At 50.8% G+C, this 56,342-nt stretch carries 51 protein-coding genes, 1 tRNA gene, 1 other RNA gene and 1 riboswitch; of the genes, 15 read left to right on the top strand and 38 right to left on the bottom strand.

All coding sequences use genetic code 11. The annotated features are described in order from the left end of the window. Positions 1 to 338: 338 nt before the first annotated feature. From RB297_RS31030 to rpoE, 14 genes are all read right to left on the bottom strand, one after another. Positions 339 to 608, bottom strand: coding sequence for a pro-sigmaK processing inhibitor BofA family protein (locus tag RB297_RS31030; protein ID WP_009595500.1), 270 nt, complete (start codon positions 606 to 608; stop codon positions 339 to 341). A 49-nt stretch (positions 609 to 657) separates the two neighbouring features. Continuing rightward, complete coding sequence (locus RB297_RS31025) at positions 658 to 945, bottom strand: hypothetical protein (protein ID WP_009595542.1); 288 nt, start codon at positions 943 to 945, stop codon at positions 658 to 660. A gap of 224 nt (positions 946 to 1,169) precedes the next feature. Next, complete coding sequence (gene recR, locus RB297_RS31020; protein ID WP_009595539.1) at positions 1,170 to 1,769, bottom strand: recombination mediator RecR; 600 nt, start codon at positions 1,767 to 1,769, stop codon at positions 1,170 to 1,172. 25 nt (positions 1,770 to 1,794) lie between these two features. Continuing rightward, positions 1,795 to 2,106, bottom strand: coding sequence for a YbaB/EbfC family nucleoid-associated protein (locus tag RB297_RS31015; protein WP_009595540.1), 312 nt, complete (start codon positions 2,104 to 2,106; stop codon positions 1,795 to 1,797). 41 nt (positions 2,107 to 2,147) lie between these two features. Further along, on the bottom strand, positions 2,148 to 3,863 hold the full coding sequence (gene dnaX / locus RB297_RS31010; RefSeq protein ID WP_096777304.1) for a DNA polymerase III subunit gamma/tau: 1,716 nt from the start codon (positions 3,861 to 3,863) through the stop codon (positions 2,148 to 2,150). Positions 3,864 to 4,159: 296 nt separating this feature from the next. Next, positions 4,160 to 4,426, bottom strand: an RNA gene (ffs, locus tag RB297_RS31005) — signal recognition particle sRNA large type. 117 nt (positions 4,427 to 4,543) lie between these two features. Next, a complete protein-coding gene (gene rpmE / locus RB297_RS31000; RefSeq protein WP_006207505.1) occupies positions 4,544 to 4,741 on the bottom strand; it encodes a 50S ribosomal protein L31 in 198 nt (65 codons plus the stop codon). Positions 4,742 to 4,913: 172 nt separating this feature from the next. Beyond that, a complete protein-coding gene (locus RB297_RS30995) occupies positions 4,914 to 6,191 on the bottom strand; it encodes a radical SAM family protein (RefSeq protein ID WP_009595518.1) in 1,278 nt (425 codons plus the stop codon). A gap of 32 nt (positions 6,192 to 6,223) precedes the next feature. Then, positions 6,224 to 7,552 (bottom strand): transcription termination factor Rho, encoded by a 1,329-nt coding sequence (rho, locus tag RB297_RS30990; RefSeq protein ID WP_096777303.1) that lies wholly within the window; start codon positions 7,550 to 7,552, stop codon positions 6,224 to 6,226. Positions 7,553 to 7,706: 154 nt separating this feature from the next. Next, entirely contained in the window at positions 7,707 to 8,966 is a 1,260-nt protein-coding gene (locus RB297_RS30985; protein WP_036662837.1) for a UDP-N-acetylglucosamine 1-carboxyvinyltransferase, read from the bottom strand. A 321-nt stretch (positions 8,967 to 9,287) separates the two neighbouring features. Then, positions 9,288 to 10,142: a class II fructose-1,6-bisphosphate aldolase gene (gene fba, locus RB297_RS30980; RefSeq protein WP_012818384.1), complete on the bottom strand. Its 855-nt coding sequence runs from the start codon at positions 10,140 to 10,142 to the stop codon at positions 9,288 to 9,290. 174 nt (positions 10,143 to 10,316) lie between these two features. Then, complete coding sequence (locus RB297_RS30975; protein ID WP_009595517.1) at positions 10,317 to 10,709, bottom strand: response regulator; 393 nt, start codon at positions 10,707 to 10,709, stop codon at positions 10,317 to 10,319. A gap of 273 nt (positions 10,710 to 10,982) precedes the next feature. Beyond that, complete coding sequence (locus tag RB297_RS30970; protein ID WP_096777301.1) at positions 10,983 to 12,584, bottom strand: CTP synthase; 1,602 nt, start codon at positions 12,582 to 12,584, stop codon at positions 10,983 to 10,985. 526 nt (positions 12,585 to 13,110) lie between these two features. After that, positions 13,111 to 13,674, bottom strand: a complete 564-nt coding sequence (gene rpoE / locus RB297_RS30965; RefSeq protein ID WP_090914358.1) for a DNA-directed RNA polymerase subunit delta — start codon at positions 13,672 to 13,674, stop codon at positions 13,111 to 13,113. Between the two features lie 365 nt (positions 13,675 to 14,039). Here rpoE and RB297_RS30960 point away from each other — a divergent pair, with 365 nt between their 5' ends. Then, positions 14,040 to 15,188: a S8 family peptidase gene (locus RB297_RS30960; protein WP_012818380.1), complete on the top strand. Its 1,149-nt coding sequence runs from the start codon at positions 14,040 to 14,042 to the stop codon at positions 15,186 to 15,188. Positions 15,189 to 15,299: 111 nt separating this feature from the next. Here the strand turns inward: RB297_RS30960 and argS are convergent, their stop codons facing one another. The 6 genes from argS to RB297_RS30930 form a co-directional block, all read right to left on the bottom strand. Further along, entirely contained in the window at positions 15,300 to 16,979 is a 1,680-nt protein-coding gene (gene argS, locus RB297_RS30955) for an arginine--tRNA ligase (RefSeq protein WP_375122097.1), read from the bottom strand. Continuing rightward, the gene (locus RB297_RS30950) at positions 16,976 to 17,401 is read right to left on the bottom strand and encodes a YwiB family protein (protein ID WP_096777299.1); all 426 of its coding nucleotides are present in this window, start codon (positions 17,399 to 17,401) and stop codon (positions 16,976 to 16,978) included. The genes argS and RB297_RS30950 overlap by 4 nt, the downstream gene beginning before the upstream one ends. 127 nt (positions 17,402 to 17,528) lie before the next feature. After that, on the bottom strand, positions 17,529 to 18,047 hold the full coding sequence (locus RB297_RS30945) for a hypothetical protein (protein WP_096777298.1): 519 nt from the start codon (positions 18,045 to 18,047) through the stop codon (positions 17,529 to 17,531). 129 nt (positions 18,048 to 18,176) lie between these two features. Further along, positions 18,177 to 18,848 (bottom strand): GNAT family protein, encoded by a 672-nt coding sequence (locus tag RB297_RS30940; RefSeq protein ID WP_012818376.1) that lies wholly within the window; start codon positions 18,846 to 18,848, stop codon positions 18,177 to 18,179. Between the two features lie 92 nt (positions 18,849 to 18,940). Then, the gene (locus tag RB297_RS30935; protein WP_192570122.1) at positions 18,941 to 19,612 is read right to left on the bottom strand and encodes a GNAT family N-acetyltransferase; all 672 of its coding nucleotides are present in this window, start codon (positions 19,610 to 19,612) and stop codon (positions 18,941 to 18,943) included. 48 nt (positions 19,613 to 19,660) lie between these two features. Then, positions 19,661 to 20,518 carry a carbon-nitrogen hydrolase family protein gene (locus tag RB297_RS30930; protein ID WP_375122096.1) on the bottom strand — a complete coding sequence of 286 codons (858 nt, stop codon included), beginning with the start codon at positions 20,516 to 20,518 and terminating at the stop codon, positions 19,661 to 19,663. A 338-nt stretch (positions 20,519 to 20,856) separates the two neighbouring features. On the opposite strand from RB297_RS30930, the gene RB297_RS30925 reads away from it, so the two are divergent. Both RB297_RS30925 and RB297_RS30920 read left to right on the top strand, forming a co-directional pair. Beyond that, positions 20,857 to 21,381: a phosphatase PAP2 family protein gene (locus tag RB297_RS30925; RefSeq protein ID WP_090914378.1), complete on the top strand. Its 525-nt coding sequence runs from the start codon at positions 20,857 to 20,859 to the stop codon at positions 21,379 to 21,381. A gap of 215 nt (positions 21,382 to 21,596) precedes the next feature. Beyond that, complete coding sequence (locus RB297_RS30920) at positions 21,597 to 23,669, top strand: serine hydrolase domain-containing protein (RefSeq protein WP_375122095.1); 2,073 nt, start codon at positions 21,597 to 21,599, stop codon at positions 23,667 to 23,669. Between the two features lie 98 nt (positions 23,670 to 23,767). Here RB297_RS30920 and RB297_RS30915 read toward each other — a convergent pair whose 3' ends face one another. The 3 genes from RB297_RS30915 to speE form a co-directional block, all read right to left on the bottom strand. Continuing rightward, entirely contained in the window at positions 23,768 to 24,247 is a 480-nt protein-coding gene (locus RB297_RS30915) for an SRPBCC domain-containing protein (RefSeq protein WP_192570124.1), read from the bottom strand. Between the two features lie 985 nt (positions 24,248 to 25,232). Then, positions 25,233 to 26,102 (bottom strand): agmatinase, encoded by an 870-nt coding sequence (gene speB, locus RB297_RS30910; protein ID WP_012818361.1) that lies wholly within the window; start codon positions 26,100 to 26,102, stop codon positions 25,233 to 25,235. An 18-nt stretch (positions 26,103 to 26,120) separates the two neighbouring features. Next, positions 26,121 to 26,948: a polyamine aminopropyltransferase gene (gene speE, locus RB297_RS30905; protein ID WP_012818360.1), complete on the bottom strand. Its 828-nt coding sequence runs from the start codon at positions 26,946 to 26,948 to the stop codon at positions 26,121 to 26,123. Between the two features lie 332 nt (positions 26,949 to 27,280). On the opposite strand from speE, the gene RB297_RS30900 reads away from it, so the two are divergent. Next, positions 27,281 to 29,341: a transglycosylase domain-containing protein gene (locus tag RB297_RS30900; protein WP_375122093.1), complete on the top strand. Its 2,061-nt coding sequence runs from the start codon at positions 27,281 to 27,283 to the stop codon at positions 29,339 to 29,341. Positions 29,342 to 29,447: 106 nt separating this feature from the next. Here RB297_RS30900 and RB297_RS30895 read toward each other — a convergent pair whose 3' ends face one another. Beyond that, positions 29,448 to 30,326, bottom strand: coding sequence for a hypothetical protein (locus tag RB297_RS30895; RefSeq protein ID WP_375122092.1), 879 nt, complete (start codon positions 30,324 to 30,326; stop codon positions 29,448 to 29,450). A 408-nt stretch (positions 30,327 to 30,734) separates the two neighbouring features. Here RB297_RS30895 and RB297_RS30890 point away from each other — a divergent pair, with 408 nt between their 5' ends. The 3 genes from RB297_RS30890 to RB297_RS30880 all read left to right on the top strand — a co-directional run bounded on the left by RB297_RS30890 (position 30,735) and on the right by RB297_RS30880 (position 34,737). Continuing rightward, positions 30,735 to 31,118, top strand: coding sequence for an ArsR/SmtB family transcription factor (locus RB297_RS30890; RefSeq protein ID WP_096777290.1), 384 nt, complete (start codon positions 30,735 to 30,737; stop codon positions 31,116 to 31,118). After that, positions 31,119 to 33,386, top strand: coding sequence for a heavy metal translocating P-type ATPase (locus RB297_RS30885; RefSeq protein WP_375122090.1), 2,268 nt, complete (start codon positions 31,119 to 31,121; stop codon positions 33,384 to 33,386). A gap of 181 nt (positions 33,387 to 33,567) precedes the next feature. Further along, positions 33,568 to 34,737, top strand: coding sequence for a stalk domain-containing protein (locus RB297_RS30880; protein ID WP_375122089.1), 1,170 nt, complete (start codon positions 33,568 to 33,570; stop codon positions 34,735 to 34,737). 91 nt (positions 34,738 to 34,828) lie between these two features. Here RB297_RS30880 and RB297_RS30875 read toward each other — a convergent pair whose 3' ends face one another. After that, complete coding sequence (locus RB297_RS30875; protein WP_009595531.1) at positions 34,829 to 35,347, bottom strand: YwhD family protein; 519 nt, start codon at positions 35,345 to 35,347, stop codon at positions 34,829 to 34,831. 147 nt (positions 35,348 to 35,494) lie between these two features. On the opposite strand from RB297_RS30875, the gene RB297_RS30870 reads away from it, so the two are divergent. The 5 genes from RB297_RS30870 to RB297_RS30850 all read left to right on the top strand — a co-directional run bounded on the left by RB297_RS30870 (position 35,495) and on the right by RB297_RS30850 (position 40,810). Further along, a complete protein-coding gene (locus RB297_RS30870; protein WP_012818353.1) occupies positions 35,495 to 37,486 on the top strand; it encodes a M1 family metallopeptidase in 1,992 nt (663 codons plus the stop codon). An 11-nt stretch (positions 37,487 to 37,497) separates the two neighbouring features. Next, the gene (locus tag RB297_RS30865; protein WP_036662875.1) at positions 37,498 to 38,325 is read left to right on the top strand and encodes a hypothetical protein; all 828 of its coding nucleotides are present in this window, start codon (positions 37,498 to 37,500) and stop codon (positions 38,323 to 38,325) included. A gap of 346 nt (positions 38,326 to 38,671) precedes the next feature. Next, positions 38,672 to 38,807: riboswitch (cyclic di-AMP (ydaO/yuaA leader) on the top strand. Between the two features lie 4 nt (positions 38,808 to 38,811). Beyond that, the gene (locus tag RB297_RS30860; RefSeq protein ID WP_012818351.1) at positions 38,812 to 39,285 is read left to right on the top strand and encodes a C40 family peptidase; all 474 of its coding nucleotides are present in this window, start codon (positions 38,812 to 38,814) and stop codon (positions 39,283 to 39,285) included. 506 nt (positions 39,286 to 39,791) lie between these two features. After that, on the top strand, positions 39,792 to 40,292 hold the full coding sequence (locus RB297_RS30855; protein WP_012818350.1) for a GNAT family N-acetyltransferase: 501 nt from the start codon (positions 39,792 to 39,794) through the stop codon (positions 40,290 to 40,292). Positions 40,293 to 40,453: 161 nt separating this feature from the next. Continuing rightward, the gene (locus RB297_RS30850) at positions 40,454 to 40,810 is read left to right on the top strand and encodes a c-type cytochrome (protein WP_096777305.1); all 357 of its coding nucleotides are present in this window, start codon (positions 40,454 to 40,456) and stop codon (positions 40,808 to 40,810) included. 100 nt (positions 40,811 to 40,910) lie between these two features. Here the strand turns inward: RB297_RS30850 and RB297_RS30845 are convergent, their stop codons facing one another. Together RB297_RS30845 and RB297_RS30840 are read right to left on the bottom strand one after the other, a co-directional pair. Beyond that, a complete protein-coding gene (locus tag RB297_RS30845; protein WP_009595556.1) occupies positions 40,911 to 41,225 on the bottom strand; it encodes a 4a-hydroxytetrahydrobiopterin dehydratase in 315 nt (104 codons plus the stop codon). Between the two features lie 107 nt (positions 41,226 to 41,332). Beyond that, positions 41,333 to 41,626 carry a hypothetical protein gene (locus tag RB297_RS30840; protein ID WP_009595521.1) on the bottom strand — a complete coding sequence of 98 codons (294 nt, stop codon included), beginning with the start codon at positions 41,624 to 41,626 and terminating at the stop codon, positions 41,333 to 41,335. A gap of 191 nt (positions 41,627 to 41,817) precedes the next feature. On the opposite strand from RB297_RS30840, the gene motA reads away from it, so the two are divergent. Further along, on the top strand, positions 41,818 to 42,618 hold the full coding sequence (gene motA / locus RB297_RS30835; protein ID WP_009595558.1) for a flagellar motor stator protein MotA: 801 nt from the start codon (positions 41,818 to 41,820) through the stop codon (positions 42,616 to 42,618). Further along, positions 42,602 to 43,408, top strand: a complete 807-nt coding sequence (gene motB / locus RB297_RS30830; protein ID WP_009595545.1) for a flagellar motor protein MotB — start codon at positions 42,602 to 42,604, stop codon at positions 43,406 to 43,408. The genes motA and motB overlap by 17 nt, the downstream gene beginning before the upstream one ends. 124 nt (positions 43,409 to 43,532) lie before the next feature. Here motB and rluF read toward each other — a convergent pair whose 3' ends face one another. Both rluF and RB297_RS30820 read right to left on the bottom strand, forming a co-directional pair. Further along, positions 43,533 to 44,234 (bottom strand): 23S rRNA pseudouridine(2604) synthase RluF, encoded by a 702-nt coding sequence (gene rluF, locus RB297_RS30825; RefSeq protein WP_036662880.1) that lies wholly within the window; start codon positions 44,232 to 44,234, stop codon positions 43,533 to 43,535. Positions 44,235 to 44,268: 34 nt separating this feature from the next. Next, positions 44,269 to 46,563 carry an ATP-binding protein gene (locus tag RB297_RS30820; protein ID WP_096777285.1) on the bottom strand — a complete coding sequence of 765 codons (2,295 nt, stop codon included), beginning with the start codon at positions 46,561 to 46,563 and terminating at the stop codon, positions 44,269 to 44,271. A 361-nt stretch (positions 46,564 to 46,924) separates the two neighbouring features. Between RB297_RS30820 and tadA the strand changes: the two genes are divergently transcribed. After that, positions 46,925 to 47,419, top strand: coding sequence for a tRNA adenosine(34) deaminase TadA (gene tadA / locus RB297_RS30815; protein WP_096777284.1), 495 nt, complete (start codon positions 46,925 to 46,927; stop codon positions 47,417 to 47,419). 77 nt (positions 47,420 to 47,496) lie between these two features. Here the strand turns inward: tadA and RB297_RS30810 are convergent, their stop codons facing one another. From RB297_RS30810 to guaB, 9 genes are all read right to left on the bottom strand, one after another. Next, positions 47,497 to 48,582: a hypothetical protein gene (locus RB297_RS30810; protein ID WP_096777283.1), complete on the bottom strand. Its 1,086-nt coding sequence runs from the start codon at positions 48,580 to 48,582 to the stop codon at positions 47,497 to 47,499. A 306-nt stretch (positions 48,583 to 48,888) separates the two neighbouring features. Next, on the bottom strand, positions 48,889 to 49,038 hold the full coding sequence (locus RB297_RS30805) for a hypothetical protein (RefSeq protein WP_009595549.1): 150 nt from the start codon (positions 49,036 to 49,038) through the stop codon (positions 48,889 to 48,891). Between the two features lie 104 nt (positions 49,039 to 49,142). Further along, entirely contained in the window at positions 49,143 to 49,484 is a 342-nt protein-coding gene (locus RB297_RS30800) for a hypothetical protein (RefSeq protein WP_375122088.1), read from the bottom strand. Between the two features lie 176 nt (positions 49,485 to 49,660). Beyond that, positions 49,661 to 49,749: transfer RNA gene (locus tag RB297_RS30795), tRNA-Ser, on the bottom strand. Between the two features lie 72 nt (positions 49,750 to 49,821). Then, positions 49,822 to 51,105 (bottom strand): serine--tRNA ligase, encoded by a 1,284-nt coding sequence (serS, locus tag RB297_RS30790; protein ID WP_375122087.1) that lies wholly within the window; start codon positions 51,103 to 51,105, stop codon positions 49,822 to 49,824. Between the two features lie 194 nt (positions 51,106 to 51,299). Further along, entirely contained in the window at positions 51,300 to 51,887 is a 588-nt protein-coding gene (gene pdxT / locus RB297_RS30785; RefSeq protein WP_096777282.1) for a pyridoxal 5'-phosphate synthase glutaminase subunit PdxT, read from the bottom strand. A gap of 15 nt (positions 51,888 to 51,902) precedes the next feature. Beyond that, a complete protein-coding gene (gene pdxS / locus RB297_RS30780; RefSeq protein ID WP_009595550.1) occupies positions 51,903 to 52,784 on the bottom strand; it encodes a pyridoxal 5'-phosphate synthase lyase subunit PdxS in 882 nt (293 codons plus the stop codon). Between the two features lie 164 nt (positions 52,785 to 52,948). After that, positions 52,949 to 54,367 (bottom strand): D-alanyl-D-alanine carboxypeptidase family protein, encoded by a 1,419-nt coding sequence (locus RB297_RS30775; protein WP_375122086.1) that lies wholly within the window; start codon positions 54,365 to 54,367, stop codon positions 52,949 to 52,951. 152 nt (positions 54,368 to 54,519) lie between these two features. Continuing rightward, the gene (gene guaB / locus RB297_RS30770; protein ID WP_375122085.1) at positions 54,520 to 55,977 is read right to left on the bottom strand and encodes an IMP dehydrogenase; all 1,458 of its coding nucleotides are present in this window, start codon (positions 55,975 to 55,977) and stop codon (positions 54,520 to 54,522) included. Between the last annotated feature and the right edge of the window lie 365 nt (positions 55,978 to 56,342).

Genomic DNA, 56,342 nt, shown 5'->3' with positions numbered 1-56,342 from the left:
TCCAATAAAGTTTGACTTGCTCATTTCTTAACTGACGAGAATTTGTTCAATTCTCTTTATGCTCCATCATCCGACAAACCAAAGCTTGTACATGATGATTTCGCAATGGATCCCACTAGTGAAATCCTTACTCACTCGTTGTTCAGTTTTCAAAGATCAATCACATTTTGTTTGTCATCCGCATCTCAGCGGCGACTTTTATAATATATCATACTAGCTTGCTGTTGGTCAAGAGTTTTTTTAATTATTTTCAAATTCAAGTTCTGCCTGACCGGTGAATCTCTATCACCCGCAATCAAACGGGCGAACATTAATGTATCATAGAATATGAGCATACGTCAACTACCTAATATCGTAAATTTTAAACCGACAAGTAGGGCCACACCCGGCAAGCCCAGGACCATGACCGTTCCTATGGTCATCGGATTCAGAGGAATATACGCTTCAGCTGCTAATCCGGTGAAATTCACAACATAGATAGCTACAGCCGAAAGGGCCAGATGCGCCCCGAATACAGTCAGCCATCCCAGCCCGAGCTTCTTTCTAAACACAACATAGATAAGCAGCAAGAGCGATATGCATAGTACGCCAAGCACAATCAATTTCATAGATACTCCTCCTTCAAAGGTCAATAGGAATCCTATCAATCACTCTCGGTTAACCATTCTCCCTTTTTTGCTCGATATACTGCATCCTTGCTCCATCCAGATTGAGCTGCTTGGCCTGTTTGAGATTCATCTGGTATTTGCGCTCTGCCGCCTCCAACATGTAGATCGCATAATCGATCTGATCCTGTCCCGTCGCCTCCTGGAACAGCAAGTGCGCCCGCTCCCACTCCATCTGGGATCTCTGGACGTCCAGGAAGACATGCCACATCCGTTCTTGCTCCTCTGCCGTGATATACGTTTCCTCTTCTTTCTTCCTCGACTTCCACCATATCTTCATTCCGTTCACTCCCTATGAATATGAATGATTAACCTGTCCTTATAAAGACCGTCTGTAACATTCATATCGAGAGAGGGACAAACTTAGAACCATAAGAACACTTTCAATTTCTACTTTCTTGGCCTAGAAATATGCAAACAAAAAACGAGCCATCAGAATCGCTTCCAATGCTCGTTCTTGTGTTGCTTTCATATTTCAATCAAATGCTGCAGGAATCCATAATATCAGTTCAGTTCTCTTCGACCTTCAAGCGCTTTGGATAAAGTCACTTCATCTGCATACTCCAGGTCGCCGCCAACCGGCAGTCCATGGGCTATACGAGTCACCTTAATATCAAAAGGACGGACCAGGCGCGATATGTACATCGCCGTTGCCTCCCCCTCAATATTAGCGTTCGTCGCCAAAATGAGTTCTTTCACTCGTTCGTCACTCAAGCGCGTGAGGAGCTCCTTCAAACGGATTTCATCCGGCCCGATCCCCTCCATCGGAGATATGGCCCCATGGAGGACATGATAGTAGCCCTCGAATTCCTTCGTGCGCTCCATCGCCACCAGATCCTTCGCATCCTGTACAACGCAGATGATCGAAGCATCCCGAGTCTTGTCCTGACATACCCGGCATGGATCCGTATCCGTGATGTTGCAGCAGACGGAGCAGTAGTGCAGATTCCTTTTGACACTGACTAGCGCTTTGGCAAAATCAATAACGTCATCTTCCTTCATGTTCAGAACATGAAAAGCCAGGCGGGCGGCCGTTTTCGGCCCCACACCCGGCAGTCGCGTAAAGGCATCGATGAGCTTCGCGATCGGTTCAGGATAGTACAAATGTAACTACTCCTTCTAGGTTAGTTTAGAACAAGCCCGGGATTTTCATGCCGCCTGTGAATTTGCCCATATCGGCGTTCGCAATTTCTTCAGCCTTGGCAAGTGCATCGTTAACCGCAGTCAGCACCAGATCCTGCAGCATTTCCACATCATCCGGATCAACCGCCTCAGGCTTGATGTTGATGGACAAAATTTGTTTATGGCCATTCGCTTCTACGGTAACCACGCCGCCGCCGGAAGTTCCTTCAACGGTTTTTGTAGCAAGTTCTTCCTGCGCCTTCAGCATTTGCTCCTGCATCTTTTTCACTTGCTTCATCATTTGGTTCATATTATTCATGATTCATCTCTCCTTATAATTAGGGTGCACGTAGGGACGCGCTAGTCTTTTATGACAACGAGGTCTTCTCCAAACAGCTGGATCGCCTCATCAATCCATGGTTTTTCTCCACCGGCATCAGCTTCTTCATGTTCCAGCTTAAGCTCTTCCGCCTGAGGCTTGCCTACTCCTTCTACCGCATCATTCCAGTCGCGAAGCATCATGGTCACCAGATGGTACGGCTTGCCGAGCATAGACTCAAGAACCCCTTCAATCACCTGTTTGTTGGCAGGTTTCTCCGTGGTTTCGCGGTGGATGTTGTTTTTGAAAGCGACAAGCACCTTGTCTTCCCATACGGATACGGGCTCACCATCCATCAGCCATGCGTGAACCGTTACCTTCTCCTCTTTCACGTTCTGCAGAATTTGGGCCCACTGCCGATGTACAGCGGTATAATCCTCTCCGGTCCGGGAGGATACATACTGATCCATATGCTGCGGAATCTTGGCCGTTGAAGCTGCTTTCGGTGCAGGTGTACGGGCAGACTTGGCCGGTTCGCGTTGATTCGATGCAGGAACACCGTTTTGAATCAGACGCTCCAGCTTTTTCTCAAGTGCGGCTACATGCTGCTTCAACTGAGCCAGTTCTCCCGCATCGGCGGTAGAATGGACAGCTGCGGCCCCGCCGCCGGATTGGGTAATGCCGGAAAGCTTGAGCAGTGCCACCTCAAACAGGGTTTGCGGCTGCGAGGCATATTTCATCTCACTCTGATAACGGTTGAGCGTATCAATCATTTGAAACAGCTCATCCCGGCTGAAGGCATTTGCCATCTCCTGAAACTCGGCCGGGTTCAAAACCCGATCGGTCAGCTTGTCGGCATCGGGAACCATCTTGATCATAAGCAAATCGCGGAAATAGTACAGGAGATTCTCCATGCATTTATCTGCGCTTTTTCCCTCCTGCATAAATTGCTCCACGATCTGCAGGACCAGTCCGGCATCCCCCTGCTTCACGGCGCCGGCCAGACGGCCAAACTGCTCTGAGGCAATGCCTCCCGTCATGTCCATGACCTGCCGGTAAGATACGGTACCTCCAGTGAAGGAAGCGATCTGATCCAGAATGCTCAAAGCATCCCGCATACCGCCATCCGATAGACGCGCAATATACTGCAGCGCTTCATGCTCAGCCGTTATGCCTTCTTCCCCGCAGATCTGCTCCAGACGTCCGGTTTGTTCCTCCAGGGACACCCTACGGAAGTCAAACCGCTGACAGCGTGAGATAATCGTTGCCGGAAGCCTGTGCGGCTCTGTTGTCGCTAGTATAAACATCACGTGTGCCGGCGGCTCCTCCAGCGTTTTCAGCAAGGCATTGAACGCTTCCGTCGTCAGCATGTGTACTTCGTCAATAATATAAACCTTGCGCCGCACTTCGGTCGGTGCGTATTTGACTTTCTCCCGCAAATCACGAATCTCCTCGACGCCGCGGTTGGATGCCGCATCGATCTCCTGGACATCCATGACGGCTCCGGACGTTATGCGCCGGCAGGCCTCGCATGCATTGCAGGGTTCCTCAGCCGGACCATGCTCGCAGTTCACGGCTTTGGCCAAAATTTTAGCGGCACTGGTCTTGCCCGTACCCCGTGGACCGCTGAACAGGTAGGCATGGGAAACCCGCTGCTCGCGAATGGCATTCTGCAGGGTCTGGATAATATGCTGCTGGCCCACCATGTCGCCGAACGACTGTGGTCGCCAAGCTCGATATAACGCGATATGTTCCACTATGCTTTACCCTCTTTCAACTTCCACTTCGCGAAGATTAGGAAATCCAAGGCTCACACCAAAGCCCAATCCTCACGTGCTTTACAAGTTATATTCATGGTCAATCCGAGCCTAAACGGCATGAGTCAACGGTTATATTATACTACATTCTATACTACTTTCCCCTGCCTTAGCAAAACGTTTACTTGGAAAACTTTATCCAAAGTTCACGTGAAGCATTCGCTCCAATATAGAATCCCGCCTCGACAAAAAAACACCCTTGCCAAAGGCAAAGGTGTTATGTGCAGATATGTATACCGTGCACCTGTTATTGATCATTGCGATCCGAGCGGCAATCCTGAGCAGCAACTCGGGCTAGGCACTCCTCCGGCACAAAAGCGGTCTTGCTTATGGCTGCTTCCTTCCGGACCTGACCAGGTTCACAAGTGCTCATTGCGGAGGACCCAACCGTCAACGTTGAGCGCAGGGACCAGCCTCACATCGACAACACCTCTAACAGGAATTCAACCTCGCTACAGCGGATTGCGAGTTACAGGGCACCGCTACCTCCCCGTCTAGCACGGCGAACTTTAGTATATCGCATGGCTACCAAAAAAGCAACCGACGGAAGAAGTTGCATACTCCAACGGCCCTGAAGACAGACAAAAACCCTTCGGCCACAAGGGCGAAGGGTTTGTTTATTAGATACCGTATTTCTTCTTGAATCTATCAACACGACCGCCAGCATCCAGGAATTTCTGTTTACCTGTGAAGAACGGATGACAGTTCGAGCAAATCTCTACACGAAGATCGGGTTTCACAGAACCTGTTTCAAACGTATTACCGCAAGCACAAGTAACTGTAGTAACGTGATATTTCGGTTGAATATCTTGTTTCATTGTAGCTTTCACCTCTTTCCGCCCTGAGCCTCATGCGGACCCAGAGTTATATGGACACATAAAAGGAGTATAGCACGAGCATATTGAATGCGCAATAGTCCATACACAAATCATCAGACAAGTCCGCGATTGGAACTACACCCTATTTTTAGCACATTCGAGTCCGTGCTAGTTAAATAATCGAAGGCCGCTTTTTCGGTCTCGCCTGTCCAGCAGGGGGCACATGCGTATAGGAGCCGATCACCACATCCGGAAGCTCCTCCTGCATGATCTCGATCGCCTGCTTCATTCCGAGAATCTCGCCTTGCGCAGGCGGGATGAGGCCAAGATAGCTCTCAGGGTCAATATTCAGATTGCGAAGCTGAATCAATTTGAGTCCCGTGCGCCGGGCAAACTCGATCATGGCTTCCAGCTCTTCCTCGCGGTCGGTCACGCCCGGAAAAATCAGATAGTTAATGGATGTATATACGCCCTGATCCGTTGCGTAACGAAGAGATTTCTCCACATTAGCGAGCGTGTAGCCTCTTGGCTTGTAGTATGCGTTATAATGGGCATCCAATGCACTGATCGTGCTGACTCTCATCAGATCAAGACCCGCATCCACGATACCGCGGATAAAATCGGTCAGTCCCGCATTGGTGTTAATATTAATGTAACCCATGTCGGTCTGTGCCCGGACTTCTCGCATGGCCTCTATAATGATCTTCGCCTGGGTGGAGGGTTCGCCCTCACAGCCTTGGCCAAAGCTGATGATCGACTCCGGGGTCTTTAGATGCTCCAGCATGACCTGCACCAGCTCATCCACTCTCGGACGGAAGTTCATGCGCGTCTGCGGGGAGACAAAGCCGCTGTCATCCGGCTGTTCCGAAATGCAACCGAAGCAGCCCGCATTGCAGGAGTAAGACACGGGAACCGCGCCTTCCCAGCGATTCAGGAAGGTGTTGGACGCCGTCAGGCATTCGTATCCCAGCGCACAGTTAGACAGATGTTCGTAGAGCCGATTCTCCGGATACTTCTCCTTCAGCGTCTTAACCCCAAGCTCAAGGTCGTCCAGATCGCAATTCACAGGATTCCACTTCTCGGGATCGTCGGACAAACGCGCCGTCGTATAGAAAGCGCCATCCTTCCATACGACCGCCGAGTAACCAAACAGCGGCAGCTTATACTCCTTGTCCGACTTCACGTACCCCGGCAGGCAGAGCCGGGTGTAGCCTTGCGGCAGAAGCGCTCCGACAGCCGTATACCCGTCCTCAAGCGGCATCATGTCACCGGTCTCCGGATCCATTCCGATCGCTCGGGTACTCGGCAGTCCGACCAGCGTAGCTCCCTCCGGCAAAGGTATCAATTCATCTTCCAATATCTCGACGATCATATCTCCGCTGCGGGCCAGCCCGAACAGCTCGGAATGATCGTATACATTCCCTTGTTCATCTGCATAAACCAAATACATGTTGATCTCCTATTCTCCGGTTGATTCAGGGCTTAGCTCTGAGGGGCCGTCGCCGCAGATGCACGCGATGGACGTCTGGCTGCCTGGCCCTGAGTCCCGGTTCCGCCGCCGTTATTGGCATTCACGTCAAATGATGCCAAGAACTCCGCGTTATTCTTGCTCTCACGCATTTTTTTAAGGAAGCCTTCCACAAAATCGGCAGAGTCGTTCATATTTTTGCGGATCGCCCAAATGGTATCCAGTTCATCCTTGTTCAGCAGCACCTCTTCGCGCCGGGTACCGGAGCGACGAATATCGATCGCCGGGAAAATACGGCGTTCCGCGAAGCGGCGGTCCAAGTGCAGCTCCATGTTGCCTGTGCCTTTAAATTCCTCATAAATGATATCATCCATCCGCGATCCGGTTTCAACCAAGGCTGTCGCCAGGATCGTCAAACTTCCGCCTTCCTCCACGTTACGAGCCGATCCGAAGAAACGTTTCGGACGATGGAATGCCGCAGGATCAATACCGCCGCTCAGCGTTCGGCCGGACGGAGGAATGACCAGGTTGTACGCACGAGCCAGACGGGTGATGCTGTCCAGCAAGATAACCACGTCCTTCTTATGCTCCACCAGCCGCAAGGCGCGCGACAATACCAGTTCCGCCACTTTGATATGGTTCTCCGGAAGCTCGTCAAAAGTAGAAGCAACCACCTCACCCTTAACGGAACGCTGCATATCCGTCACTTCTTCAGGCCGTTCATCGATGAGTAAAACAAACAGTTCAATCTCTGGATTGTTGGTTGAGATGCTGTTGGCGATTTCTTTCAAGAGGAGCGTTTTCCCTGCTTTTGGCGGTGCCACGATCAAACCGCGTTGTCCTAAACCTACGGGTGCAAGCAGATCCATAATTCGGGTTGACAACTGATTAGGGGATGTTTCAAGAACAAGCTTTTCTTGCGGATATAGAGGAGTCAAGGCTGGGAAGTGTAGTCGTTCCGCTGCGACGGCAGGATTCTCGCCATTCACGGCGTTGACCTGCAGCAGTCCGAAGTAACGTTCGTTCTCTTTCGGCGTCCGGCATTTGCCAGAAACCAAATCTCCGGTCCGTAAATCGAATTTGCGGATCTGGGAGGCCGAAATGTAGATATCCTCCGTGCTCGGCAAATAGTTGATCGGCCTCAGAAAACCGTATCCTTCCGGCAAAATCTCGAGTACGCCCTCCATGAACATCAAGCCGCTCTGTTCGGCCTGCGCCCGGAGAATGGCAAATATCAATTCTTTTTTCTTCAACTGGCCATAATAAGGAATCTGATACTTCTTGGCCAGCTTATACAGATCCGTCAGCTTCATGCCTTCCAAATCGGCTATTTGTAAATCCATTCAATAACCACCTATTCAATTATTTGTTTCTGTCGCAGCAGTTCCCTGCTGTCATGTAGTCTATTAGTCTATGAGAGCTTTACTAGGAGCATTACCCAAATCAGAGGGAGATATGCAGTTTCCACCACACATTTCCCTCATTTTGGTAAAAAAATCACTCTTCTTCGGTCTCACGCCACACGTCGGCACCCAGCTCTCGCAGATTGGAAACGAGATGGTCGTAGCCGCGGTCGATGAATTCCACGCCGCTTACCTCCGTTATCCCTTCAGGCACCGTCAGTCCCGCAATGACAAGAGCCGCACCCGCGCGCAGATCGGTCGCTTTGACCTTGGCTGCGTTCAGCGGGCCGCCCTCGATGATGGCAGAGCGTCCCTCCACGCGAATTTTGGCCCCCATGCGAACGAGCTCCGGAACATGTTTAAATCGGTTGCTATATACAAAATCACTAAGGACGCTGACGCCTTCCGCTTGCGTAAGGAGGCTGGTCATCGGTGACTGCAAATCCGTCGCAAATCCAGGATATATAAGCGCCTTCACATCCACATGCTGATACCGGGCTTTACCGATCACGCGGATGCTTTCGTCCAGCTCTTCGATGCCCACACCCATCTCGATCAGCTTGGCCGTGAGGGCCTCAAGATGTTTCGGGATGACGTTGTCAATCAGAACATCGCCGCGCGTAGCTGCGGCAGCAATCATATATGTACCGGCCTGAATCCGGTCTGGAATAATGGAATGTCGGCAGCCATGCATCTCGGTCACGCCCTCGATCCGGATGGTTTCCGTTCCGGCGCCCTTAATGACAGCTCCCATGGAATTCAAAAGTGTTGCAACATCTATAATTTCAGGCTCTTTCGCCGCGTTTTCGATAATTGTGGAGCCTTTGGCCTTGGCAGCCGCCAGCATAATATTAATCGTTGCACCTACGCTGCTTACATCGAGGTAGATCTTCGCGCCCCGCAGCTCTTTGGCATGCAGGTGAATCGAGCCGTGTTCGTTGGTCACGGTCGCGCCAAGCGCTTCAAAGCCCTTGATGTGCTGGTCGATGGGACGAGGTTCAAAATTACAGCCGCCCGGCAGGCCGATCACGGCTTCTTTAAATCTTCCAAGCATGGCGCCCATCATATAGTAGGACGCGCGCAGTTTCTTGACGGGTCCGTTAGGCATCGGAATGGATTTGATATCAGAAGGGTCAATTCTCATCTGATTGCCTTCCCATGAAACTTGCCCGCCTAATTCCTCAAGGATCTCAGCATAAACAGCCACATCGCTGAGAAGCGGCAAATTATCAAGTACGACTTCCGATTCCGCCAGGATTGCGGCGGGAATTAACGCAATAGCACTGTTCTTGGCACCGCTGATTGTTACAGCACCTCGCAGTGGGCGTCCACCGCTGATCATCAATTTTTCCATAAGCTTTCGGTTCCCCCTACATCACTTCGCAGCCGGAAATGGTTCTGATGCCCGTCATACAAGAAAAACGTCGTATCGACGTTCCTAAAGGATGACAGACGCAATAAGCGTTCGTTTTCGTAGCGATTATCCGGTTGTGAAGCCTCACAATCCGCTTGCGCTTTTTGATAACTTAATAAATGAAATGGAAAAACACCGGCTATGCGGTGTGCTTTCCATTTCATTGTATGCAGCATAAGACAGCTTAAAATATCTTAGGTGATTCCTATCGTCATGTTGCGGCCACGAAGGCTACAAGCGACTTTTGTGCGTTACGGGTGATTAAGCTTGATTGTTGGAACCAAACTCACGGATTTTGCCGACAACGGTTTCCTTGATTGCCTCGCGGCCTGGTTTCAGGAATGTGCGCGGATCGTAAGCTTCCGGTTTAGCGGCAAGCACTTCACGAACAACTTTGGTGAACGAGATTTGGTTCTCGGTGTTAACGTTGATTTTGGAAGTACCCAAGGAGATAGCTTTCTTGATGTCATGCGTCGGGATGCCCGTACCGCCATGAAGCACCAATGGAAGTTTCACAGCATCGCGAATCTCTTCCATCTCTTTGAACCCAAGGTTTGGTTCGCCTTTGTAAGGACCATGGACAGAACCAAGCGCAGGCGCCAATGTGTCGATGCCTGTCTCGTTCACGATGCGCACGCAGTCGTCAAGCTTCGCGTACATTACGTCGCCGATAACGTCATCCTCTTGTCCGCCGACCATGCCGACTTCGGCTTCAACGGAAACGCCTTTGGCGTGAGCATACTCAACCACTTGTTTCGTTGTTGCAATATTCGTCTCAATCGGGCTGTGGGAATCATCGATCATAACCGAAGTGAACCCTGCATCGATTGCTTCTTTACATTTCTCAACACTTGAACCGTGGTCAAGGTGAATGGCAACAGGAACTGTAACTTTCAGGTCCTCCATCAAACCTTTTACCATGTGTACAACGGTGCTGAATCCACCCATGTAACGAGCTGCGCCTTCGGAAACACCAAGAATTACCGGCGATTTCTCTTGCTCAGCCGCTTCAAGAATTGCATATGTCCACTCCAGGTTGTTGATGTTGTATTGACCAACAGCATATTTACCTTCGAGTGCTTTGTTCAGCATGTCTGTCATTGATACTAATGGCATGGTTTCATCCTCCTATAGATGCTTAGTTTGTCTATGGTTTTTAGCCGATATAACATACGGACTTATTATACCACATCGCGTCATAAATACTAAACAAGCATTTCCTAAATTGCTGCGAAGGAACTCACATTCTGGCAAAAAAAAGAATTCCGCCCCTTGAGCAGAATTCATCATTCAACCGATGTTGTTCGCGGTCCCTTTCAGCTGCATGTTGACGGCTTGCCGCATCTCGTCGATGTCGAAGGGTTTGGTAAAATGCATCAGCGCTCCAAGATCGGTCGCTTCCTTGATCATGTCAAGCTCCCCATAGGCTGTCATCATGATCACCTTAATGTCCGGATTCATCTGTTTAATATGCTTCAAAATCTCAAGCCCGTCCATTCCAGGAATTTTCATATCCAGCAGCACCAAATCCGGGGCATGCATCTTCACGATTTCAAGGGCAGCCTTGCCGTTCGCCGCTTGGAACGTCTCATATCCTTCACTGCTGAACACTTCCACAAGCAGGATGCGGATCCCATTCTGGTCATCCACAATCAGCACTTTGTGTTTGCTTTGTTTGCTCATCCTTCCAACCTCCCGATACTTAAATCGTACAATGAGTATATGCAAACTCGAAAGTTCCTAACTTTCCCATAAACCGGCCATTATTTGTATTCGCCTGTAGATGTCGAATTCCTTCCTGTCCTTGAAAAAGTAAGAAAAAAAGATCGCGAATTGGCTGCATCCGAAATCGACAGCGCTGGACAGGGATTCCGGTCCTCAGCTCCACCCTTCACGCAACGACAAAAGAATTTGCACGCAAAAAAAAGAGCCTCTTCAAAAAGAGGCTCTTCCCAATTATGCCTGATGCTGGATCGAGGCTTTTACAAACTCACGGAACAATGGCTGCGGACGGTTCGGACGGGAAGTGAATTCCGGATGGAATTGCACGGCGAGGAACCAAGGATGTCCTGGCAGCTCCACGATCTCGACCAGGCGTCCGTCCGGTGAAGTACCGGAAATACGCAGGCCCGCTTTCTCGATATCTTCGCGGTATTGGTTGTTGAACTCGTACCGGTGACGATGTCTTTCGTAAACCAGCTCGTCCTGGTAGCAGGACTCCGCAAGCGATCCCGGAACCAGCTTGCACGGATACAGGCCAAGGCGCATCGTTCCGCCAAGATCCTCGATATCCTTCTGCTCCGGAAGCAGGTCGATAACCGGATATTCGGTAGCCGGATCAATTTCGGAGCTGTTCGCGCCGTTCAGACCTAAGATCGAACGGGCATATTCGATGACGGACACTTGCATGCCAAGGCAAATACCGAAGAATGGAATGTTGCGCTCGCGGGCATAACGGATCGCGCTGATCTTGCCTTCGATACCCCGGTCTCCAAATCCACCAGGTACCAGAATACCGCCGATGCCGTTCAACGTCTTTTCCACATTGTCCGCCGTAATTTCCTCGGCGTTCACCCAGCGGATCTTCACGTCGGCATTGGCATCAAAGCCGGCATGGGACAGGGATTCCACTACGCTGAGGTAGGCGTCATGAAGCGCGACATACTTGCCGACAATCGCAATCTCAACGGTCTTCTCCAGCTTGGAGACGCGCTCCACCAGATCTTCCCACTCGCTCATATCCGGCGCAGGAGTCGTCAGCTTCAGATGATTGACAACAATTTCGTCCAGGCCTTCATCGCGCAGATTCAGCGGCACCTCATACAGGGAGGACGCGTCGCGGCATTCTACGACCGCGTTAGGGTCGATATCGCAGAAGAGCGCGATTTTGGCTTTCATCTCGGTTGAAAGCTCATGCTCCGTACGGCACACGATGACATTCGGCTGAATGCCGATGCTGCGGAGTTCTTTTACGCTGTGCTGCGTCGGCTTCGTTTTCACTTCACCGGCTGCCTTAATATATGGAATGAGGGTTACATGAATATACATCACGTTCTCACGGCCAACATCGCTCTTGATTTGGCGGATGGCCTCCAGGAAAGGAAGGCTTTCGATATCGCCGACCGTTCCGCCGATTTCGGTAATGACCACATCCGAACCCGCTTCACGGCCCGCACGGAATACGCGCTCCTTGATCTCGTTCGTAATATGAGGAATAACCTGCACGGTGCCGCCCAAATATTCCCCCCGGCGTTCCTTGCTAATAACAGAAGAGTATACTTTTCCTGTTGTCACATTGCTGTTCTTCGACAGGTTAATATCGATGAAGCGCTCATAGTGTCCCAGGTCCAGGTCGGTTTCCGCACCGTCGTCAGTAACGAACACTTCGCCATGCTGGTAAGGACTCATGGTGCCCGGATCTATATTAATGTACGGATCGAATTTCTGAATCGTTACCTTGAGCCCTCTGTTCTTAAGCAATCTGCCGAGCGAAGCGGCGGTAATTCCCTTACCTAGAGATGACACGACTCCGCCTGTTACAAAAATATACTTTGTCACTGTTAAAAACCCTCCTATATAATCTCCATAACTTCAGGCGACATATGATGTTTATCCTAACCCGTTTTCCCCTGATTCATCAGAGGGACCAACAAAAACATCGCTCGCTTCCAATAATGGTGAGCGAGCTGACCTCCGACCTATTACAAACCGCATATATTGACGCTAAAATGATCCCCATCGGGCTGCCGGTACGGCATAACGTTATGAGGCTTCAGGGCGAGCGATTCCAATACATCTTCTTACTCTGCATATCTGAATCTTGGTCTTGCTATATTGGCCCGGAAGCTAGCGTCGTTTACACTTTCCGAGCCTTAAAAACAAAAAAAGTGACCCCGAATAAATAACGGGGCACTTTTATATTAAACATATTTAATCCACAATCATAAGCCCAAGCAATAGTTTACTCTGTGCCTTGTCTGCTTGTCAAGAGAAGAACCAACCTCAAAATTCCCCAATCGGCCGACATCGTAAAACAGAGTCATAAACCATGCGGACTGGCTTAAATTCCGAGCGGAATGACAGATTAATCTCTGTCGTCTTCCTCGAATTCTTCCTCTTCCAGATCTTCTTCCTCGGAATCCGCATCTTCGTCATCCAATTCGTCATCATCCAGAACAACGTCCTCATCTACATCATCGTCAGCATCGTCATCATCCGGGAAGAGATCGTCGTGATCATCGTCTTCATCGTCGATGCTGTCGAAATCCTCTTCGGCATCGTCACCGCTATAGGTATCCTCTTCATCCGTGAAGTCATCGTCATCGTCGTCTTCATCATTGATGATCCGCGGACGTTTGGCGTTCGCAATCGGATCTTCGGACTTCTCCAGCGGATACCAGCGCTTTAGTCCCCACAGATTCGTACCTACACATGCGAAACGTCCGTCTATATTGATCTCGGTATATAACTGGGCAATCGTTTCGTTAATTTCCTGTTCCGTAAAGCCGCGAAGCTTGGCCACCTCATTCATCAGGTCACGGTAATAATACGGCGTATTCGCCGCCTTCAGAACCATAAAAGCCAGGTCAACCATCGGGATTTCCTGAATCTTCTCCGGATCGATCTTTAAATTGAGCGGATTACTCACTAACGCACACTTCCTCTCACACAATCTTCACGTTATACCCTCAACATATCCATTATCAAAACTAAGTAAAACCTATTTGGAAATAAAAATCAAGTTTTTATGCTCCATTACCCATCAGATACCAAATGGAAAAAGACGGAGACGATTCTCTCCGCCTTCTGACTGTACCCGCCCCTAGGATCGACTCCTTACGGGATAGATAAGAGAACCTTGATATTCTCTCCATGTATCTTATGTTAGCCCTGCTGCTTTGACACGGTAAACAGGGCCTATTTCCCGGAAAAAGGGCAACATCCCATTCGGGCACTCTCCCCGGCTCATACAATACTGAAGCAACGGTTCATCGAGAAGGGAGATTGCCACACATGGATTACACCCGGATCATGCAATCACTACTTGCAGAGACGAACCCTATGCGGAACGTCCGGGAAATGAACCGGCGGCTCCTCACGTTTCATGACCCTCAGCTGTACCAGAAATGCATCCGCGAATGGAACCGGCTCGCAGGGAAAAGGCGTTTCCCGAGTTCGGTCAGCCGCTCGCCGCTTACTCGCACCATCATCGCTCCAGCTCCCCAAACCGCGAAGTTTGAAGCGGAGTTTCGGAACGAACTGATGGTTGAAGAGGATGAACAGGTTCATATCCACGCCATACAGGGGACAATAGGAACGCTAACCGGGATCCCATGGGGTATCAAGCAAATCAAAGCCCCTCAAGCCTGGTCTACCTCGACAGGACACCGCGTGAAGATTGCCGTTATCGACACAGGGGTGGATTTCGGTCACCCGGATCTGAAGTATTCGCTGACCCGAGGGGTCAACCTCGTCCATCGCAACATCCCGCCTTATGACGACAATGGGCATGGAACGCATATCTCGGGCACCATCGCTGCCGCGAACAGCACCCAAGGTATGATCGGCGTTGCTCCCAGATCTGTCGTGTATCCGGTCAAAGCCTTTGATCACAACGGCTCCGCCTTCGTGTCGGATATCATTCTGGCCATCGACTGGTGCGTGCGGGCCGAGATCGATATCATCAATATGAGTTTCGGCATGCAGACCCGAAGCCGCACGCTGCTGGATATCGTAAGCAAGGCCAACCAAGCAGGCGTCCTCATTGTGGCCTCTTCCGGCAATGACGGCAAACGCCGTACCGCGGACTATCCTGCCCGTTATCCCCAAACGATATCCGTCGGAGCTACCGACCGCAGCCGGAGAATCCCCGGCTTCAGTAACCGCGGGCAATTTGTCGATATTTATGCGCCCGGAGATAAAATCGTGTCAGCCTGGCTGCAGGGAAAATACCACGAAATGAGCGGCACTTCCATGGCCACTTCACACGTGAGCGGAGCAATCGCCCTGCTGCTTGCCCAGAAGCCTGACTTGAAAAAAACAGCTACGATCAAGGCCCTGCTGCGGCGCACCTCCTCCCCCCTTAAGCTCAAAAAAGGATACAGCGCCTCCGATGGAGAGGTAAATGCCTTGAAATTTTTGCGCGAGGGCATGAAATTATAAATTCGGTTCATCAGCAACGCAAACGCCCATTTCGTTCACGCATTAAAACAGCCGTCTTTCCAAAGAAAGACGGCTGTTGGCTGTTATGGCATATGAAAGGGAAGCCCCTTCTTACATGCGTTCCGGCGCCGATACGCCCATCAGGCGAAGCACGTTGGCAATGACCGTGCGGACGGCTGCCAGCAAAGCAAGGCGGGCTTGCGTTTGATTCGCGTCTTCCGTAATGACGCGTTCGGCTCTGTAGTAGCTGTGGAACAAGGAGGCCAGTTCATATACATACCGGATAAGCCGGTGCGGTGCATAGTTCTCCGCAGCAAGCGACACTTCCTGCGGGAGTTCTCCCAATTTGCGCAAAATGTCGTATTCATGCTCGGCGGTCAGAACGCTCAGGTTGACGTCGGCAAGCGGCAGGAGGCTAATGCCTTGCTCCTCCGCTTGGCGGAATACGCTGCAAATGCGTGCGTGCGCATACTGTACGTAGAAGACCGGGTTCTCGTTGGACGTGGACACTGCCAGATCCATGTCGAAATCCAAATGCGAATCCATGCTGCGCATGGTGAAGAAATAGCGGATCGCGTCCACGCCGACCTCATCCATCAAATCTTCCATCGTGACCGCTTTACCGGTACGCTTGGACATCTTCACCTTCTCGCCGTCCTGGAACAGGCTGACCATCTGGGCGATCAATACGATGAGTTTGTCCGGGTCATTGCCGAGCGCCTCCATGGCAGCCTTCATGCGCGGAACGTAACCATGGTGGTCGGCTCCCCAAATATTCAGGATCTTGTCATAGCCGCGCTCGTATTTATTGCGGTGGTACGCAATATCCGGCGTCAGGTAGGTATACGTTCCGTCATTCTTGACGAGGACGCGGTCTTTGTCATCCCCATAATCGGTGGTGCGGAGCCAGGTTGCCCCATCCTTCTCGTAAGCTTCGCCCTTGGCTTTCAGTTCTTCCAGGGATTTCTCCACCAGTCCATCCTCATACAGGGACGTTTCGCTAAACCACTCGTCAAAATGGACGCGGAATCGATTCAAATCGCGTTTGATTTTACCAAGTTCCTTCTCAAGCCCGAATTGACGCAGGAATGCCGTTCTCTCGCCAGGATCCATCGATAGCAAGGAATCGCCTTTTTCGGCTACGAGCTCTTTGGCAAACCCTTTGATATCCTCGCCATGGTATCCGTCTTCAGGCATTTCGGCATCCTGGCCGAGCTCCTGCAAATAGCGGGCTTCGAGGGATTTAACCAGGTTCACGACTTGGTTGCCTGCATCATTGATGTAGTATTCGCGCGTAACTTCGTATCCTGCAAAATCAAGCACATTGCAAAGGGCATCGCCTACCGCCGCTCCGCGGGCATGTCCAAGATGCAGGCTTCCGGTGGGATTGGCGCTGACAAACTCCATCTGGACCTTTTGCCCTTCGCCCGAAGCGATCCGCCCGTAGTTATCGCCCTGCTCTTGTACCAATGCCACGATCGGATAGAGATACCCCTTGTCCAAGGTAAAGTTAATAAACCCGGGCCCGGCGATCTCCGCTTTCTCAATGGAAGCCTTTGCCGTATCCAAATGTTCCAGGATAGCTTCCGCGATTTGCCGCGGGTTCTTCTTGGCAATCCGCGTCAGCTGCATCGCTACGTTCGTAGCCAAGTCGCCGTGCGACTTATCCTTCGGAACTTCCAGCGTAATGGCGGGCAGCTCCTCGCGGGACACCAGTCCGGCAGCTACGGCAGCGTCTCCTACCGCCTCTGCAACCAGCCCGTTAATGTGATCTAATGGATTCATAGTCATGATTCATGTGCCTCCTGAATAGTCAAACTGATCGAAAAGTGTCCCGAAAACTCGTCAAACACATATAAATCATACGCCCAAGCCGCTCGTCCGGTCACGCCCTCTAGCGCTAGCTCCAGACGCTGGGTGTGCGTAGACAGATTAAATGAAGTGAACGGGGAGCGATAATATCCAGGCAATTGCAGTCCCAGCTTAAACGCCTGCTCGGACTCCACCTCGCCATGACGGATCAGCTTCAGCTCGTCCTCCGTCAGTTTGAGCATGGCCCGGGTTTCCCCTTGATGCGGTCCAAGCGCCGGCTCCGTATAGCGCACATACAGCACCTTCCCCTTGATAAACGCCTCTGCGGGAAGCTCCTGTATCGTATTCTCTCCTTCGTGAAGGCTCTGAAGACGGATGTTCACTTGTTTTCGGTCGTTCATGTACGTTCCTCTTTTCCTTACCTATTGTATTACTATATCCAGTATAGCCTTGCAATTCAAATGAGGATTTAGCAAAAGTAAAGAAACATGTCTTTCGTCGTATTTTCGGAGAGGTTGGAGCGCATCCTTAATTCCCATATTTTTCGGCCCATTGCTCGCGCCATTCCCCGAAACTGTTACCCGTGATTTCCTCCAAGGTCTTTCCATCAATGGAATAAGGAGCTCCGGCTAAATCGTTCCGATCGGGGAACGAGGTTCCCCCGATGACCTTCCCCTCCGACATCATCACGAACAAGGCCGTATTCGTATTATACATGCGGTCAAGCGGATGCCCGGAAACCTTGAAGCGATAGGTGACAATTTCTTTTCCGTAATAGTTTGCCGGATCTTGGCTCTGTACACTCCATGTCTGAATATAGGGGATTGCGCCGTTACCAGGTGCGAGAAGAGATTTCTCAAGCGTATAAGTAATCGGTTTACTGGAGTGGCTTACAATCTTATAGCCCAGCGATTTCACGTAAGAGGCCGCTATCTTCTGTTCTTCGGACATGGGTTTGCCGAAATGAACGCTTAGTTGCATGAATGAATATAGGATTACGATGCTTAAACCAATACCTGCCCATAACCAAATACGATTTCTCTTCATAAGCAGCCTCCCCATTACGTCGACCTGGCCTTTCATAGGATTAGAATACCAAAAAATTGAAATCAATGGGCGGTCAAGAAAAAGAATAGGCCTGATTCAAGAAGAATCAGGCATGATCCATACTATAGGTTACAGCGGAAGCAAGGATACCTTCTCCCGCGCGTCCAGCTTGGCCACCATGTCGTTCCAGGCTTGCGGTTTCTCGGGCAGCACCGAATAGTATCGTCTCAAGAAGTTGGCAATCAGCTCCGCGGGCAATTCATCAACGGCATCGTCGCCCGGCATGAAGCAAAAATCAAGCCCGCTCACCGCTTCGCCATCGTTGTTCCAGGACGGATGCACATAGTCGATATCCGTGCGTTTGTAACCCAGATGCGACAGGACTTCGCGGCGAACGAACGGATCCATCGGCTTCACGCCGCCGAATGCATGGTCCTGCACCCGATATGGATCGTAAATCTCGGCAAACATGCCGAACAGCTCTTTGCCGTTTGCTGCCGCCAATTGATTCAGATCCTTCAAGCGATGTTGTGCCAGGAATCGGCCGATGCCGAGCCCTTCACGCCCGATAATGGTAAAATCGGTCATCGCCACGTTCCAGTCCTCGTAATAGCGGTATTCCGTCGTACCCACCACTTCGTCCTCATGTAGGGCAACAAATACCCGAATGCCCGGGTCTTCGAGCGGCTCTTTCCATAAGCTGAATTCCAGCACCTCTTCCGGAGGGAACACTTCCTTCATGAGATCGTGCATTTTGCGAAACAAGGGATCGTCGATGCTCGTAATGCGGATATATTCCATTAAATTAAAAGCCTCCTTATATATGTAATGAAAATATCTTTATATTATGAAGATATTCGAAGCCGTGAAATCATCGTTCATTCTAAACCACTTCACCCTCGGAATGGATTCTTCCATTCCATCAAGGCCCCGTAATTGCAGGACTCCTCATCCTCCAAATACTCTGCCGCTACCCCGACGGGCGTCCGGCCGCACCGGAGCAGGAAGGTAATTACGGGGTCCTTGAGATCCCCCCTGACAACGGCATCCAAATATTCTACGGCCGACATTTCGTGCGCATGCCGATGATAGCCGGGCATCCGTCCGCCGCCAAGCAGCCGGTCCAGTCCCCTTTCGATGGTCACGTGATACAGCGACTGAATCAGCCATTTGCCGAGCCCCAGCTTGCGAAAGCGCGGCCTGACGCAAATGTCGGCGATGTATAGGGTATTTCCGTCCGGCTGATGCGTGCGGATGTATCCGTTATCCGTGGCCTCCGCCCAGGAGTGGGCAGGCTCCATCGGATCGTACTCCACAATGAGCGAGGTGATGGACCCGGCCAGCATGCCGTCCACTTCAACGCATAGGGCGCCCTCGGGAAACAAGGTGACATGCTGCATCAGCTGTTCCTTGTTCCACCATTGCTCCGGAGGATACGGGGGCGGAAACGTCTCGGATTGAATGGCGATCAGCTCGTCGAAGTCCGCTTCCGTGTAGCCTCGAATAACAACCGGCACCGGCCGGACGTCGTCGAATACATAAAACTGTTGATGAAACCGGGCCATTTCCTCTACACCGCCTTTTCCCATTTTATCAAACCATGATAAAAAGACTTACTCCCAATCCGGATACAAATCCATACGCCGGTCACGCCATGTCGTGACGGAGCCCTTCTCGCGCACTTGATATAATAAATCCAGATCGAGATCGGCGGTAATGATCATGTCGTTGTTCAGCTCTCCCTCGGCAAGCAGGCCCTTCGGCGGGAACGGAATATCGTTCGGCGTAATGATGGCAGCCTGCCCGAAGTTGGCACGCATCAGATCCACGGTAGGCAGCGATCCAACCGTGCCGGTCAGCACCACATAGATTTGATTCTCGATGGCGCGGGCATGGCTGGTATAACGCACGCGGTGGAATCCGTGACGATCATCGGTGCAGGACGGACAGAAAATGACGTCGGCCCCTTTGGCCTTGGCCATGCGCACGATCTCGGGAAATTCGATGTCATAGCAGGTGAGCATCGCGATGGTGCCTTTTTCGGTCTCGAATACTTCGAGCCCTTCGCCGGCCCCCATGTTCCAGCCGGTTATCTCCGAAGGCGTAATATGAATCTTCGCCTGTTCCGCAATGCGGCCGTCCGGATAGAACAGATGCGCCACATTGTACAGCTTCCCTTCCCGGCGAATGACGTGGGTCCCGCCAATGATATGCATGTTATATTGCTTCGCAAAGCCCTGGAACAGCTCGCGGTAACGGTCTGTGAAATCCGGAAGGTCATTGATCGTTAACGCCTGGCCCTGATCGTCCCCGATGGACATCAGCTGCGTCGTGAAAAATTCCGGAAACAGCACAAAATCGGCTTCGAATTCCTCCGCCGTTCGGATATAATGCTCCGATTGACGGGCAAAATCTTCAAAGGATTGAATCGTGTGCAGATGATATTGCACGGCAGAAACGCGAAATTTCATGCTTCTCCTCCTTATGCATGGTTAGATGCTTTCATTATATCGGATTCCGGGCTTAGAGAACATGGGAACATCAAGTCGCCGTCAATGGGAAACCATAATCTTTAAACGCGTCCCTTAAGGTATACGGTTATCATCGACGGTACCTATGCCAAAGAATGCTCGAATTATGAAAAAATACTCGCCATTCATACCCACGCTTAACAATTCTCCTGTATACTGTCGTATGTAAGCCTCTTGTCTATACGATCAATCCCGGCCCTTACAAGCATACACACGAGCCCGTTATGACTTTAGGGCTTTCAGCTTGCCAAACTATAATGTGAGGTGTTCTGTTCACAATGATAACTCGTTCGATGGATTGGCTTCAGCAACATGACCACCTTATCTTCCGCTGGTTAAACCGCAAGATCAGCAACAAAATGGTGGATTCGATGCTCTCGCTGGTCACCCATATGGGGGGTGCTATCTTTACCATTGTGCTGACACTTTCGATAGCGTTTTTTGCACCGGAGCCGTGGGATACGATGGGATGGCAGAGCTTTATCGCACTGTCCCTCAGCTTCCTGATTACGGCTCTCATCAAAAAGAAACTGCGGCGCATCCGGCCATACCAGGCATTGGAAAAAGTGAGGTTTGAAAAGAAACCGATGAAGGACCATTCGTTTCCTTCCGGACACTCGACGGCCATATTTTCCATCGTCACGCCATTTCTGTTCGTTACGCCCTGGCTGTCGTTGCTCTTGATCCTGCTGGCGCTTACAGTCAGTCTGTCACGCATTTATCTCGGCTTTCATTATCCTTCCGATTGTCTGGCGGGCTGTTTCGTCGGCACCGCTTCGGCACTACTGATCGTGCTTAGTTAAATAACCAGGCATCCTCGCGCAGTTCTCGCAACTGATGATGGGGGCCTGGTTTTTTTGACCTTCTCATCTGTAGATATCTCACCCAACAACAATGAAACGCCCTTCCTGTATATGCTCCTATCATAAAGCCACAAAAAACATGAAAAAAAATTCGAACCATTCCCGCTGGTAAATCGTACTAACTTATACATTCATAATAAGGAGGTATTTGTTCATTGAAGAAAAGATTATCACGAATGCTGGTAGCCCTGCTCGCGGTTACAATGATCCTTCCAGCCGGAGCCATGGCAGCAGATAACAGCCAGACTGCCGCTGCAGGAGGGGGTCTTGAGAAGATCGCCGCAGAGAAAGCCAAGCTGCTCACCGAGACGTATGGAACGACAAGCGTCCAATATGCCCTGATCGACAACGGCAAGATTACCGTTTCCGGGCAAGCGGGCGTCAATGATATCGAAGGAAAGATTCCGTTGACCGAAGATACGATGTATGGGATCGGCTCCACGAGCAAAGTGTTCACTGCCGCCGCGGTCATGAAATTGGTGGATGACGGGAAGATCAACCTGGATGCGCCTCTCGTTCAGTACATACCCGAATTCACGATGAAAGACGAACGCTACAAAAAAATCACGCCGCGCATGCTGCTTAACCATTCCTCCGGCCTGCAGGGCTCAAGCCTGAACAACGCGTTCTTGTTCGAAGATAACGACCCGCATGCACATGACACGCTGCTGAAGCAGTTGTCCACTCAAAACCTCAAAGCAGATCCGGGTGCATTCTCCGTGTATTGCAATGACGGATTCACGCTGGCCGAGATTCTCGTGGAAAAAGTGAGCGGCAAGGATTTTACCGCATTCATTCATGAACATTTTACCGAGCCGTTAAACATGGACCACACCAAGACATCCCAAGACACATTGGATTTAAACCAAATGGCGGGCCTCTATTATCCGGCTCATCAAGGACAGCTGCCTAACGAGACCATCAATGTCATCGGAACCGGCGGCATCTACTCCACGGCCGAAGACCTGGTGCAGTTTGCGCAGATCTTCACCGGGGAAGCCGAGGGAATCCTCTCAGCTGCGTCTGTAAAAGCCATGGAGCAGGAAGAGTATAAAAAAGGCCTGTGGCCAGAAGATGCCGATAATTCGTTCGATTATGGACTTGGCTGGGACAGCGTGAGACTGTTCCCGTTTAACCAATATGACATGAAAGCCGTGACTAAAGGCGGCGACACCATTCTATACCACGCTTCGCTCGTTGTGCTTCCGGAGCAGAACATGGCAGCTGCCGTATTATCTTCCGGCGGTTCGAGTTCAACCAACCAATTGCTGGCAAACGAAATTTTGCTGCATACGCTCAAGGAAAAAGGCACCATCAAGGAGTTCAAGCCGGAAAAATCGTTCGGCAAACCGGTCCAAGCGGATATGCCTGACAATATGGCGGAATTCGCCGGTTACTATGGCGTGACGAATCAGCAGATGAAAGTCGACATCAAGGACGGCGAACTGTCCATTACCGTACCGATGGTTCCGGACTATCCTGCCGAGAAATATGTATACACCGCGGACGGAACGTTTGTCAGCGCGGATGGCAGCATTAAGGTCAGCTTCGTTAAGGAAAAGAATGATCGCATCTACCTATGGGTAAGACAATATGTTTCGATTCCTGGACTGGGACAGATGGCCTTGTCGCAATATTCGGCCGAAAAAATGGAAGCGAACCCGCTGTCCAAGGAAACCGCTGCCGCATGGGCGAAGCGGGAAGGCGAAACGTTCTATCCATTGAACGAGAAATTCACATCGCTGATGTACTTCATTACGAAACCGACGGTAGAGATTAACAGCAAGAGCGGCCTGGAAGGATATCTGGTCGACAAGAAGATTATCGATCCGGATACCGCAGTAAGCCAGCATCAGGTTCCGGCGATCGGCAGCCGGGATACGTCCGAATTCCGCTTCTATAAGGAAAAAGGCGTAGAGTATCTCGAGGGCGCTGGATCCCTGTTTATCAGCGGCAAGCATGTGAAGCCATTGTATAAAGGGAAAAAATCCACCGTTACCCTGCAGGCCGACGGCTATGCCAAGTGGTATACCGTACCTGAAGCAGCCGCAGGCAAAACCATGACGGTAACCCTGCCGGCAGAAGGCGCATTCGCCGTATACGACGAGAAGGGCACAGTCGTTAACTACACCGTGGTCAGCGGCTCCAACGAAGTTAAGCTCCCGGCTAAGGGAACTGTCGTATTCGCCGGTGCCCCTGGCTCCGCATTCGGCATCACCCTGAATTAACACAAAAGCAAGCAACCCGATTAGCCGCTCGGCTTAAGTTGGGTTGCTTGCTTTTTCACTGTTAAAGGGACCTTGTGAGGTACGCTGCCTGTCCGCTATCACTCCGTAAAAACCGCGAGATTCTCAAGCGTTGAACGGAGGCCTGCTTCGTGATCTTCCTGCCGTATGCCCTCAGGAACGTCCTCGCAAACAACCGCCACCTCAGTGCCTTCCGCAAGTGCTGTCAACGTCCATGTCATTCTCATCTGGCCCCCGTAAGCGGGGTCTTCCGACTCGAATTCAAAACACTGCACGATTTTCTTGTTTGGCACCAACGCCAGGAATTTACCTTGGACGATATCCGTGCCTGCCGATGATTTGCCGAGGTTCGCGTGGTCCGTTCCAATATAGGTGAGCACCATTCGATAAGTCCCGCCTTCACGGGCATCAAAGGTATCGATCTGACCTGACATCCCCTCTGGCGGAAGCCACGACACCCAAGCCTTGGGGTCAGTGAATGCCTGATAAATGGTTTGGGGCGAAGCCTTAATCATCCTCGCGGCAGAGTCAATTCTCTTCTTGCCGGACGAATCTGCCATGTTATTAGCCTCCTTATTTCAAATCCGAATCAAGCTTCCTTAAGCTTATAACATATGACTACCAATCATTTCTTCTCAATTGCTCAAAGTTGAAAAAGCAAGCCTTCCCCGATAGCCGCAAGGCTTAGGTAGGGAGGGCTTGCTTTTTCTTTAACTGCCGAGGGGCAAAGCCTCGGCTGATCATCTATATTGGGCTGGCCCGCGAGCGACCCGTCAGGGAATTGCTCGAGAGGGCCGCGCTACGCGAAAAAGCAAGCCATCCCCGATAGCCGCAAGGCTTAGGTAGGGATGGCTTGTTTTTTCTTTCATCAGCCGAGGGGCAAAGCCTCGGCTGATCATGTATGTTGGGCTGGCCCGCGAGCGACCCGTCAGGGAATTGCTCGAGAGGGCCGCGCTCACGCGAAAAAGCAAGCCGACACCGATAGCCGTTAGGCTTAGGTGGGGGAGGCTTGCTTTTTCTTTCATCAGCCGAGGGGCAAAGCCTCGGCTGATCATCTATATTGGGCTGGCCCTCGAGCAACCCGTCAGGGAATTGCTCGAGAGGGCCGCGCTCATGCGAAAAAGCAAGCCGACACCGATAGCCGTTAGGCTTAGGTGGGGGAGGCTTGCTTTTTCTTTCATCAGCCGAGGGGCAAAGCCTCGGCTGATCATGAATGTTGGGCTGGCCCGCGAGCGACCCGTGGCAGGGAATTGCTCGAGAGGGCCTCGCTACGCGAAAAAGCAAGCCATCCCCGATAGCCGCAAGGCTTAGGTAGGGATGGCTTGCTTTTTCTTTCATCGGCCGAGGGGCAAAGCCTTGGCCACATAAAGGGCGCTCCAGAGGCCTCGAGGGCGTCCCCGCAGGGGAGACCGAAGGTTGGCCGGGCACAAGCACCAGCCCCGCTTCGATCCCCAGAGCCCCGCTGAACGCCAACGTTGCGGGTGTCCAGAGGGCAGCGCCCTTGGGGCCCTCCCTGGCAGGGAGGGTTTGGGTGGGTGGAATCCCCTACTTCACGAATCCCAGCAGCATCTCGCGAATCAGCTTCGCAGCCACGATCTGGGTCTGCTCGGTCGGATCGTAGATCGGCGCCACTTCCACGAGATCGCAGCCAACAACGTTCACATCGGAGTTTGCAATCAGATGTACGGCTTCCAGCAGCTCTTTCGACGTGATGCCGCCGGCTTCTGCCGTACCGGTGCCCGGTGCGGCAGACGGATCCAGCACGTCGATGTCGATGGTCACGTAGACCGGACGGTTGCCCATGGAAGGCAATGCTTCCTTCAGCGGAGCGGCTACCTCAAACGGGTAGAAATTGATGTTCTCGCGTCCATACTGGAACTCCTCGCGGGAGCCGGAACGGATGCCGAACTGATAAATGTTCTTGCCGCCCATAATGCCCGCCGCCTTGCGGACCGGCGTGGAGTGGGACAACGGCTCTCCCTCGTAATGCTCGCGCAGGTCGGCATGGGCATCGATATGGATCAGAATGAGATCAGGATACTTCTCATACACCTTCTGAATAATCGGCCACGATACGAGGTGTTCTCCGCCGAGTCCAATCGGGAACTTCCCGTCGTCCAGCAGCTTGCCTACATAATCGCCGATCACTTCAAGACTGCGGCCGGCATTGCCGAAAGGCAGCATCAGATCGCCTGCATCGAAATAAGTGATATCTTCAATGCTCTTATCCAAGTACGGGCTGTACTCCTCCAAGCCAACGGATGCTTGGCGGATACGGGCCGGGCCGAAACGGGAGCCGGGACGGTAGCTAACCGTGAAGTCCATCGGCATACCGTAGATGACGGCCTTGGATCCTTCATAATCCTCGGAGCTCAGAATAAACACGTTGCCGGAATAACCTTGATCCAGTTTCATCAGTTTATGCGCGCCTCCTTATTTCACCAAGTCTTCTACGAATTTCGGCAGCACGAAGGCGGCTTTATGCAGACGAGGCGAATAGTACTTCGTATCCATCTCATCAATCGTAGACTCGTCCACTTCAAGCGGATCGTATGTTTTGCTGCCCATCGTAAAGGTCCACAGACCGCTTGGGTAGGTTGGAATGTTCGCTCCATAGACACGCACGATCGGGAAGATTTCCTTCACGTCTTTGTTGACCTGCTGAATCAGATCCGCTTTGAACCACGGATTGTCCGTTTGCGCCACGAAAATACCGTCTTCCTTCAGCGCCTCATAGATCCCTTGATAGAATCCGCGCTCAAACAACGGAGCAGCCGGGCCTACAGGCTCGGTGGAGTCCACCATGATGACATCGTATTCGTTCTTATGCTCGATAATGTGCATATATCCATCGTTAACCAGCACTTCAACCTTCGGATCGTCCAGCTTGCCGGCGATCTCAGGCAAGTACTGCTTCGAATATTCGATAACTTTTCCATCAATTTCAACGAGTACGGCCTTCTCTACGCCCGGATGCTTGATCACTTCGCGAATGACGCCTCCGTCTCCTCCGCCGACGACAAGAACCTTCTTCGGATTTGGATGCGTGTTCAGCGCGGGGTGAGCGACCATCTCATGATAGACGAATTCATCCTTAATCGTAGTCATAACCATACCGTCCAGCACGAGCATGCGCCCGAATTCCTCGGTATCGATCATATCCAATTGTTGAAACTCCGTCTTCTCATGTACAAAGGTCTCCCGGATTTTAGCCGTAATGCCAAAAGTCGGGGTTTGCTTCTCTGTGTACCATAATTCCATCGTCACTACCTTCTTTCCGCTAGAATAATGTTCAGCCGTCCAGATCCAAGCCGTAAAACTTTATTCGGGGCAGATGCCTTTAGCTTACAGTTTCACACTTTTCCTATTGTACCAAACAAATTAGATTATATTAAATCAAGCCCAAATTGCAACCAAAAGTTCCGGTACATGCGAACGGAAGCAAAAACATCGCCCTTTCCGATGAATATCCTGACCGCTGCAGCCCCATACTGTATAGAAAAAGAAGGCAGCCAAGGAGAATTTGAGCACATCTCCATTTTTGGCGGCACAAGGGCCTTGACTCTACAAAAGGACTGGAAGGAGAACATCTGATGCCGGGGCAAAAAAAATCACCCAAGCGCAAACGTCGTTTCGTCCGGCTTGCTACATTTCTGTTCGTACTCCTTGGCATTTCCATCATCGCAGGCGGCATTCTGCTCGCCTATTTATTTATAACGCCGCTGCCGGTCGCGGAAACATCCCGCTACTCCCGTCTGCTCGACAGCCAGGGAGATTTGATCGCCACATTCTCAAGCACGGGACATACATCCGAGCAGGTGAACCTGGCCAACATATCCCCCCTCCTGGTTCAGGCCACCTTGGCGGTGGAGGACCGAAAATTCTATGATCATCCCGGGTTCGATATGAAGGGCATGGCCAGGGCCGTATTGGTCAACCTGCAGCATATGGATCGCAAACAGGGAGCGAGCACGTTAACCCAGCAGCTTGCACGAAACTTATACCTATCTCATGAAAAGACGTGGACACGAAAACTCAAGGAGGCCAAATTCACCGCCCAGCTTGAGATGAAATATACGAAAGATCAAATTCTCGAAATGTACCTGAACGAAATTTATTACGGTCACGGCGCTTACGGCATCGAGTCGGCGTCGCTGCTGTATTTCGGCAAATCGGCAAAAAACCTGACCTTGGCCGAAAGCGCAATGCTGGCCGGCATTCCGAAGGGGCCCACGTATTATTCGCCCTACAATCATATGGACAACGCTGTCAAAAGACAGCAGATCGTCCTGAATGCCATGGCGGAGACCGGATTCATCACGGAGGCCGAGGCGGATAAAGCCGCTTCGGCCAAGCTTGCCCTGCTCCCGCAGGACCGGCAGGAGAATAAAGTAATTGCCTCCTACTTCCGGGACTATGTCCGTGGTCTCGTCACCAAGCAGTTGAACATCACGGACCAGCAGCTCGAACAGGGCGGCTTGAACATCTATACAACCCTGGATCCTCGGGCCCAGAAAGCAGCCGAAGAGGCCGTATCCGAGGGCATGGACAGCAAGAGCGAGCTGGAGACGGCGCTCGTATCCATCGATCCGCGAAACGGCCACATCAAAGCTATGGTCGGCGGTAAGAATTACCGCGAGAATCAATACAACCACGCGTTGGCCAGAACCAGACAGCCCGGCTCCTCATTTAAGCCGATTATGTATTTAACGGCCATTGCATCCAAGGAAATGACAAGCACCAGCGTGTTCAACAGCCAGCCTACCCTGTTTCATTACGATAACAATCGAAAAACGTACCAGCCCAGCAACTTCGGCGATAAATATTTAGGCGAAATCCCCATGCGGGAAGCCATTGCCGCCTCGGATAACATCTATGCCGTGAATACCATCATGAAAATCGGCCCGGATAAAGTCGCCGACATGGCGAAAAAGATGGGCATCACGAGTCCGCTGGAGCCTGTCCCTTCGCTGGCCCTGGGCACCTCGCCCGTCAGCCCGCTGGAGATGGCCTCCGCTTACGCCGTCATGGCTAACAGCGGCAAGCGGGTCTCCCCTGTCGCGGTGCTGAGCATCACCGACGCGGCCGGCCGCAGTTTGTATACGGCTCCGGAAGAGGAAGGCGAACAAGTGGTCGAGCCTTCCGCAGCTTACGTGATGACGCGCATGATGGAGGGGGTATTCGAGACCGGCGGAACGGGTAACCGCGTCTCCACCCTGATGAAACGGCCGGTGGCCGGGAAGACGGGCACGACCGACACCGACGCCTGGCTCGTCGGATATACCCCGGAGCTGTCGACGGCGGTATGGGTCGGGTATGACAAAGGACGGGAGATCAGCAAAGTCGACGGACGGCGCGCAGCGCCGATCTTTGCGCAGTATACGGAGAAGGCACTGGAGAACGTGCCGCCCAAGATTTTTCCGATCCCGGATGAAGTCGCCAGCGCATATGTGGATCCGAAGACGGGCAAGCTTGCAGGCGTCGGCTGTCCGGACAAAACGCTGGAGGTTTTCGTCAAAGGGACGGAGCCCACGGAGTATTGCGACGAACATGAGGGCGGGGAGCCCGCCAAGAAGGCTAACCCTGCAGATGCTGCCGAGAAACAGGAGGAACGTTCCTGGTGGAAGGATTTCAAACGATGGTGGGTCGAATAAACGGATAGCCCGTCACGTCAAAAAACAGCAGGCTCTTTTTCCGGGCGTTCCCGATTAAGAGCCTGCTGTTTTTCTCTTTTTCACGATTCTTTATGTAGATGGCTTCTTATAAAATGCTCATATATTCGATCATGGAGCTGCCCAGAAGCACGATGACGAGCATGACTGCAACGTAGACCAGCAGGATCGCATACAGCGGATCCAGGCCGCCGGCCACTCTTCTCTTGTAGCCGGTCATGACGCATAACGGCACGGTCATCACGGTGCTGATGAACGCTAGAAGGATGATCACCTTGGATATATCGCCATTAAGAAACAGGAACAACAAACTGATCGCATACAACACAAGGTATAGCGGCAGCAATGTGCCGAATCTGGCCATGACTTCTTTCAGCTTCGCAGCCGGGTTAAATGACAGCTTGACTGCAGCGAAGGTAAAGACGTTCAGCAAAAACAAGAAAATCGCGATCCAGACAATAGGCTTCAGGACTAGATCTACAAACGCCCCCTCCGGGAGCCCCTGCAGTTCATGATGAAGCGCTGCGTACAGCGCGAGCGGAAGGAGCACAATATAGAGCAGCATGGATACGATCGCGTTTAGGAACTGGCTGTTGTCCGTTACGGCAGCTGCGCTGAAGGGATGCCTTAGCCCCTTCAGGAAATGGTCCCCATAGAGCTGCCCATACAATTTTAAGCTGGTCCAATAAGGATTCGGCCCCTCTTCCTCTTCGGCATGCTGGCGGCCTGCTGTAGGAAATGAAATATCCGGCGGAGTATACACCGGCAGAGCAGCTTCTCCTTGGCGCACATGAGAAATCTCCCTATTTATGCTTCCGCCTCGCCTGGCGACGCCGTAAATTTCCGACGCAGCAGCTTGCTCCTTCATGGCCGCAAAGACGGGGGAATCCTCGATAATCAGCCTGGCCCCGCATTTCTTACAATATTTCCCATCTCCCGTTTCATATCGACATATCGGACAAGTCATACTCCGGCCTCCCCTGTTTATACACATCCGCAAATCGAAGGATAGGTATTAGATAATGTACACATTCGAGTCGAAACGATGGCCCGTACAGGATATGATCCAGCGCTTGAGGCGCCTGGGCCGCAGATACTCTTCCTGTGCGAATTTCACATCTTTTTGCTAATAGTATAAGTTGGCGTGAAATGAAATGGAAGGATTTTCTGAGCGGCCGCTGCGCCTAACGCTGGAATTGGTTCATATGATAGGACTCGCCGGATCATAACCTGCGCTGTGAAAAGCTTGTGAACAATCAAATATTCGTTTGAATATCATGTGTAAATCGGGTATATTATGACTAACAATCAAATCAACGTTTGAATATATAGAATAAAGAGCACTAATTGCTCCTATTTCAAGGAGGTTGATCTTATGAATGTCCGAACAATGAGAGAGGACGTGGCTCTGGAGCTGTGTGAAACGGAATGTCCTTCAACCGAGAGGGTTGCTTTGTTAAAAGAAACGGTTTCGGACGATGATATGCTCGGCATGGCCGAGATCTTCAAGGCGCTGGCCGACCCGACGCGGGTCAAGGTAGCCTATATGCTGGACCGCGGCGGCGAGTTATGCGTTTGCGACGTGGCTGAAGTTCTCGGAAGCTCCACCGCAACAGCCTCCCATCATTTGCGCACGCTGAAGAACAAGAATATCGCCAAATCGCGCAAGGCGGGCAAGAATGTATACTATTCGCTAAAAGACGACCATATCCGGACTTTGCTTCATATGACGCTGGAGCACCAGAAGGAGAGGGTGTAGATGAGCACGGACAACCATCAGCAATCCAAAACATCTCCTGAAGCAGGTGGCAGCAAACTTGTTGAATACAAGGTCCAGGGCCTCTCGTGCCCGAACTGCACCCGTGAAATGCAGGAGGAGATCCAGAAGCTCGACCATGGAGGCGACGCCCGGCTGAGTTATAACAGCGGAAAGCTGACCCTTTCTCCCCAGGTGAACCTAAACCGGGTAGAAACCATTTTGAAAAGTGATGGAGCCCGAATCGTTTACGCTCCCCAAACAGCCCATTCGGCTGCCGGCGCTGATGTTCGGCCCGCCTCTTCGCCGCACGCTCATGGTCCGTCAGATGAACACGACCACGGACAAAGCCATGGACATGAACATGGACATGAACACAGCCATGGCAGCGAACGAAAAATGAAGTGGCTGCTGTCCATCTCGGCTGCGTTTTATCTGCTGACTTTTCTATTAGAAGGGAAAGCCGCCGAGTCGGTTGTGATCGCATTATATGCTGGTGCCATGATATTGAGCGGGTATACGACGTTTTTGCGCGGACTGCGTAACCTGACCCGCTTCAAATTCAATATGGATACCCTGATGACCGTTGCGCTCGTAGGTGCCGTCATCATCGGGGAGTGGCGGGAAGCCACGCTCGTTGCCATTCTGTTCGGCCTCAATGAGCTGCTGGAAGGCTACGGCATGAACCGTGCCCGCCAATCCATGGAAGCGCTGCTGGCCGCAGCGCCGAAGGAAGCCGAGCTTTGGGTAGACGGCCAAACCAAACGCGTGCCGATCGAGAGCCTCTCTCCCGGAGACGTTGTCCGGGTAAGACCTGGCGAGAAAATTCCTTCGGACGGAGCCATAACCCAGGGAACCGGCGCGGTGAACGAAGCTGCCATAACCGGAGAATCGGTGCCTGTTACGAAACGGGAGGGCGACGCCGTATTTGGCGGCAGCGTAAGTACCGACGGCGTGCTCTATATCGCCATATCGAAGGCTTATCAGGATTCCTCCCTGGCCAAGATCATGCATCTTGTGCAGGAGGCGCAGGACAGCAAGACGCCGACGGAGCTATTCATCGATAAATTTGCTAAATACTATACGCCAGCCATTATGATCATCGCATTGGCTGTCGCGCTGATTCCTCCGTTGCTGCTGAATCAGCCCTGGATGACCTGGGTCTACCAGGGGCTGTCCATTCTCATTGTCGGGTGTCCTTGCTCGCTTGTGCTCTCTTCCCCGATAGCGCTGGTTAGCGGGATGACCCGCGCGGCACGCAACGGCATTCTAATTAAAGGCGGAGTCCATCTGGAGCAGCTCGGACGCCTGGAAGCCGTCGCTTTCGACAAGACGGGAACCCTGACCAAGGGCGAGCCGGCCGTCTACGCGGAAACCGTATATGATGAAGATAAATTTTATGCCGTGGTAGGCGCGCTGGAGCAGTCCTCTCTCCATCCGTTGGCCAAAGCCGTCATGAAACATCTGGAGATCAAGCAGCCGCAATGCATGTTTAATGAACCGCGACAGATAACGGTGCTGCCGGGTGAAGGCATTCGGGCTGAAATCGGAGGGAAGCTGTTCTGGGTGGGCAGCGAGGAAGTGCTGAAGCATGTGAACGGCCCTCAAGATCATATCCGTGCCGTTGAGGATGACATTCGGAGAATGAAGGCCCAGGGGTACACGATCGTTGCCGCCGTAAGCGAGGAGCGCGTATTAGGTCAATTCGGTCTTGCCGATGAGATCAGGCCGGAGACCGCAACCGTTGTCCGCAAGCTTCACGAGGCTGGAATCGCGGATACGGTGATGCTGACGGGCGACCATGAGCAGTCGGCGCAGGCGATCGCGAAACAATCCGGCGTATCGCGGGTGTTCGCAAGCCTGCTGCCGGAACAGAAGGTTGCCAAAATCAAGGAGCTTAGCTCCCGCAAAAAGACCGGCATGGTCGGCGATGGCATTAACGACGCCCCTGCATTGGCCGCTGCCGATCTGGGCATCGCAATGGGAAAAGGAACGGACAGCGCCATCGAAACCGCCGACATCGTATTGATGCAGGATCACCTTGGTAAGCTGCCCGGGGCCATCAAGACGGCAAGACGAGTCAACCGGATTATTAAATGGAACATCGGACTTTCCTTGTCGCTGAAGGCCATCGCTCTGCTGCTAACGATTCCGGGCTGGCTGACCCTATGGATCGCGATCATATCGGACATGGGGGCCACCATTATCGTTACCCTGCTGGGTCTCACCATTCTGCTTGGCAAGGATCAGGAACTGCAAACAGGACATTGACATAACCGGAGCTGCGTCCCTTCTGGGCAGCTCCGGTTTTTTAGGTTCGGACGCTCCCTCTCCCCTCAGCTTTGCTTCATCGCATATATCATTTTTTACATGATTTTTTTGATTTGATGAAACATTTCCCATTATTTAGTCGTTTATATAGGCGGGAGTGAAAACCAGAAGGAGGAAAGACATGAAATCCGTACAGATCATCAAACTAGCAGGTACCGCATCCATAGCATTGTCTTTAATGCTTACATCCTCATCGCTCGTAACCATTCCTGCCCATGCGGCAGCGGCCTCCACATCGCAGAGCAAGGCAGCCTGGAGCACGCTCGATGTGAAGCATAAACCTTATACGAATAAAGGCGTCGTGTTCATTCCGCTGAAGGAAGTTTCCGAACAGCTGCAGCTGCAGCTGACGATCCCTGGAAAGAACGAGCTGTACATTAACAGCCCGACCCAGTCTGTTCGTGTGATTATTGGAAATTCGCGCGCCGTCAATGCCAAGGGTACCGCTCTGAAGCTTGAGGCGGCTCCGGTTGTGAAGAAAGGCGTGACTTATGTTCCCGCCAGCCTGATTACCAAAGGTTTCGGCATTCAGTTGAAGTACGACAGCAAATCCGGACTTCGAACCACCTTTGATTCCTGGTCCCAATATGCTTATGCCTCCAAGGCCAATATGCTGTTCTGGGTAAATCGCGAGACCGGTATGCTGTCCATGGGGAAAGCCGGAACGACGCCAACGAAAGTCGGCATTCTCCCGATCGAGGATATCGATCAAGTGGGCTTGAACGCACATCGCATCAACAGCAATACCTATGTCGTCGACTTGTCCAATTATTACGGGGAACCCCATATCCATGAAGGAAGATATCGGGTGCTCATTCAGGACATGAAAATTCTGAAGCTTTCCAAAACGAATCACACCAATTTTGCCGGGATCAACTACCGTCCGGACCAACTCAGCTACAAAGGCAAAGTTGCCATGATGAATGGCAGTACGCTAGAGCTGGTTCATCCGATGGGCAAAACGGTAAAAACCTACGATCTGGCCGCCCTCACCGGTGTTGACGATCATTTTATTGTGGAAGCAATCGAACAGGACTTCCTGCTCGTCCGTCCTTATACGAAGGCAACCCTGTATATTGTTGAACCGACAGGCAAGTCCGCAGAACTTATCTATCCCGATCTTTTGGACGAGGAGAGCATCAAGGCTATTGAGGAGATGCCGCCAAACGAAGTGGGTTTCATCGGAGACGGCCTTACGTATGACGGATATGCCGGCGGCAAGCTGAAGCTTCAATACGAAAATCCGTTTCTTGATATAAAGAAAAAGCTGACCTACGCCCTTCCATTCTAACCGTAACAATCACAAAAAGACCGGCGGATTCATTCACGAATCCTACCGGTCTTTCCTATGTCCGCATCTAGAAAAATGCTTATTTATGGTATCATTCCGCTGTTTGAAGAGCTTCTCTAAACTCCTCCGGCGAGGCATTCCACCATTCCTCGTTACGGGAGATCAGCAGTTCGCGCAGCGCTTTCTTCTCCACGTCGCCAAGCCCATCCAGAATAATCTTGCGCTTCATCGCCGCATCCATTTTATTCACATGGTCGGCGAGGATTTTCCAGCCGCGCCGGGCTTCATGGTCGATCCACATTTCGCACGCGGTCATGCCTGCATAATGCTGTCCTTCCGCGGTACGGTCTACAGCTACCCACACGATCCACACCTGGCGTCCGTTGGGCACTTCATCCCGGTTCATGCTGAAACGGATGCCCTTCTCCACCTTGCTCTTTGCATGCATGGCTCCAATATCCACTCGCGCCTCGCCATTGTCGATGATGACAGGCGACAAACTGTTCAGATCGATGGAGCCGGATCCAAACCCCTTATGCTTACTCTTGCTATTGATAATATTCAACGCAATGGGTTTCTTCGCACCCTGCTTCTGATCTTCGTTCTCCACTGCTGCCGACCTCCTATATCAGAGCCGATTCTCACGTATCAGCCGCTAAATTGATAACCATGTCCCAATAATTTTATTTTAACTAATAATCCCCCAAAAGCAAACATATACATGCACTAGATGCTTGTCAACGGGAGGTTGTTCGATATGGTCCCACCACGTGCCAAAGTCTTTCTATCATCCCTGCTTGCCCTTGGTTTGCTTGCAGGATCGATGCCGATATTTCTGAATCCAGGGTCCTCAGCGTCTGTCCTTGCCCCAAATGCGGGCAAGCCCTCTGCCTCTGCCGTGGAGAAGGCCCCGCTCTCACCGCCTAAGGTGCAGCCTGATACTCCCGCTCCGGCCCTAAGCGACCGGCTGGTGGAATATCACATGGATGTTCGGTACGAGCCTGAGGAGAACAAGCTTAAGGGAAAGCAGACACTCACTTGGACTCACCCAGGCAAAAAAAGCGTAAACGAGCTGTACTTTCATCTGTATCCCAATGCCTTTGCTTCCGATGAAACGACCTTTATGAAGGAATCGGGCGGCAGGCTTCGTTCCGACCCCATGCCGGACGACGGGTACGGCTCCATGACCATTACCAATGTGAAAACGACGGAAGGACTGGCCCTTACCCATCGCCTTCAATTCGTCCAACCCGATGACGGGAACATCAAGGATCACAGCCTTGTCAAACTAAGATTGCCCAAACCCATCAAGGGCGGGGAGAGCATCACCATTCACATGGAATTTGAAGTCGAGCTTCCCAAAATATTCGCGCGCATGGGTACCACCGAGAATTTTATTATGGCTGGCCAATGGTTTCCTAAAGTATCGGTCTATGAACCGGCCGGACTTCGCGGAAGAGCCGAGGAAGGATGGAATCTTCATCAATACCACGGCAACTCCGAGTTCTACTCCAACTTCGGCATTTACAGCGTTCGCATCCGGGTGCCCGAGAATTACATTGTCGCCGCGACCGGATTCCCGACCAAGCCTGCCCAAAAGTCGAACGGGGAAAAAATTTATCAATTCTATGCCGATGATGTGCATGATTTTGCCTGGTCGGCCTCGCCCAACTTTGTCACGGCCGAGGAGGCCTTCTCGGCACCGGGCGTGCCGGGCGTCCGCATCAAGCTGTATCTCGATCCGGCCCATAAAGACCTGAAGGACCGTTACTTTGATGCCGCCAAGTCGGCACTGGCTTCGTTTGGTAAATGGTACGGAACCTATCCTTATTCCACGTTGTCCATCGTCGTCCCGCCGGAGTCGGGCAACGGTGCAGGCGGCATGGAATACCCGACGCTGGTCACGGCCTTCGGGGCCAAGAACGATTCGCCGGGTTATGAGCTCGAACGGACCGTCATTCACGAGATCGCCCACCAATATTTTTACGGAATGATCGCAAGCAACGAATTTGAGGAAGCGTGGCTGGACGAGGCCTTTGCAACCTATGCAGAAGAAAGAGTGATGGAGAAAGAATACGGCATTACCTCCAACACCGCTGCTCAAGGAGCATCGATTACCTCCCCTGCCCCGCTGAAGATGGAGTCCTGGAAATACAGCTCACACGAGAACTACGCGCTGAATGTTTACACGAGAGGCAAGCTGGTGCTGCAAGGCATTGAACGGCAGGTCGGTCCACAGATGATGGGGAAAATCATGCATACCTATGCCCAGAAATACCGTTTCAAGCACCCAACCACGTCTGATTTTCAGAAAGTCGTCGAGCAAGTAAGCAAAACCTCCTGGCAATCGTATTTTGACCAATATGTATATGGAAGCCAAATGGCCGACGTCGCCATCGATGTGATCAAAACCAAAAATAAAGGCACGTCAGACCATCCGCGGTATGAATCCACGGTCAAGATTACGAGCAAGGACGGAGATATAACCGATGTGCCTATCGTGTTCGCCTTTGAAGACGGCAAAACGGTGGAGCGAACCTGGAGCGGCAAGGACGGAAAAGTTACGTACACCCTGGAGTACAGCACCCCGCTCGCCTGGGCCATGGTTGATCCGAAATACTCCATCGTTCTGGAGAATAGACACATCAATAACTATATGAAGGCAGGAATGGATCCGAAGGTGGTCACACGCTGGAATCTCAGTATTACCAAGCTTGTGGAGACGTTGTTCGGCAGCCTGTCATGGTGAGGGGGGAGCACATGAAAAGTTATGCAGGCCAAGGGTGGATCAGTGTTAAAGACCAATTATACGTCTCCATTCTGCTGTTCTTGTACCGCATGCTGTGGGGATATTGCCTGTACCGGCTTGTAAAATCGGCAGTCGTCCCCCTGCTGATGCGGTATCCGGATTCTGCCCCTAACGAGCTTAGCCGCCTGTTATTCTTCTACGAGGGCGAGATGAGTCTATCGTTAAGCGGCACGGTCCATACCTATGGTTGGCTTCTGGCCGCTCTGCTCCTGATCCGGATGGTATGTACCCCGCTCATTCGGGCAGGCATCTTCTATAACCTCCACCAGGAGGCCAAGGGCGAGCGCGGATTATTCTTCTTCACCGGCATGCAGAAGCTATGGAAGCCCGTTACGGTATTTTATCTGATCGAACTTGTTCTTACCTTTGTGCCCGGATACTGGATTCTGCCCAAAATCCTTCCGATTCTGCTGAACGGGATCCATGAGCCGGTTCTGCTGCTTCATGCGCTGCCTCATGCAGCCGGATGGTTTCTGTACGCCTATCTGATTCGCCTGTTATTGCTCTATATGCAATTCGGCCGTACGGACAATTCCGGCATGATCAGCTCCGTTCTTGCGCTCTTCCGCCGACTGGGCACGGCTGTGCTGTTATCCCTTACCGTTGGCGGATCGGCCTGCGTCATTCTTTTGCTCCTAAGCTCGGCATCGCTCTTCTGGGCGGGATTGATTGGCTTGATTATTCAGCAAGCCTCTTATTTTCTGAATGGACTCTTCCAAATTTGGGTAATTTCCGCCCAATACCATTTGTGGCGGGATTCTTCCTCGCAGCATGCCTAATCGTTACATTTCGTTACCATCATATGATAAACAAGCTCGTAAATATGCTGTAATCGGAAGCGACACATTTCTCTCTCGGACTTGATTTTACAAAGAATAGAAGCTCATTTTTCCTCAATATTACATTTTCCGATGGCCAAATTACAAAAAAACCTGATCCCGCATGATGGGGACAGGTTTTTTTGTATAAAAATGAGCTTTCCTCATTTGCCAAATTGTTAATACTCTGCTAAAATAACGAATATGTTAGTAACAACTTTGTCATCTTTACTGTAACTTTTTGCTGGAACTATGTAATTTCGTTAAGCATGTTGGAACGTCAGACGTCAATGAATGGGTTCATCAACATTTTAAGGAGCCGAATTCCCATGATTGGGAAGCGGGGGATCCGTTTTGGGTGAATTGATCTCGCAAGAGAGGGATCATAGGGGACCTTCAACCGAACCCTTAAGCTAACCTCGCAGGCAATGGAAGGAGCTTTTTGTTTTGAAAAAGAAGTTAACGGCCATTTCTCTAGGCCTGGCCCTCGCACTCACATTAGGGACCGGAAGCGCTTTCGCCGATTCCAAATTAAATACTGCAATCAAACCAGCCATTGGTGTCTCTTATAAAACAGGTGGAACCACAACGAATGGTTTTGACTGCTCCGGATTCACCAGCTATATCTACAAGAAACTTGGTCTAAGCCTGCCGCGCACGTCTGGAGCTCAATACAAAGTCGGTACGGCCGTAGCCAAGAGCAAGCTGAAAGCTGGCGATCTCGTGTTCTTCAACACATCCGGCAGAGGTGTATCTCATGTGGGTATTTATGTTGGGGGCGGCAAATTCGCTCATTCCTCATCCTCGCGCGGTGTCATCATTAGTCCGCTGAGCCAGAGCTATTACGCCAATCGATACGTAGGTGCTAAGCGAGTCATGAGTCAGTCTACGTACAAGTCTGTAGCTGTGAACTACAATTAATTATTGGAACTTCATTGATTTATCCTTTACAAGAAGCCCTGGGCGTATGAGATTGTGCCGATCTCATCCAGCGGCTTTTTCTTTTGTCTGCTCTGTGTATACCTTTATAACGTTTGGGACAACGAAAAAGTTCCCACTTTTCGAGAAAAAAAGAAAATTATTATGCAAATTCTCTTCGCTTCCTCAAGTCATTGCATCTTCTACCCTTTATATACCCTCCTCTCCCTTCATTAAACACCCTAATGGAAAAATATTGATTTTATTTTCTGAGGACTACTACGAGCAGCGATACGTAGATGCCGAACGCATCATGAGCAATGATCAGTATGAAAAGTCGACCGGAGAATCCTCCTAAGCTTCGATGTCTTATCCTCGTCCTGCCCATACATATCCGTTTGCCCGTCAAAGGAGACCTACTTCTCTTGGACGGGCTTTTTGAATGCGGCTAGAATGTTTGAGAAATGGGGTATAATTTAATTTGTAATTATGACAGGGGGACTTTGCCAATGGATGCAGCACCGATTTCATTTCATACGGTGGTCATGCGTGAAGAGCACGCGAAAGAAATATGCGCCTGGACCTATCCTCCTCCCTATAACATTTACGGTTTTCTTCCCTGGGAGCAGATGAAGGGGCTTGAGATCGAGTTTGGGGATCCGGACATCCGCCGGGAACAGTACATTTCGATTTTGGATGAACGGAAGACGCTATGGGGATTTGCCCAGCTGTTTCCGATGCATGAGGTTACGCGGATCGGGCTGGGCATGCGGCCTGATTGGTGCGGGCGGGGAATGGGTAAACGGTTTATGCAGACGATTGTCCGGGAAGCGAGGCGGAGGCGGCCTGCCGATGAGATCGACCTGGAGGTAATGACCTGGAATGAGCGCGCGATCCGTGCATACGAAAAGGCGGGCTTTCATATCACCGATACGTACGAGCGCCTTACACCGACGGGAAACGCCCTTTTCCACTGCATGGTGTATGAGCCTCCGGCAAATGAGGAATAGTAATCTTTGTCTATATGAAAAAGCACAATTTTGTGTACTTTTTATGAAGGCGCGCGGTATAGTTGCTTTTTTTGTCACAACTGGCTATGCTGTCTATGGATGTTGGTTTATAATGGAGACAAGTGCAAAAGTGCAGTATACATAGAAGGGACGATATGACGATGCAAAAATGGATCATGAGCGGATTGTTCTTCGTCGCATGTGCGTTGGCTATTGCGCTGATGTTTACGCTCCCAGGCAAGGAACAGGTAGCTCAGGAAGAGAAGCCGACTATGCCGGAAGTGACTCTGGATGCTGCCGCAGCCGAAGCCACACTGAAAGCAAGCTGCATCAGCTGTCATGGTGACCAACTTCAAGGCGGCGCTGGACCGGCTTTGAATCAAGTAGGCGGACACATGGATGCGGACGCGATCTTCAACGTTGTAACCAAAGGCCGTAAGGGTATGCCTTCCTTTAAGGATCAACTTAAGCCTGACGAAATCGCAAACATCGCGCTGTACCTTGCTGAGAAAAAATAAATCAGCTTATACGCAAAACACGCTTGAACCTGGAGAACCTCCTGGCGCAAGCGTGTTTTTACATATTGGGGAGCTATGACCGGATGGATCCGTCTCCCGTCTATTGTCCTGATTTGCCGTCCTTGGAACGGCTTTTCTCGTAGGCCTCGTTAAACTGCTGCGCTTCCTTAATATCCACAGCCGTAATGCCGCCGTCGTCCCAGGAAGTGAGACGCAGCGTAACGACTTTATAATCTATGGTGATATAGGGGTGATGTCCGAAAGCTTCCGAAATAGCTGCCACTTCATCAACAAAAGCGATTCCCTTCATGAAGGAGGAGAAGGTATACTTCCTGACGATCCATCTCCCTTGTTCAAATTCCCAACCCTCAAGCTTTTCCAGATGAGCCTCTACTTCTTGCTGCGTATAAAGCATCTTTTATCTTCCTCCCCGAAAAAAACCTATCGTAAAGCCGACTGACACATGTATGGGCTTCTGTCATCTATTCTATTCTGCCCTGTTTCCGTTGATAACTGGAGTGATTACACAAGAGCCACAAAGGCCAACTCTTCTTCACCGATCAAAATATGTATTCGATGGTTATTCTGGTCATGCATGACCACGCCGCTGCCGACGCTAATCACCGGCTCCGTGCCCAGCGCATAGAACAAATCCTCCGCCAGCGCCTCATGAACCTCATTCCGCTCGGCTTCGCCCAGATTGCCCCAATCCTCCGCTTCCATTTCAAAGAAAACGTAGCTGTCGGAAATTCGCCCGACGGCTTCGGTCAATTCCGCGAGGATTTCGCCGTAATCCCTTCCGTGCTTCACACCCATCTCAATCACTCCTTTCCTTACCGTACTAAGCTTCGTTTCCCTTCCTTCCATTATACCGGAAATTACAACTAAAAAAAAAAGCCCGACCTGACGATAAATAGGATAACGCCCCACAAAAGGGGCCCGGTTCTCCATGAGAGCCGTTCTGACGAATGGATTCGTTATTTTATTTCTCACGGATGAGGTGTGGTATGGAAATTTCAACAATTATAGGCTTAATCATCGGTATCGTCGCGGTACTGGTGGGCATGATTCTTAAAGGTGCCTCCCTTCTCGCTTTGTATAACCCGGCAGCCTATCTAATCATTCTTGGCGGTACGGCAGCAACTTTATTCATCGGGTTTCCGTTATCCGAGCTGAAAAAGATTCCGAAGCTGGTCAAAATGACCTTCGTGAAACAGAATCTGATGGACAAGACGGACATGATCAAGCTGTTCATGGAATGGGCTTCGATTACGCGCCGTGAAGGTCTGCTAGCTCTGGAAACCAAAGTCGATGAGATCGATGACAGCTTCCTGCGTAACGGAATGCGCATGATTATCGACGGCAACGATCAGGAATTCGTACGCGATGTATTGATGGAAGATATCAACGCCACGGAAGAGCGCCATCGTTCCGGCTCGCTGATCTTCTCCCAGGCCGGCATGTATGCACCTTCCCTCGGAGTACTCGGAGCCGTTATCGGTTTGATCGCTGCACTATCCCATATGGAAGACATGGGCGAGCTTGCCCATGCCATCGGGGCTGCGTTTATTGCTACCCTGCTCGGTATCTTCACCGGTTATGTCATCTGTCACCCGATTGCGAACAAACTCAAGCGCCTATCCAAGCGCGAGGTTGAAATTCGACTGATGATGGTAGAAGGCCTGCTGTCCATTCAATCCGGTGTATCCACCATTGCAATCAATCAGAAGCTCTCCGTGTTCCTGACACCATCCGAACGCGCTGAGCTCAGCGAGAGGGAGGCTGGTGCTAGTGAGCAAAAAGACTAGACACGAGCCGCACGAGGAGCATGCCGACGAATCCTGGCTTCTTCCGTACGCAGACCTGCTGACATTGCTTCTGGCCCTGTTCCTGGTTTTGTATGCCATGAGCGCGACGGATGCACGCAAATTTCAAGAAATGAGCGAAGCCTTCAGCGTTGCTCTCACCGGCGGAACCGGCGTGCTGGATTACAGCAAGACCGAGCCCAGCGACACCCCGCCTAATATTAACGATCATAAAGCGACAACCCCTTCCGTTCCAGCAACAACGCCCGACCAACGTCGTGCCGAGTTGATGCGTCAGGAACAAGAGGATCTGGAGAAGCTGAAGAAACAGCTCGATAATTATATTAAAAATAACGGTTTAACCTCAGAGCTCAGCACCAAGTTAAACCACTCCCAGCTGGTCATTACGATCCGGGATAATGCCCTGTTCCCGTCCGGCGAAGCCGTGGTGAAGCCGGAGGCCCGTAAACTGGCCAAGGCCATATCGCAAATGCTTCACAAATTCCCGGATTATGAGATCATTGTTTCCGGTCATACGGATAATGTGCCGATTTCCAACAGCAAATATCCGTCCAACTGGGATTTAAGCTCGGATCGGGCATTGCAGTTCATGAAGATTCTGCTCACCAACTCGGAACTGGACCCTAAACGGTTCATGCCGATCGGTTATGGAGAATACCATCCGATCGCCGATAACAACACCGCTGTTGGACGAGCGAAGAACCGTAGGGTTGAGGTATCCATCATACGTAAATACCAGGATAGCGCAACGTTTACCAGCGTTAATGAATAACCGGTATAATGAACGGTCTAACCGACTATAACACACCCTAAACAACCGATGCATCTGGCCTCCAGATCTCATCGGTTGTTTTCTTTTTACACAAGGGTTTCACAAACCCGGTACACTATAATTGCTACTCGAGCTTATAGTTCAGCAGCCGGCCAAGCTCTTCCTTCTCTTTGTCATTAAGATCGCGCCATGAGCCGATACGTTGGCTGCCAAGTCGAATATTCATAATCCGGATTCGCTGCAGCTTTCGAACCTCATAACCAAAAGCGCTGCACATTCTGCGGATTTGCCGATTTTTCCCCTCCGTCAGAATGATTCGAAATACGCGTTCGGACATTCGCGTGACCTCACAGGGGAGCGTCATTTCCCCCAAAATTTTGACGCCGCCGGCCATTCCGCGAAGGAAGGATTCCGTAACCGGACGGTCCACCGTCACAATATATTCTTTCTCATGTTTTCCTTCGGAGCGAAGGATCTTATTGACGATATCTCCGTCATTCGTTAACAGGATCAGTCCTTCGGAGTCCTTATCCAATCGTCCAATGGGAAAAACCCGTTCGTTATGGCCTACGAAGTCTACAATATTGCCCTTAATATGCGACTCGGTGGTGCTCGTAATCCCGACCGGCTTATTAAGAGCAATATATACATGCTTCTTCTTGTCCTGAAGCGGCTTTCCCTGGATCCGCACATCGTCGCCTTCCTCGGCCTGGCTGCCCAAGACCGCAACCACCCCGTTAATGGTGACCTTCCCGCTCTCCACCAGCTTGTCCGCTTCACGACGCGAGCAATATCCCGTTTCGCTTATAAATTTATTGATTCTCAAAGATGCCATCCCCTTATCTGTAACTACTTCATGTTCAGCCTTCGATTGTTTTCTGCGGTACCGCAGGCAGGACAATACTTACCCTCGTGCCTACGCCAACTTCACTCTCGATTTCCATCGTCCCCCGGTGGCCCTGAATAATGCGCTGGCTTACCATCAACCCGAGTCCTGTGCCCGTTTCCTTATTCGTAATAAACGGTTCGCCAAGATGCGGCATCATGTCTTCCGGAATGCCTTGACCTTCATCCCGAATATCGATCTGTATCTGTTCGGCCTGCGGGCGTGTAAGCCTAATCCATATATTGCCGCCTTCCGGCATGGCTTCAATGGCATTCTTGAGCAGATTTATGAACACCTGTTTGAGCTGGTTCTCTTCGCAATGCACAAAGGTCGGTTCTTCAATAAAATCCAATTTGAACTCGATGCCGTACAAATGCGCCTGGCTGTCAAGGAAGGAGATGACATCCCCCATAATGACGCCCACGTCCCTCTCCTGGAAATTAATCGCCTGAGGCTTGGCTAATATCAGAAATTCACTGACGATCAGATTGATTCGATCCAGCTCGGACAGCATCAGGTCGATATGATCGGGATTCGCTTTGTGAGTCTGTTGTTGAAGCTGCAAAAATCCTCGGAGGGTCGTAAGCGGATTCCGGATTTCATGCGCAACCCCGGCAGCCAGCTGCCCCACGGTATTGAGCTTCTCCGAACGCCGCAGGAGCTCCTCGATCCGATTGCGTTCCGTCACATCGCGGGATACGCTAATCATGGAGGTAACCTCGCCGTTCTCGTCCCGCACAAGCGAGGTGCTGATGCTCACTTCAATCGTGCTTCCATCCTTGCGCAGACGGACCGTCTCCACCGGCGGAAGCCGCTCACCAGCCCGCAAACGACGGATGCGTTCCTTCTCCTCTTCCTCTTTGGCCGGAGGCACAAGCGCAAGCTTCCGCCCGACCACTTCGTGCGCCTTCCAGCCGTATAATTGCTCAAACGCTTTATTCACGCTGATCACGCGTTCATAAGTGTCTGTTGTATGAATGGCATCGGCCGTCTGATTGATAACGGACTCTAAATATTCTTTAACGGACTGGTTCTCATCCACCATCTGCTTCAACTGGCTCGTGTAGGTACCCAGATTGCGGGTCATGGCATTGATGCGGCCTGCAAGCTGCCCCAGCTCGTCCCGGCTGCTAACCTCAAGTCTACGATCGAAGTGACCATCCGATACATCGTTTACGGTGCCCAGGATGGCCTGAATCGGCTTCGTAAAATAACCCGCTACAATGTAACTGCCAAAAATCACGATTTCGAGCAAAACCAGTGAAATAGCCACCAGACTGATCATCTGCTCCCTCATCACGGAAGAGATGGCTTCATAATCCATGACGACGCTGATCACGCTGGTCGGTTTATTTTCGGACAGGATGGGAATGAAGCTTTTTAACACCTTCTTATTATTGATGGTGCTGACAAACACCACATTGTCGCTGGTAGATACGGCCCTCTGCACAGCTTCCGTATCTTGATCCAGGCTCCCATAATTGTAGGTGCCGAACGTGATCGGTCGATTGCGGAGCTTGTGGTGAACATCGTCCGTTCCATCCTCTCTCATATATTCATTGCCAAACGTTTCGGGGTTGATGCCCGTCACTTCCAATATCCGCGGATTCGATTTCAAAGTCTCCTCCACCACGGTGTTCGGGCTTGTGATCTTCACAAAATCCTTGATATTCGAATTCCGGATGTAGGGATCGATAATATAATTCCGCTTGCCATCATAATAGTATCCCCATTTATCAATGAACTCCGGATTGGATGTGGAGAACTCGAACGGTCCGGACCAGAAATGCTCGGACCGCTGCCCCTCCGTAACGGACACGACTTTGCCATGCTGGAACAATTCCAGAAATGCGGTATGCCAATACCCCCAGTTTTTTGTGGAAAGGCCGATTTCGTCTTGGGAGGAGGAACGGGCAACAACGATATCATCGTTGGTTCGAACCAGCAGCGAAATGTGGGTCACACCGATCTCTTTACTTAATTCGGCCAATTGCTGATTGGTTATATTGTTAATATCGGGATCTAAGGCCTTTGCCGCATTAACTGCTGCTACCTTCAGCATATCCCCGAAAATGTTATCCACATACGCAGAGCTAAAGCCGGTTTGCTGAACCGTAATGGCGATTTGCGTGGCGGCCATTACCATTTTGGTTTCACTATCCTGCTGCAGGTTTTCCTGGGTCGTGTAATAATTCAGCGTAATGTTAAGCAGAAGGATAAATAATACCGATATGGACATGATCATCGATAATTTCGTCTTAATCGACAAGTGGCATCTTCACCTTTCTGCTGTCACATCGACGACTTGTGAATATATACCCTCATGATACCTTGATCACGAACGTTTGAAAAGACAAGCCGTATTGCGGCTGACGGGTTTTTTCCGCAATCGCATTGCTATTGAATTAGGGAATCCTTACAATATAAGAGGCTAATCCCGATAAATAAAACGACGTATCCACAGATTGCGCACAAATACACAACTTATCTGGGGATAATGTGTATAACTTTGTGTATAATTTTTTACTTATCCACAATTCTGTCCACATCATGTTAACAAACGAATAAATGTTCGTTGAACATTGGGTATAAATACAGGGTTTTAGCAGGCAGCGAAAGGAGACTTTAGATTGATATCACATTCAATAGACCCACTGGCTGTGGATAACGAAAATCATGAACGCTGGATGCGAGAAGCCATCGCGGAAGCCCGGAAGGCCGAAGAGCTCGGTGAAGTTCCTATTGGCGCTGTCATCGTACGGGGCGATGACATTATTGGCCGTGGATATAATCTGCGTGAAACGACTTACGATGGGACGGCTCATGCCGAGATGGTAGCGATCCGGGAGGCCAGCCGGCATCTTGGAGCCTGGCGGCTGCTCGACTGTCGATTATACGTGACGCTGGAGCCTTGTCCCATGTGTGCAGGTGCCATCGTTCAGTCCCGGGTTCCGCAGCTCATCTACGGCACAAGCGATCCCAAGGCAGGCTGTGCGGGCACACTGATGAATCTGCTTCAAGAGCCGCGCTTTAATCATCGGACGCACGTGGTGGACGGCGTGCTGCAGGAAGAATGCGCATCGTTGCTGACTCAGTTCTTTCGGCGTTTACGCGGGAAAATATGATTTGATGTACCGAAAGAGGAATGAACACAGAAAACCCGGCCGTCATGGCCGGGTTTTCTTGTCTGCGATGAATAAAATTAGTAAGTGCTCATTTGGCTCATGGATTCCTCAAATTGCTCCATCGTGATGACGTCAGCGTCTTTTGGAATACCGATTTTGAACTCTTGTTTCGCGTTGATGTTGTTGTATTGGGTGCTACCCTTCACAGCCAACTTCACGTTCTCATTCGTTTCTGGATCATTGAAATCAACGTTCAACACAACATCTTGGTACGCAGGGAAATCTTTTTTATCGATAGCCGTGTTGATGTTAAATGTATTGATTTTCAGGTATTTCTGCATTTCTTCCAAGCCCGCTTTGAATTCGTCTTGGTTGACGTTGGACACTTCAGCTTTGGCAGCATCGATGTCTTCTTGGGTCAGACCCAGCAATTCGCGGTACTCGTCTTTAGCTGCAATATCAACAACCTTAGGTGCAACCTTGTTTACCATAATATCCAATGCTTCATTCAGGTTATCATTGGTTACAAAGAATTGTACCACTTGTTTAGCGTCAACACCTTCTGGAAGGCCGGCATCTTTAACATTGATCTCTTTGAAGTATTTCGCTTGGTCATATTCGCTCAGCACAGCTTCAAGGATTTCGTTAACGAATTTTTGGGACTTCTCGGTATCCAGGGTTTCTGGGTTAAATGTTTCGCCGGATTGCTCAGCAAGCTCTTTCATGTCCATCACGAGGAATTTGCCAACAACGTCTTCCGGGAACGGCAGCATAGGAATGCTTGGCACTTTAACGTAGATTTTCTCTTTCGTCATTACCATATCAATGTTGAAGGACATCGCCATGTCACCCTTCAAATTGATGCCCATGTTCATTTCGGTTTGCATTGGCTCAGCCTGGTAGATCCCGTCCAGTGTAACCTCCGCATTCTTCAGCATCGTCATCGCCTGTGTTACGCTTGGATCGCCTTCAACTGCAGGTATGTTAACTTGAAGGTCTTCAATGACAAATTTGCTCTTCATTTCGTAGGATGTCATCTTCATCGCGTTCGTAGCAGCATTGGTCATTGCCGCCTTAGGCTCTTCTTTTTTCGCGCAGCCGGAAAGCACAACTGTCACCGTGAGCAGCAGTGTCAGCATGATAGCTGCAAACTTCTTGTTCATTAAAATTTCTCTCCCCTCTAACAGTCAAAAAAATAACAGACCTTCTAATCATAAACCATTTAACCAAAATGAGAAACACTTTCTGGAATATTTGCTGAAATTTTATTTCCTTTCTTTTTCCATCCATCTTAATTTCAAACTTCTTAACATGCGAATAAGGTGGGGCCCCAACATATTACACTTGAACACTAATACGGAAGTTGGAAGCAAAAGGTTTCAAATCGAAAAAAGAACTTCCTGTCGAATGTCAGGAAGTTCTCTCGAGTCTTGATTTTTGGCGCCTTCGTATTTTGCTCCTAAAGGCTGTTAGCCCTCCGGATTGTAATGGCCATCCTGCTTGCGGATCTTCGCTCTGTGCGAGCCTGACAGCGGCTCCTGGCCGCCCCGGTCATGGTCCTTCCGCTGCCTCGGTTGTTCCTGTGCTTCAGGCACCGGAATCGACTTTGGTTTACTCATCTGATAGCCCTCCATTTCATGGATCACAGCGTTTGTTCTACGCAAACGGCCTTGATGCTTCGGTCTGAAAGGAGCATCACAGCTTTCACATTCATTCATGGAACTTAGTGATGCGTGATTTGCTGCAGCGTTTGAGCACACTCATGAATATGACGCGTATAATCGCCCACCATGCCTTGTATGTTCTCATTGCGCTCATCCGTCGTCGCGCCATCACGCTCTACATCGATCAGAGCGACCTCCACTTCCCGGGAATCCACATAGGTGCATTGAAAATCAAACGAATACTCCTGACGACCTGCTGCGCCAATGTGAATGCGGATGGCGTTCGGATCTCCTTCGTCTGCTGCCACTTCTGCACGATCCCCCGGTTTGAGTATGGTCGGCAGCCTTTCCTGCCAAGCATTGACCAGCGTAGATTGATCGACATTCAGTTCTGAGTTCATGTTCACACCTCCCCTTCTCTATAAATTGCGATAACAGGCGCTGTTTTATACAGCAGGTCCCCCAAGCATAAAGTGCTTAGATCTGAACCTTCTATGCATTTCTCCTCTGGTAAAAAAGACATAAAGACCATAAAAAAACCGTTCCCCTAAGGAAACGGCTTGCATTTGTATATGTATGGCGGAGAGGATGGGATTCGAACCCATGTGGAGTTGCCCCCTAACGGTTTTCAAGACCGCCCCGTTATGACCGCTTCGGTACCTCTCCATGTGGAAATGATCACTGCAAATGAATCACGTGCAAAAATCATTATACCACAAGTCAACCTATGTTATCAACTTATTTCTTAGGTTCGATGATGCTAACATTCCCCATGTAAGTGCGAAGCACTTCCGGAATGACAACGGAGCCGTCGGCCTGCTGATAATTCTCCAGAATGGCTGCAACCGTACGCCCTACCGCGAGCCCGGAACCATTCAAGGTGTGAACAAACTCCGGCTTGCTCTTCGGCTCCGGACGGAAACGAATATTGGCACGGCGTGCCTGGAAATCTCCAATATTCGAGCAGGAAGAGATTTCACGGTATACGCCGCTCTCCGGAAGCCATACTTCCAGATCATAGGTTTTCATGGAGCCGAAGCCCATATCCCCGGTACATAGCGTCATGACGCGATATGGGAGATTCAACAGCTGGAGCACTCGCTCCGCATCCGCCGTCATTTTCTCGAGCTCATCAAACGATGTTTCCGGATGCACAATCTTCACCATTTCGACCTTATTGAACTGATGCTGACGAATAAGTCCCCGAGTGTCGCGTCCTGCGGCACCGGCTTCCGAACGGAAACAGGAGCTGTATGCGACGTAATATTTAGGCAGATCCTCGCTATTTAGGATTTCCTCACGATGGTAGTTCGTTACAGGAACCTCAGCCGTTGGGATCAGGTAATAGTCGGTATCGCTAATTTTGAATAAATCCTCTTCGAATTTAGGCAGTTGTCCCGTTCCGTACAAGCTGTCCCGGTTGACGATATATGGAGGCAGCATTTCCTCATAGCCGTGTTTGTCGCTGTGCAGATCCATCATGAAACTGATTAAGGCACGCTCAAGCCGTGCACCCAGACCTTTGTAGAACGTAAATCGGGAACCCGTAACCTTCGCGCCTGCTTCAAAGTCCAAAATACTCAGGTTCTGGGCAATCTCCCAGTGAGCCTTAGGTTCGAAATCGAAAGCTTTAGGCTCCGCCCAGCGGCGAATTTCCACGTTCTCCTCCTCCGAGGCGCCGATCGGCACACTTTCGTGGGGAATATTCGGAATCGCCAAAGTAAGCTCGGATATGCTGGCTTCCAGCTCACGAACTTCCTCATCCATTGCTTTAATCTGGTCTGACACTTGGCGCATCTCCAGAATCAGCTCATCTGCATTTTCGCGATTTTTCTTCAGCTTGGCTACTTCAGCCGACACGGTGTTGCGGCGATTCTTCAAACTTTCGCTTTCCTGCAGCAATTCCCGGCGCCGGGCGTCAAGCTTAGGAAAATCCGCAATCAAATCGAGCGATTTGCCTCGATTCTTCAGCGCTTCTTCAACACGACTGTACTCGCTGCGCAATATTTTTACGTCTAACACGGGAAACCCTCCTAAAGTAAAACATCCATCAAGTATATCGAAGCAGCTGCCCTACCTGTTGATAAAAAGCCTTGGGACAAGGCTGCATTATACGTTGTTACATACGATACATCTTATTGCATTTCAGCGAAAAAGACAACTTGACTCCCACATACTGCCAAAGAGTCAAGATGTCTTCTACTGAAACTATTACGTTACGCCTGTGGCGCCGTCGCTCGGGAACGAACCATCTCCACAAAATATTGATGGAGCCGGTAATCGTCTGTCAGCTCCGGATGATAGGAAGCCGCAAGCAGATGGCCTTGTCTGGCTGTAACGATCTCATCCTTATACGTGGACAGAACCTCAACGCCCGGTCCCACTTCCAGAATGAGCGGAGCGCGGATGAAGACGGCTCGCACCGTTTCATCGATGCCCTTCACCGGCAAATCGGTCTCGAAACTTTCACGCTGTCGTCCGAACGCGTTCCGCGCCACCGTGATGTCCATCAGCTTCAAATGCGCTTCTTCGTCGCCTTGAATTCGCTCGGCCAGCACGATCAGTCCGGCACAGGTTCCGAATATCGGTTTGCCTTGGGCTGAAAACTGACGAATCGCATCCATAAAATCATACTTGCGCATCAGCTTGCCAATCGTCGTGCTCTCACCGCCAGGGATAATCAAGCCGTCAATGTCGTCCAGCTGCTCGACCTTCTTGATGGGCACCCCTTCGGCGCCAGCAAGCGTAATGCTTCGGATATGCTCTGCAACGGCACCCTGAAGTGCCAGTACGCCGACCTTCATGTTACCCCTTCTCTCTTACCAGCCGCGATCCTGCATGCGCTCAGCCGGACTAAGCTTGGATATCTCGATGCCTTTCATTGGAGCACCCAGGTTCTTGGAGACTTCAGCAATCAATTTATAATCATCATAATGCGTTGTCGCTTCCACGATCGCACGAGCAAATTTCTCAGGGTTATCGGATTTGAAAATACCGGATCCTACAAAAACGCCGTCAGCGCCCAGATGCATCATCAATGCGGCATCCGCAGGGGTGGCCACGCCACCGGCGGCAAAGTTAACGACAGGCAGCTTGCCCGTCTCGTGAACGCCTTTCAGGAGGTCATAGGAAACACCGAGGTTTTTGGCTTCGGCATACAGTTCGTCCTTCGACATGTTGCGAACCTTGCGAATTTGGCTGTTGATCAAACGCATATGGCGAACAGCTTCCACGATATTGCCGGTTCCCGGCTCGCCCTTCGTGCGGATCATGGATGCACCCTCGCCGATGCGACGCAACGCCTCACCGATATCTTTCGCGCCGCATACGAACGGTACGGTGAAATCCCATTTGTCGATGTGGAACACTTCATCCGCAGGCGTCAGCACTTCACTCTCATCGAGGTAATCCACGCCGAGAGATTCAAGCACTTTCGCTTCAACGTAATGACCGATACGAGCTTTGGCCATAACTGGAATGGATACGACCTTCATGACTTCCTCAACGATGGTTGGGTCAGCCATACGTGCTACTCCCCCAGCAGCGCGAATATCGGAAGGAACGCGCTCCAGCGCCATAACTGCCGTAGCACCGGCAGCTTCAGCGATTTTCGCTTGTTCCGCATTCATGACGTCCATAATGACGCCGCCTTTTTGCATTTCCGCCATACCTCTTTTTACAGTAGATGTTCCTGTTTCCATGTCCCCTAGCCTCCCGATTATATGTTGTATCTCATCGCCATTTAGAGCATTCCATGGCGATATGGTCTGTACCCGTATGGTGCATACTTGCAATGAATCTAACTTGATATTTTACCGCATCAAAATCAAATACACAACCCATTTACTCGGAATTTATCGGGTCCTTAGAAAAGATTTTTGATGGAATCAAACAAATCCGCGAAAAAGTCACCGATCGCACGGAGGAACAGCTTGAACCAGCCGGCCTTCTCTACTTCGTCTGCCGTGATAAGATTCACCGTTTCGGTCTGGGTTTCCTTCATGCCTTCGATTTTGTATGAGTAGGTTGCCGTACCCACCTTCGTATCCTTGGCGACAGGCGCCGTCATGCTGGAAGAATCCAGTTTGGCTTCAAAGGTAATGTTCTTTCCGCTAGAACCTTTAGGCACAACAAATGTGAGGGCTTTATCGGTCACCAGCCCAGCTTCCTTACCTTTGCCCTTCTTCACTTCGACGGTTTCAAATCCTTGCACGGTTGCTCCGGCTGCTTGGACTTCCTTCACTTCGAAGTTGTCAAAGCCGTAATCCAGGACTTTTTTGGTTTCCTTAAAGCGAGCCCCTTCGGATTTCGTTCCCATAACCACGCTGATCAAACGCATGCCGTCACGCTCAGCGGTACCGGCAAAGCAATAACCCGCCGCATTGGTATGACCGGTTTTCAAACCGTCCAAACCTTCGTAAGCATAGGCCTTGAAGTTCGTAATGCTTTTGTTGGCCTCCAGCATCCAGTTGTAGTTGATGATCGGACTCGTATCGCGCGGCCGGAATTTATGCGATTGAATGGCTGTAAATCTCGCAAAGTCAGGATGATCCTCAACGATATACTTGGCAAGTAATGCAGTATCCATTGCCGACATTACGGTTTCTTTATCTTCTGCAGGACGGTATTTCTCAGGCATATCTGCACGGCTAAGGCCTGTCGAATTAATGAAGAAAGCGGTCTTCAATCCCATCTTTTTCGCCGTATCGTTCATCATGGTAACAAACTCTGCTTCGGAACCAGCAATATGTTCAGCCAATGCTACCGTTGCATCATTCGCCGAGCCGACAGCCATGGCTATGTAGAGCTCTTCCACTGTATGTTGGTCGCCTTCAGCTAAAAATATCCGTGAGCCCACGGTTTTTTCAGCATTTTCCCCTACCGTGACTACGTCATCCCAAGCTAACTCGCCTTGTTTTACCTTCTCTGCCACGATATATTCCGTCATCATCTTCGTCATGCTTGCCGGCGGCAATGCTTCATCCGCATTTATGGATAACAGCACCTGGCCCGTAGATGGCTCGATCAAGACGGCAGAGCTCACTTCCAAGCCCAGCTGATCGACCGATGGCACTTTGTCCGGCTTCGTATTATTCGTAGCAGCCTTGTCCGTTGCCGCTTTGTCTTCCGTAGCTTTGGTTGTATCCGCTGTAGCCAGCATATTAGGCGCAGCCAGCGAAACCGCAGGCGCAGCAGAGAAACATAGTATATTAAAGAGCATCAAGGATGCCAGCGTTCTTTGAATTCGTTGTCGCTTATTCTTCTTTATAGACTTGTCTATCAATGGAATTACTCCCCTCTAATTCTCAATAAGTCATTAACTTGTTCTATTCTATCATAGGGGGGGTATCAAAAAAAGACAAGCTAGATGAATTTCATCCAGCTTGTCCAGGAAATAAATGACATATACTGTGTATCCTTATTCTTTTCCGTGAATTACAAGGAATAGTTAGGCGCTTCTTTGGTGATTTGAATATCATGCGGATGGCTCTCGCGGAGACCAGCCCCGGAAATGCGGATAAATTGGGTATCATTCCGCAGTTCCTCCAGGTTTTGCGTTCCGCAATACCCCATGCCGGAACGCAATCCACCGATCAACTGATGGATGGTATCTGCCAATGGCCCTTTATAAGCTACACGGCCCTCGATGCCTTCCGGTACCAATTTCTTGTCATCGTCTTGGAAATAACGGTCTTTACTGCCTTGTTTCATGGCAGCAAGGGAACCCATGCCCCGATAAGCCTTGAAACGGCGTCCTTGGTAGATCTCGGCTTCGCCTGGGCTTTCTTCCGTCCCTGCAAACATGCTGCCCAGCATAACGGCACTAGCGCCGGCTGCGATGGCTTTTGTAATTTCCCCGGAGTATTTGATACCGCCATCTGCGATAATCGGCACGCCGTACTCTTTAGCAACCGTTGCGCAGTCATAAATGGCTGTGATTTGCGGTACGCCAATCCCGGCAATAACGCGGGTCGTACAGATGGATCCAGGACCGATTCCCACTTTAACGACGGATGCACCGGCTTCGATAAGCTCTCGCGTACCTTCGCCTGTAGCCACATTACCGGCGATAATGGTCAGATCGGGATACAATTCGCGCAGTTTGCGTACGGAATCAATAATATTGATGTGATGCCCGTGAGCGGAGTCAACGGTTATGACGTCTACACCGGCTTTCACAAGCGCTTCTGCTCTTTCGAAGGTATCTTTGGAGATTCCGATCGCTGCACCTACAAGCAGGCGGCCCTGAGCGTCCTTCGCTGCTCTAGGGAACTGAATCGCTTTCTCAATGTCTTTAATCGTGATAAGTCCTTTAAGAACATTATCCTCGTCCACCAAAGGCAGCTTCTCGATTTTATGCTTCTGCAGAATCATTTCGGCATCCTGAAGGGTCGTTCCAACCGGAGCGGTAACCAGGTTCTCGCTGGTCATCACTTCGCTGATAACCGTATTGTAATCATGAACAAAACGAAGATCACGATTCGTCAAAATCCCGATCAGCTTATTGTTCTCATCCACGATCGGAACCCCGGAAATCCGGAATTTGCCCATGAGTTTCTCAGCGTCGGATACAAGATGATCGGCATGAAGCGAGAATGGATTCGTGATGACTCCGCTTTCCGAGCGCTTCACCCGATCTACTTCTTCCGCCTGTTGTTCAACCGTCATATTTTTATGAATAATGCCGATTCCGCCTTCTCTAGCAATGGCAATTGCCAAAGGAGCTTCCGTAACGGTGTCCATACCTGCACTGATGAGCGGGATGTTCAATTTCACGTGCTCGCTCAATTTGGTGCTAACATCCACTTCTTTTGGAAGTACCTCGGATTTTCTAGGAACCAACAATACATCGTCAAAAGTGAAGCCTTCCTTGCTAAACTTATATTCCCACACCTGGGTTATTCCTCCTTTTTGTCGTCTTCCTGCGGACTACAACTACTGTCAGAGCTGGACCGGACGGCATTTTCAAGTATTTTCAGAAATATATTATTGCCATCTTAGCAAAGGGCCCATAGGCTGTCAAGGATTGAATTGGCCCATTTCCTGAAGTTCGCAAGTATCCATCCAGCGCGTTGTCCTGTCTCTTTGGAGTGGACAAACGGACAGCTTTCTTCTATTAAATGGAGACTTATCCACGTTTAAGATTGACCTGCCATATTGCATCCCTTTAGGCATTATCACGGAGACGATGCATGACTGTCGTTTAGTATCACCCAAGCCGGCTCGAGATAGTCCAGAATTCAGAAATCCACGTCACG

It is taken from the genome of Paenibacillus sp. CR_12 (genome assembly GCF_041953985.1).
Taxonomy (GTDB): domain Bacteria; phylum Bacillota; class Bacilli; order Paenibacillales; family Paenibacillaceae; genus Paenibacillus_AQ; species Paenibacillus_AQ lautus_A.
This window is presented reverse-complemented; position numbering and strand designations above follow the sequence as displayed.

Excerpts from the sequence above, each read along its gene's own strand:
- RB297_RS31015 (WP_009595540.1), bottom strand. The coding sequence starts at position 2,106 with ATGAATAATATGAACCAAATGATGAAGCAAGTGAAAAAGATGCAGGAG.
- RB297_RS30890 (WP_096777290.1), top strand. The coding sequence starts at position 30,735 with ATGAATGTCCGAACAATGAGAGAGGACGTGGCTCTGGAGCTGTGTGAA.
- RB297_RS30900 (WP_375122093.1), top strand. The coding sequence starts at position 27,281 with ATGCCGGGGCAAAAAAAATCACCCAAGCGCAAACGTCGTTTCGTCCGG.
- pdxS (WP_009595550.1), bottom strand. The coding sequence starts at position 52,784 with ATGGAAACAGGAACATCTACTGTAAAAAGAGGTATGGCGGAAATGCAA.
- rho (WP_096777303.1), bottom strand. The coding sequence starts at position 7,552 with ATGGATTTACAAATAGCCGATTTGGAAGGCATGAAGCTGACGGATCTG.
- RB297_RS30995 (WP_009595518.1), bottom strand. The coding sequence starts at position 6,191 with ATGTATTTGGTTTATGCAGATGAACAAGGGAATGTATACGATCATTCC.
- RB297_RS30805 (WP_009595549.1), bottom strand. The coding sequence starts at position 49,038 with ATGAGTAAACCAAAGTCGATTCCGGTGCCTGAAGCACAGGAACAACCG.
- pdxT (WP_096777282.1), bottom strand. The coding sequence starts at position 51,887 with ATGAAGGTCGGCGTACTGGCACTTCAGGGTGCCGTTGCAGAGCATATC.
- RB297_RS30925 (WP_090914378.1), top strand. The coding sequence starts at position 20,857 with ATGATAACTCGTTCGATGGATTGGCTTCAGCAACATGACCACCTTATC.
- RB297_RS30845 (WP_009595556.1), bottom strand. The coding sequence starts at position 41,225 with ATGCTTTATACGCAGCAAGAAGTAGAGGCTCATCTGGAAAAGCTTGAG.
- RB297_RS30985 (WP_036662837.1), bottom strand. The coding sequence starts at position 8,966 with ATGGAAAAATTGATGATCAGCGGTGGACGCCCACTGCGAGGTGCTGTA.
- RB297_RS30885 (WP_375122090.1), top strand. The coding sequence starts at position 31,119 with ATGAGCACGGACAACCATCAGCAATCCAAAACATCTCCTGAAGCAGGT.
- RB297_RS30840 (WP_009595521.1), bottom strand. The coding sequence starts at position 41,626 with ATGGGTGTGAAGCACGGAAGGGATTACGGCGAAATCCTCGCGGAATTG.
- RB297_RS30930 (WP_375122096.1), bottom strand. The coding sequence starts at position 20,518 with ATGAAATTTCGCGTTTCTGCCGTGCAATATCATCTGCACACGATTCAA.
- RB297_RS30945 (WP_096777298.1), bottom strand. The coding sequence starts at position 18,047 with ATGAAGAGAAATCGTATTTGGTTATGGGCAGGTATTGGTTTAAGCATC.
- RB297_RS31030 (WP_009595500.1), bottom strand. The coding sequence starts at position 608 with ATGAAATTGATTGTGCTTGGCGTACTATGCATATCGCTCTTGCTGCTT.
- RB297_RS30950 (WP_096777299.1), bottom strand. The coding sequence starts at position 17,401 with ATGAACGACCGAAAACAAGTGAACATCCGTCTTCAGAGCCTTCACGAA.
- RB297_RS30880 (WP_375122089.1), top strand. The coding sequence starts at position 33,568 with ATGAAATCCGTACAGATCATCAAACTAGCAGGTACCGCATCCATAGCA.
- RB297_RS30855 (WP_012818350.1), top strand. The coding sequence starts at position 39,792 with ATGGATGCAGCACCGATTTCATTTCATACGGTGGTCATGCGTGAAGAG.
- RB297_RS30935 (WP_192570122.1), bottom strand. The coding sequence starts at position 19,612 with ATGGCCCGGTTTCATCAACAGTTTTATGTATTCGACGACGTCCGGCCG.
- speE (WP_012818360.1), bottom strand. The coding sequence starts at position 26,948 with ATGGAATTATGGTACACAGAGAAGCAAACCCCGACTTTTGGCATTACG.
- RB297_RS30895 (WP_375122092.1), bottom strand. The coding sequence starts at position 30,326 with ATGACTTGTCCGATATGTCGATATGAAACGGGAGATGGGAAATATTGT.
- speB (WP_012818361.1), bottom strand. The coding sequence starts at position 26,102 with ATGAAACTGGATCAAGGTTATTCCGGCAACGTGTTTATTCTGAGCTCC.
- RB297_RS30800 (WP_375122088.1), bottom strand. The coding sequence starts at position 49,484 with ATGAACTCAGAACTGAATGTCGATCAATCTACGCTGGTCAATGCTTGG.
- RB297_RS30915 (WP_192570124.1), bottom strand. The coding sequence starts at position 24,247 with ATGGCAGATTCGTCCGGCAAGAAGAGAATTGACTCTGCCGCGAGGATG.
- RB297_RS30940 (WP_012818376.1), bottom strand. The coding sequence starts at position 18,848 with ATGGAATATATCCGCATTACGAGCATCGACGATCCCTTGTTTCGCAAA.
- argS (WP_375122097.1), bottom strand. The coding sequence starts at position 16,979 with ATGACTATGAATCCATTAGATCACATTAACGGGCTGGTTGCAGAGGCG.
- RB297_RS30865 (WP_036662875.1), top strand. The coding sequence starts at position 37,498 with ATGAAAAGTTATGCAGGCCAAGGGTGGATCAGTGTTAAAGACCAATTA.
- fba (WP_012818384.1), bottom strand. The coding sequence starts at position 10,142 with ATGCCATTAGTATCAATGACAGACATGCTGAACAAAGCACTCGAAGGT.
- rpmE (WP_006207505.1), bottom strand. The coding sequence starts at position 4,741 with ATGAAACAAGATATTCAACCGAAATATCACGTTACTACAGTTACTTGT.
- RB297_RS30850 (WP_096777305.1), top strand. The coding sequence starts at position 40,454 with ATGCAAAAATGGATCATGAGCGGATTGTTCTTCGTCGCATGTGCGTTG.
- motA (WP_009595558.1), top strand. The coding sequence starts at position 41,818 with ATGGAAATTTCAACAATTATAGGCTTAATCATCGGTATCGTCGCGGTA.
- RB297_RS31025 (WP_009595542.1), bottom strand. The coding sequence starts at position 945 with ATGAAGATATGGTGGAAGTCGAGGAAGAAAGAAGAGGAAACGTATATC.
- RB297_RS30870 (WP_012818353.1), top strand. The coding sequence starts at position 35,495 with ATGGTCCCACCACGTGCCAAAGTCTTTCTATCATCCCTGCTTGCCCTT.
- RB297_RS30810 (WP_096777283.1), bottom strand. The coding sequence starts at position 48,582 with ATGAACAAGAAGTTTGCAGCTATCATGCTGACACTGCTGCTCACGGTG.
- RB297_RS30960 (WP_012818380.1), top strand. The coding sequence starts at position 14,040 with ATGGATTACACCCGGATCATGCAATCACTACTTGCAGAGACGAACCCT.
- RB297_RS30975 (WP_009595517.1), bottom strand. The coding sequence starts at position 10,709 with ATGAGCAAACAAAGCAAACACAAAGTGCTGATTGTGGATGACCAGAAT.